Here is a 56548-nt window from a genome sequence, read left to right on the forward strand (position 1 = left end):
GGGGGGCGCCGGGGGGGGGGGGGGGGGGGGGGGGCGCGGGGGGGGGGGGGGCCCGGCACGGCCCGGGGGGGGGGGCGGGCTGGGGGGCCCCCCCCCCGCCGTCGTCCGTGTGGACGCGCTGCCCCGGTTCGGATCGTTCCCCCGGCGATCCGACCAGGACAGCGCTTCCCCCGTGGGGCCCCGCACCCCCGTGCTTTCCCCCGTGGAGCCCCCTTGCTTCCCCCGTGCTCCCCCGTCACGTCAGGGGTGCCGTACCGTTCCGCCGCCCCGTGTCGGCGGTGCCGGCGCCGCGCCCCTTCCGTGGTCCCCACTCTTCCGTCCGCGCAGGTCGCGGCCCATCCGCGTACCTACTCATCTCGGCGGCTGAGTACGGATACTCAAACCTGAGCACCGGCGCGCAACGGCTGGTTACGATCAGCTGCGTGTCTGTACTCCCCCTCGTATTCACCAGCGGCTGGGCCAGCGGCATCAACGCCTACGCCGTCGTACTGCTCCTCGGCGTGCTCGGGGCGACCGGAGTCGCCGAGGAGGTGCCCGCATCCCTGGAGCGCACCGACGTGCTGATCGTCGCGGGGGGGCTCTTCCTGTGCGAGGCCGTCGCCGACAAGATCCCTTACGTGGACTCGGTGTGGGACGCCGTGCACACGGTGATCCGGCCGGTCTCCGGCGGCGTGGTGGCCGCGCTGCTGGCCGGCCACGACGGGTCGCTGCCGCAGCTGGCGGCGGGCGCGGTGGGCGGCACCAGCGCGCTGGTCAGCCACCTGGTCAAGGCGGGCACGCGGATGGCGGTGAACACCTCGCCCGAACCGGCCAGCAACTTCGTGCTGAGCACGCTGGAGGACCTGGGCGTCGCGGGCATCGTCGTCTTCGCGGTGTTCCACCCGGTGGCCGCGGCGGTCATCGCCGGTGTGCTGCTGGTCGCCGGCATCCTGCTGGTGGTCTTCCTGTGGTCGCGGGTACGGCGCTTCCTGCGGCGCAGGCGGCAGCGGCGCGAGCAGCGGCAGCCGGCGGCCGCGTACGGGGCCGGGCCGCCGGCGGGCTGAGCCGCCGGTCCCGGCGGGCGGCGACGGCGTTGTCGGTGGTGCCGGATAAAGTCGCAGGCATGGCACGGATTGCGGTGATCGGCGCCGGGATGGGCGCGATGGCGGCCGCCGCCCGGCTGGCCGTCGCGGGCCACCGGGTGGCGGTGTACGAACGCGGGGCGACGTACGGCGGCGCGGTGCGCCGCTTCGAGCGGGCGGGCTTCGCCTTCGACACCGGCCCCGGGCTGCTCCACCTGCCGGCCGTCTACCGCGACCTGTTCGTCAAGACCGGCCGCGAGCCGCTGGAGAGCGTGGTCGAGCTGTCCCAGGTCGACCCGGCCGCCCGCCACGTCTTCCCGGACGGCACGGCCGTCCCGCTGCCGAACGCGTCGCGGGCCGGCGTCCTCGCCGCGCTGGACGGGGCGCTGGGCGCGGGCGCCGGCGAGCGCTGGAGCGACTTCCTGGGCCGCGCCCGCGAGGCGTGGGACCGTACGCGGCGGCCGTTGCTGGAGGAGCCCCTGTGGCCCGACTGGCAGGTGCTGGGCCGCGACCCGTATCCGGCGGAGCCCAGGCGCGGCCTGTTCGGGCGGCGCAGGCCCGCGGCGCCCGGCACCCTCGCCGAGGTGGCCCGCCGCGAGCTCAAGGACCCGCGGCTGACCGCCCTCCTGGAGAGCTACGCCCTGGCGTACGGCTTCGATCCGCGCACGGCGCCCGCGAGCGCCGCCGTCCTGCCGTACATGGAGCAGACTTTCGGAAGTTGGTATCCGCGCGGCGGCATGCGGGCGCTGGCCGACGCGCTGTACGAACGGTGCCTGGCCCGCAAGGTGGAGTTCGCCTTCGGCGCGGAGGTGACGCGCGTCGTGGTGGCGGACGGCCGGGCGGCCGGCGTCGAGCTGAGCGACGGCACGTGCGCCGACGCGGACACGGTCGTCGCGGGCCTCGCCCCCGGCCGGCTGCCGGCGCTCTTGAAGGACGCGGAGCCGTGGGGCGCGGACGACGTACGTCCCGGCACGGACGCGGAGCGCCACGCGCCGGGCCGGTTCACGGTCTGCCTCGCGCTGCGCGGCCCCCGCCCGGCGGACGCGGCACACCGTACGGTCGTCCACGCGGCCGACCGCGCCGCGGAGTTGGCGGCGGTGTTCGGGCAGGGGCAGGGGGCGCTGTGCGACCGCCCGACGGTGACGGTGCTGCGTCCCGACGACCCAGGTTCCCGGCCCGACGACGACCACGAGGCCGTGACGCTGAGCGCCGCGGTGGCGCCGTACGGGGACCTGGCGCTGCCGTCCGCCTCGGACGGGGAGGGTGCGGAGTCCGGCGAAACGCCCGCGCAGGCGGCCGCCGCCGACCGGCTGACCGAGGCCGCCGAGGCCGCGATACCCGGGCTGCGGGAGCGGGTGCTGTGGCGTGCCGTGCTGCCGCCTGCCGAGGGCGAGTCGGTGCGGGGGCCCGCGCTGGCCGGTGACGGGGGCCGCTTCCTGCTCCCCGCCAACCGCACCCGCATACCGGGTCTTTACGCGGTCGGCGGCGGGGCGCACCCGGGTGGCGGGCTGGCGCACGCCGGGATGTCGGGCGCCCTCGTCGCGGGTTTGATCGTGAACGGGGACGACTGGCGCGGCTCCCAGTGAGCTGACGGCACCGGCCGGTGCGGGGCCTGGCTCCGCACCGGTGCGAAAAGGGCCGCTCGATACCGGTTACTGGCCGCTCAGTACCGGTACTGCTGCCCGTCGAAGCCCTGCTGGGGGCTCTGCGGGTTCTGTGGGTTCTGTGGGTCTTGCGGCGCCTGGTAGGGCGGATAGGGCAGCTGGTCCGGAGCGGGCTCGTTGCCGCGCTGCTGGGGTACCCACACCCCGCCGGGCGGCGTCTCGCCGTAGGACGCCTGCCCATGCCCGGTGTCCTGCCCTCCGGGGTACGGCCCGGGGTAGGCCGCCGGGCCGCCGAAGGCGTCGTGCTGCTCGTACGGGTCGTAGGGTGCGGCGTACTGCTGCGTGCCGATGTACGGGTCGGAGTAGGGCGCCTGTTGGCCCTGGTCGGAGCCGTAACCGCCGTAGTGGTCGGCGTACGGGTCCTGGCCGCCCTGGGCGCCGCCGCCGTACGCGCCGTCGTAGCCGTACGTGTCCTGCCCGTACCCGTCGTACGCGGCGTAACCGGGCTGCTGCGTGCGCGCGTCCGGGCTGTATATGCCGTACTGGCCGGTCTCGTCGGGCAGCGGCTGCGGGGCGTAGACCTCGGTGGAGTCGGCGCCCGCGTAGCCGTCCTGGGCCCCGGGACGGCTCGGGAAGCCGTCCTGAACGGCGAAGGGGTCCGTGCCGTCGTACGCGGCCGCCCCGGTGGGGGCGGGGAAGCCGTCCGCTCCCCCGCCGTCCGCTCCCCCGGCGCCCGCGCTCTCCATGGCCGGGACCGCCTCCAGGTCCGAGACCTGGAGCGTCGGTCCGGCCTCCGCGGCCCTGCCGCCCCTGGCCCGGCGCCGCCCCTTCTCGGGGCGCTTGCCGGGGCGCTTGCCGCGCAGGGCCCAGCCGTCGGAGAAGCCGCTGCGGAAGGAGAGCGTGACGTAGGTCTGCCCGACGGCGAAGGCGACGGCGCCCACCGCTATGACGACGACCGACGGGATGACGACGCCGACGACCACGCCGAGGAAGCCGGTGAAGGCCAGCAGCCGCCACCGCAGCCTGGCCTTGTACTGGAGCAGCACTTCACCGAGGAGCCAGAGCGCCACACAGCCGAATGCGATGTAGAGGACCACCCAGCCCATATACGCCCCTCTTCCGCCCGCTCCACGGCGGCCTTGGGTATGGCCGTCGTGGTCAGGACTGCTGGTGCAGACCCAGATTCTCGTAGATTTCCAGCGTCGCCGTGGAGTGGTTCAGGGTAATGAAGTGCAACCCGGGACTTCCCTCGGCCATCAAGCGCGCACACAGCTCCGTCGCATACTCGATGCCAATGGAGCGTACAGCGGCCGGATCGTCCTTGACGGCGAGGATGCGCGCGGCGAGCTCGGGCGGGAAGGCCGCGTTGCTCAGCTGCGCGAACCGCTCGATCTGGCGGACGTTGGTGACCGGCATGATCTCCGGAATGACGGGCGTCTCGCAACCGGCCGCCGCGACCCGGTCGCGCAGCCTCAGATAGTCCTCGGCGTAGAAGAACATCTGCGTGATGGCGAAGTCCGCGCCGGCGCGGCACTTGTCGACGAAGTGCCGTACGTCGGTGTCCCAGTCGGTCGAGCGCGGGTGCATCTCGGGGAAGGCCGCGACGCCGACGCAGAAGTCGCCCGACTCCTTGATGAGCCGGACCAGTTCCGCGGCGTACAGGACGCCTTCGGGGTGCCGGACCCATTCGCCCATCGGGTCCCCCGGCGGGTCGCCGCGCAGGGCGAGCATGTTGCGGATGCCGGCGTCGGCGTACTGGCCGATGATGTTGCGCAGGTCGGCCGTGGAGTGGTTCACGGCGGTCAGGTGCGCGACCGGGGTGAGGGTGGTGTCGGTGGCGATCCGCTCGGTCGCGCGCACCGTGCCCTCGCGGGAGGTGCCGCCCGCGCCGTACGTCACGGAGACGAAGGTCGGCGCGACGGCCTCGATCCGGCGAATGGCGTTCCACAACGTCCGCTCGCCCTTCTCCGTCTTCGGGGCGGCGAACTCGAACGAATACGACTGCTTGCCGGAAGCGAGCAGGTCGCGCACGGTCCGTGCGCGATCAGTCCTGGTGGAAGCTGTGCCTAGGGCCATACGTGCAGGTTAACCAGCGGCCCGGCGCGCACCAACCAGTCCCGGCGAAATGCCCGGATAGCCGCGTTCCGGTCCACGCCTCGGACACCCGCCGGTCATCTCGCGTCCAGCGGGCACCGGGCGCCCCCCGTCACGGACGGTCCCGGTCACGCTCCGTGCGCGCGCACCCGCTTGGCCAGGTCGGCGGCCGCGGCCCCCGGGTCCTCGGCCTCGGTGATCGCCCGGACGACGACGACCCGGCGGGCACCCGCTTCCAGCACCTGGTCCAGGTTGCCCGCGTCGATGCCGCCGATGGCGAACCACGGGCGCTCGGGCTGTCGCGCGGCCGCGTAACGCACCAGGTCGAGGCCGGGGGCGTGGCGGCCGGGCTTGGTCGGGGTCGGCCAGCACGGGCCGGTGCAGAAGTAGTCGACGCCGGGCTCGGCCAGCGCGGCGTCCACCTCGGACTCGGCGTGGGTGGAGCGGCCGATCAGCACGTCCGGGCCGAGGATCGCGCGGGCCGCGGGCACCGGCAGGTCGCCCTGGCCCAGGTGCAGCACGTCGGAGCCGATGGCGTGGGCGACGTCGGCGCGGTCGTTGACCGCCAGCAGCTTGCCGTGCCGGCGGCAGGCGTCCGCGAAGACCTCCAGGTGGGCCAGCTCCTCCCCCGCTTCCATGCCCTTGTCGCGCAGCTGCACGACGTCCACGCCCGACGCGAGCACCGCGTCCAGGAACTGCGCGAGGTCGCCCTGGCGCCTGCGGGCGTCCGTGCACAGGTAGAGGCGGGCGTCGGACAGGGCGTGACGTGCGGTGGTCATCGGCGGGTCCCCCCAGGTAGGCGGCGTACGGGCCGGGCCTTCCGGCCCGTACGCCCTAGTGGTGCGAAGACGGTCGCGGCCGCGGGTGCGAACGCGACGGCGAACGGCCGCGGACGCGCCCGAAGGCGCCCCCGCAGCCGTACGGGCTGCTAGACGGCGAGCGCCTGTGCCCGGCGCTTCACCTCCGTACCGCGATTCTCACGCAGGGCCTGGGCGGGGGTGCCGGGCAGGGTCTCGTCGGCGGTGAAGAGCCACTCCAGCATCTCCTCGTCGGTGAAGCCGTCGTCCCGCAGGAGCGTGAGCGTCCCGACGAGGCCCTTGACGACCTTGTCATCCTTGATGAAGTCGGCCGGCACGTGCAGGGCCCGGTTCTCGCCGCGGCGCACCGCGATCAGCTGGCCCTCCTTCACCAGCTGCCGCACACGCGTCACCTCAACGCCGATCATCTCGGCGATGTCGGGGAGGGTGAGCCAGGCGGGTACGAGTCCATCGATCTTTGCGTCAATCTCGGTCACAGGACAAGCCTGCCACCTCGCACTGACAGCCGGTAGCGGGGCATCGCCAAAGGGACGCCGCGCGGACCGCTCAGAGCACCGCCGACTTCAACGGCACCGAGGCGTCCGCCGCCTTGTGCCGGTCCAGTACCGCGCCCCGCTCGATGAGCTTGCGTCCCTGGGCGAGGTCGCGCGGCCGGCCGACCGCGAGCAGGGCGACGAGCACGCCCTCGCGCAGCCAGATCACCGACCAGGCCGCGCTCGCCGGATCGCCGCGCCAGACCGTCTCGTCCGCGCCCGCGTGGTGCCCGGCGTACTGCACGAAGCGGCCGAACTGCTCGGACCAGAAGTACGGGACCGGATCGTAGAGCGGGCCCTCCGCCTCGCCGCGGGCGATGGTGGCGGCGACCGTGCGCGGCCCCTGGAGGGCGTTGTCCCAGTGGTGGATCAGCAGCCGGCTGCCGTAGCGGGCGGACGGGAAGGAAGCGCAGTCGCCGACGGCGTACACGCGGGGGACGGAGGTGCGCAGCCGCTCGTCGGCCAGCACGGAGCGGTCCTCGGGCGACAGCGCGACGCCGGAGCCGGCCAGCCAGGAGGTGGCTGGCCTGGCGCCGATGCCGACGACGACCGCGTCGGCGGTCAGCGTCGTGCCGTCGGAGAGCGCCACCGCGCCGTCCGTGACGGCGGCGACCTTGGCACCGGTGCGCAGCCGGGCGCCGCAGTCCTCGTACCAGCCCGCCATGGGGGCGGCGACCTCTGCGGGCAGCGCCCCGGCCAGCGGCCGGTCGGCGGCCTCCACGACGGTCACCGGGCAGCCCGCCTCGCGTGCCGCGGTGGCGAACTCGGCGCCGATCCAGCCCGCGCCGACGACCACGATCTCGCGCTGCCCGGCCAGTACGGGCCGCAGCCGCTCGGCGTCGTCGAGGGTGCGCAGCACGTGGACGTCCGGCAGGCCGGCACTGCCGGGCAGGGTGACCGGTTCGGCGCCGGTGGCGATGACCAGGTGGTCGTACGGGAGCGGCCCGCCGTCGGTCTCGACGACCTGTGAGGCGGCGGCGAGCCCGGTGGCACGCCGGCCGAGGAGCAGGTCGATGCCGAGCGCCGCGAAGTCCACGTCGAAGGCGGACCCGTCGGCCTTGCCGAGCAGTACGGCCTTGGACAGCGGCGGGCGGTCGTACGGCGCGTGGGGCTCGTCGCCGACCAGGGTGATCACCCCGCGCCAGCCCTGTTCGCGCAGGGCGACGGCGGTCTGCACGCCGGCCATTCCGGCGCCCACGACGACGACCCGCCGGGTGCGCTCGGCGGCGCGCTGGAGGCTGTCGTCCTCCTGGCGCGTGCGGTCCGGGTCCTGGGGAGGCTGGGTCTGCTCGCTCACCCGGCCAACTCTAGGACGGCGCGTCTCGCGGGCCGCAGCACCGCGCGACGAGATCTCTGACACAACGTCACGGTCCGTCACCCACCGGTACCCGCGAGAACCGGCCACGGCCCGGGGTGCGGGCCCGGTGCTCTCTTACGGCGCGCCCGTGGCCCGTACTAGTGTGGCCGGTGAACGCACTCGCGGGAGCCCGGACGCACCGGGCTGAGAGGGAGGCTGCTGCGGCCTCCGACCGTACGAACCTGATCCGGGTCATGCCGGCGAAGGGAGGGGCTGGACACCCATGCATCCACCTGCACGGACCGCGGCACGTACCGCCGCACCCCATACGGGCAGGGCCGGGCCGCCCACACCACACGGGTCACCCGGCTCCGGCGGGCATCCGGACGTACTCGTCGTCGGCGGCGGCGTCATCGGGCTGGTCACCGCCTGGCGGGCGGCCCAGCGCGGGCTGCGCACCGCCGTCGCCGACCCCGCACCAGGCGGCGGCGCCGCCCAGGTCGCGGCCGGGATGCTGGCCGCCGTCACCGAGCTGCACTACGGCGAGCAGACGCTGCTCGGCCTCAACCTCGCCTCCGCCCGCCGCTACCCGGACTTCGCCGCCGAGCTGGCCGAGGCGGGCGGCCGGGACATCGGCTACCGCCCGTGCGGCACCCTGGCCGTCGCGCTGGACGCCGACGACCGCGCCTACCTGCGCGACCTCCACGCCCTCCAGCTCCGCAGCGGCCTGGACTCCACCTGGCTGACCGGGCGCGAATGCCGGCGCCTGGAGCCGATGCTCGCGCCGGGCGTGCGCGGCGGCCTGCGCGTGGACGGGGACCACCAGGTCGACCCGCGCCGGCTGGCGGCGGCGCTGCTCGCCGCCTGCGAGCGGGCCGGGGTCGCCTTCCACCGCACCACCGCCGAGCGGCTGACCGTCGAGCGGGGCCGCGCCACCGGCGCCGTGCTGGCCGGCGGCGGCCGTGTCACAGCGGGGCAGGTGGTGCTCGCCGCGGGCAGCCGCAGCGGGCGGCTGGCGGGCGTCCCGGACGGCGTGCTGCCGCCGGTGCGCCCGGTCAAGGGCCAGGTGCTGCGGCTGCGCATGCCGCAGGGGCTGCCCGGCGGCGTACCGTTCCTGTCCCGCACGGTGCGGGCCGTGGTGCGCGGCGGCCCGGTCTACCTCGTACCGCGCGAGAACGGCGAGCTGGTGCTCGGCGCCACCAGCGAGGAGCTGGGCTGGGACACCACGGTCACCGCCGGCGGGGTGTACGAGCTGCTGCGGGACGCCCACGAGCTGGTGCCCGGCATCACCGAACTGCCGCTGGTCGAGACCCGCGCCGGGCTGCGCCCCGGCTCGCCCGACAACGCGCCGCTGCTCGGCCCGACCGCGCTGCCCGGCCTGCTGGTGGCGACCGGCCACTACCGCAACGGCGTGCTCCTGACGCCCGTCACGGGCGACGCGATGGCGGCGGCGCTGACCGGCGGCCGGCTGCCGGAGGAGGCCAGGCCGTTCGCCCCCGACCGTTTCGCGCCGGAGCCGCCCGGCGCCGCGCCCCGCCCCGTGTCCGCCCCCGCCTCCCAGGAGCAGCCCGCATGACCGTCACCACACCCATCACCGTCTCCGTGAACGGTGAGCCCCGCGAGTTCCCCGGCGGGCTCACCCTCGACCGGCTCGTCGCCGGCCTCACCACGGCGCCCGGCGGCGTGGCAGCGGCCGTCAACGAAGCCGTGGTACCCCGCGGGCAGTGGCCCGCCACCCCGCTCGGCGACGGCGACCGCGTCGAGGTCCTCACCGCAGTCCAGGGAGGCTGATCCCCCGCCATGGCCGACGATCTGCTCACCATCGCCGACACCACCTTCGACTCCCGGCTGATCATGGGTACCGGCGGGGCGACCAGTCTCGACGTACTGGAGCGGGCGCTGCTCGCCTCCGGCACGGAGCTGACGACGGTCGCCATGCGCCGCCTGGACCCGACCGTGCAGGGCTCGGTGCTGTCCGTACTGGAACGGCACGGCATCCGGGTGCTGCCGAACACCGCGGGCTGCTTCACCGCGGGCGAGGCCGTCCTCACCGCCCGGCTGGCCCGTGAGGCGCTCGGCACGAACTGGATCAAGGTGGAGGTGGTCGCCGACGAGCGCACCCTGCTGCCGGACCCGGTCGAGCTGCTGGACGCCGCCGAGACCCTGGTGGACGACGGCTTCACCGTGCTGCCCTACACCAGCGACGACCCGGTGCTGGCCCGCAAGCTGGAGGACGTGGGCTGCGCCGCGATCCTGCCGCTGGGCTCCCCGATCGGGTCCGGGCTGGGCATCCGCAACCCGCACAACTTCCAGCTGATCACCGAGCGGGCCCGGGTGCCGGTGATCCTGGACGCGGGCGCGGGCACCGCCTCCGACGTGGCCCTGGCCATGGAGCTGGGCTGTGCGGGGGTGATGCTGGCCTCCGCGGTGACCCGGGCGCAGGAGCCCGTGCTGATGGCGGAGGCGATGCGGCACGCCGTCGAGGGCGGCCGGCTCGCGTTCCGTGCGGGGCGGATGCCGCGCCGCCACTACGCGGAGGCGTCCTCGCCCACGGAGGGCATGGCCGCGCTGGACCCGGAGCGGCCCGCCTTCTGACGCGCGGCGGGCGGCGCCGCCCCAGGTGGCGCCGCCCGGCCCGGCCGAAAGGGACATCCGGCGCGACTCGCCCACGCCGGGTCATGCGGCCTGTCACTGTTCGGCTTCAGTACGGCCCGGGGGCCGGGCAGGGCGTCGGAGCCCCGCCCGGCGGCTCGTAGACTCGTCTGCCGTGGATACGACCCTTCAGGACCCCCTGGTCGGGCAGCTGCTCGACGGCCGCTACCAGGTGCAGGCGCGCATCGCCGCCGGCGGCATGGCCACGGTCTACCGGGCCGTGGACACCCGGCTGGACCGGGTGCTCGCCCTGAAGGTGATGCACCCGGCGCTCGCCGCGGACACGGCGTTCGTCGACCGCTTCATCCGCGAGGCCAAGTCCGCCGCCCGGCTCGACCACCCCAACGTGGTGGGCGTCTTCGACCAGGGCACCGACGGCACGTACGTCTACCTGGCGATGGAGTACGTCGCCGGCTGCACGCTGCGCGACGTCCTGCGGGAGCGCGGCGCCCTCCAGCCGCGGGCCGCGCTGGACGTCCTGGAGCCGATCCTGGCCGCGCTGGGCGCCGCCCACCGGGCCGGGCTGGTGCACCGGGACATGAAGCCGGAGAACGTGCTGATCGGCGACGACGGCCGGGTCAAGGTCGCCGACTTCGGCCTCGTACGGACCGTGGGCACGCACACCGCCGACTCCACCGGCACGCTCCTGGGGAGCGTCTCCTACCTGGCGCCCGAGCAGATCGAGGACGGCACGGCCGGGCCGCCCGCCGACGTCTACGCCTGCGGTGTGGTGCTGTTCGAGATGCTGACCGGCGGCAAGCCGCACACCGGCGGCACCGCGGCCCAGGTCCTCTACCAGCACCTTCACGAGGACGTGCCGGCCCCGTCCACGTACGCGCCGGAGCTGGCGCCGCAGCTCGACGACCTGGTCGCGGCGGCCACCGCGCGCCGCCCCGAGCTGCGCCCGCAGGACGCGGTGACGCTCCTCGCGCAGGCCCGCACGGCCCGCGCCGAGCTGTCCGACGCGCAGTTGGACACCGTTCCCCCGCAGGCGGTCGAGGCGCCGGAGGGCGGCTCCGAGGCGGGTTCCGAGGACCGTACGAGCGTGCTGCCGCGGGTCGCCGCGGTGCAGCCGCCGCTCCCGCTGGAGGAGCAGCTGAACCGCACCAGCAGGCTGGAGACGCCGCCTGCCCCGCCGGCACCGGCGGCCGAGCAGACCACCCGGCTGCGCCCGGCGGCCGCGGCGCCGCGGTCCGGCGCGGTGGCCGGTCTCCTGCGGGCGCGCCGCAAGACGGTCTCGGTGGTCGCCGCCGTGCTGCTCGTGCTGCTGGTGGGCGCGGGAGTCTGGTACATCAACTCCGGGCAGTTCACCACGGTCCCCGCGGTGCTGGACATGACGCAGGCCAAGGCGGAGCAGACGCTGCGCGCCGAGGGCCTGGACGTGAAGGTGAAGCTCGCCTACAGCCCGAACGTGGAGCGCGGGCACGTCATGGCCACCGACCCCGAGATCGGCAAGCGCATCCGCGGCACGAACACGGTCACCCTCACCCTCTCCAAGGGCCCCGAGATCGTCCAGGTGCCCGATCTGGCCGGGACGCCCATAGCGGACGCCAAGCGCAAGCTGCGCGACCTGGGGCTGACGGTCGGCACGGTGCGCAAGGAGTTCTCCGACGAGGTCGCCAAGGGCTCGGTGATCGCCACCGACCCGGCGGCGGGCAGCAAGCGCCGCCCGGACACCGCGGTCGCGCTCACGGTCAGCCGCGGCGCGGCGGCCGACGTGCCGGACGTGACCGGCCGGGACCGGGCGGACGCCGAGGCCACGCTGCGCGGCGCCGGCTTCGACGTGAAGATCGACGACCGGACGGTGCACTCGCCGCACGACAAGGGCAAGGTCGCCCGGCAGTCGCCGGGGCAGGGCGGCAAGCTGGGCAAGGGCGAGACCGTCACGCTCACGCTGTCCGAGGGCCCGGAGATGGTGACCGTGCCGGACGTGACGGGCAAGAGCACCGACGCGGCGAAGCAGGCGCTGACCGGCGCGGGCTTCGAGGTCGAGGTCAAGAAGCCGTTCCTGTTCCCGAAGGACACGGTCGACAGCCAGTCGGTCGCGGGCGGCGAGCAGGCCCCCAAGGGCAGCAAGATCACGATTCGGCTGAAGAGCGCGCTGTGAGCAAGGCCGCCCGCCCGCGAGGCCGGACGGGCGGGCCCCACCTGGCACCCTTGACGGGTGAGCATCTCCCAGTCCCAGCAGCGCGCCCGTGAGCGCAACCCGGTCGGCGGCCACGTGCCGGTGGCCGGCGGCCTGGCCAAGGTCGGTATCCCGTACGCCCGTGACATCGGCGGGGAGGCCGTGCAGGTCTTCGTCGCCAACCCGCGCGGCTGGGCGACGCCGCCCGGCACCCCGCAGCAGGACGAGGCGTTCCGGGAGGCGTGCGAGCGGGAAGCGGTGCCGGCGTACGTGCACGCGCCCTACCTGATCAACTTCGGCTCGCACAACCAGGAGACGGTCGGGAAGTCCGTGGTGTCGCTGCGCCACTCGCTGCTGCGCGGCCGGGCGATCGGCGCGCTGGGCGTGGTCGTGCACACCGGTTCGGCGACCGGCGGGCGGCCCCGCAAGGAGGCGCTGGCGCAGGTGCGCGAGCGGATGCGGCCGCTGCTGGAAGAGCTGACACACGACGACGACCCGTGGCTGCTGCTGGAACCGACGGCGGGCCAGGGGGCGTCGCTGTGCGCGCTGGCCGAGGACCTCGGCCCGTACTTCGACGCGCTGGACCGGCACCCGAAGCTGGGTATCTGCCTGGACACCTGCCACGCCTTCGCGGCCGGGCACGACATGGCGGCGCCCGGCGGGATGAAGGCGCTGCTGGACGAGCTGGTCGAGGTCGCGGGCGAGGACCGGCTGAAACTGATCCACGCCAACGACTCCAAGGACGTCGTCGGCGCGCACAAGGACCGCCACGAGAACATCGGCGCCGGGCACATCGGCGCCGACCCGTTCGGCGAACTGTTCCGGCACCCGGCCACGCGGGGCGTGCCGCTGGTGATCGAGACGCCGGGCGGCAAGGAAGGTCACGCGGCAGACGTGGCGCGCCTCAAGGAGCTGCGGAACCCGGTCTGAGCGGGGGCGGCCGCCGCGTGGCGGCCGTCCGCTAGGCCCTGTCGTCAAATTCCCGTCGTTCCGCCCGGAGGGCGGGCCGCGCGGCGTCTGGTGCACTCCGCTGCGCTCCGTCTCGGCTCTTCGATCCATCCTTCGGAAGCCGAGCCGATCGCAAGGCGCCGGGGCGCCCTCGTAGCGGAGCTACTAGGGCGTTTCGGCAACGCAGCGTGGGGGCACCTCCCAGCGGTAGCTGGGGGAGTGCGTGCCAGGCGTCGCGCGGCAGGCGGGAATTTGACGACAGGGCCTAGGGCTCCGGGCCGTCGCCCGGTTCCTCCTGGTAGGAGTAGCGCTGTTCGCGCCACGGGTCGCCGAGGTTGTGGTAGCCGCGCTCCTCCCAGAAGCCGCGGCGGTCCGCCGTCATGTATTCGATGCCGCGCACCCATTTGGGGCCTTTCCAGGCGTACAGGTGCGGGACGATCAGCCGGACGGGAAAGCCGTGCTCGGCGGTGAGCGGCTCGCCGGAGCGGTGGGTGGCGAACAGGCATTTCTCCGAGGCGAAATCGGCCAGCTTCAGATTGGAGCTGAATCCGTATTCGGCCCACACCATCACATGGGTGACGTCCGGCGCGGGCGGCGCGAGATCGAGGACCGTTCGGGTCGACACGCCGCCCCATTCGGCTCCGAGCATGCTGAACTTCGTGACGCAGTGCATGTCGGCCACCACGGTCGTATAGGGCAGCGCCGCGAATTCGTCGTGCGTCCAGCAGTGTTTGCCGCCGTCCGCGGTGGCGCCGAAAGCCCGGAATTCCCAGCGCTCGGGCCGGAACTTCGGCACCGGGCCGTAATGCGTGACCGGCCATCCCCGTTGCAGCCGCTGCCCCGGAGGCAGCTGAGGATGTTCCGCTTCGCGGCTTTCGGGCTGACCCATGCTCTCCATGGTGTCAGACCCTCGGGGGTGCCGGTGACCAGGGCGGCAGGGATTCGGGCAACTCGTACTAAGCGTGCACTTACTGGACGCCCCGCTCACGACGGTGCAAGGATGCGCGGCACCTGCCAGTACTCGCGTGGAAGGAGCCCGCTGCCATGCAGGGCGACCCCGAGGTCATCGAATTCCTCAACGAGCAGCTGACCGCCGAGCTGACCGCCATCAACCAGTACTTCCTGCACGCGAAAATGCAGGAGAACTTCGGCTGGACCAAGCTGGCCAAGTACACCCGGCACGAGTCGTTCGACGAGATGAAGCATGCGGAGATCCTCACGGACCGCATCCTGTTCCTGGACGGGCTGCCCAACTACCAGCGGCTCTTCCACGTCCGGGTGGGCCAGACCGTCACCGAGATGTTCCAGGCGGACCGGCAGGTCGAAGTGGAGGCGATCGACCGCCTCAAGCGGGGCATCGAGCTGATGCGTACCAAGGGCGACATCACCTCGGCCAACATCTTCGAGAGCATCCTGGCCGACGAGGAGCACCACATCGACTACCTCGACACGCAGCTGGACCTGGTGGAGAAGCTCGGCGAGGCGCTGTACATCGCCCAGCTGGTCGAGCAGCCGGACAGCTGAGCCGGCCGGTCGGGCGAACCGTTACCTCAGGCCGCTTCGGGAAGGGCGTCGGGCACGTCGGTGCCCAGCGGCTCCGGTGCGCCCTGCTCGATCAGCTCGCGCCGGGGGCAGGCGCCTCGGCCCAGCAGTGCCTGGATACGGCGCACGCAGCCGCCGCAGTCGGTGCCGGCCTTGCAGGCCGAGGCTATCTGGCGCGGGGTGCAGGCGCCGGATTCCGCGTGGTCGCGGACCTGCTGCTCCGTGATGCCGAAGCACGAGCAGACGTACACGCGGGCCACCTCCGTCGACCTGTTCCGCGGTGAGGTTACCCTTACCTTACCCGGGACCAAAGTCCGCTCACAACGCCGATGGGGCACGGATCCTGTGATCCGTGCCCCATCGGCGTGTCACATGCGGCCCCGCGGGCCCGCCGGGCTACTGGTCGCGGTACATCTCCGCCACCAGGAACGCCAGGTCGAGCGACTGGCTGCGGTTGAGCCGCGGGTCGCAGGCGGTCTCGTAGCGCTGGTGCAGGTCGTCGACGAAGATCTCGTCGCCGCCGCCCACGCACTCGGTGACGTCGTCGCCGGTCAGCTCGACGTGGATGCCGCCCGGGTGCGTACCGAGGCCCTTGTGGACCTCGAAGAAGCCCTTGACCTCGTCCAGCACGTCGTCGAAGCGCCGGGTCTTGTGGCCCGAGGCGGCCTCGAAGGTGTTGCCGTGCATCGGGTCGCAGATCCAGGCGACCTGCGCGCCGGAGGCGGTGACCTTCTCGACCAGCTCGGGCAGCTTGTCGCGGATCTTGTCCGCGCCCATCCGGGTGATGAAGGTCAGCCGGCCCGGCTCGCGCTCCGGGTCGAGGCGCTCGATGAGCGTGAGCGCGTCCTCCACGGTCGACGTCGGGCCCAGCTTGACGCCGATCGGGTTGCGGATGCGGGAGGCGAACTCGATGTGCGCGCCGTCCAGTTGGCGGGTGCGCTCGCCGATCCAGACCATGTGGCCCGAGACGTCGTAGAGGTCGCCGGTACGGGAGTCGGTGCGGGTCAGCGCCGACTCGTAGTCCAGCACCAGCGCCTCGTGGGAGGCGTAGAACTCCACCGTCTTGAACTCCTCCGGGTCCACCCCGCAGGCGTTCATGAAGTTCAGCGCGCGGTCGATCTCGCGCGCCAGCGCCTCGTAGCGCTGCCCGGAGGGCGAGGACTTCACGAAGTCCTGGTTCCAGGCGTGCACCTGGCGCAGGTCGGCGTAGCCGCCGGTGGTGAAGGCCCGTACGAGGTTCAGCGTCGCGGCGGAGGCGTGGTACATCCGCTTCAGGCGCTGCGGGTCCGGGATGCGGGCCGCCTCGGTGAACTCGAAGCCGTTGACGGAGTCGCCGCGGTAGGTCGGCAGCGTCACGCCGTCGCGGGTCTCGGTCGGCTTGGAGCGCGGCTTGCTGTACTGGCCGGCGATCCGGCCGACCTTGACGACCGGCACGGAGCCCGCGTACGTCAGGACCGCGCCCATCTGGAGCAGCGTCTTGAGCTTGTTGCGGATGTGCTCGGCCGAGACGGCGTCGAACGCCTCCGCGCAGTCGCCGCCCTGGAGCAGGAACGCCTCGCCACGGGCGACCGCTCCGAGGCGCTCGCGCAGCTGGTCGCACTCGCCGGCGAAGACGAGCGGCGGATAGGACTCCAGCTCGGCGATCACATCGCGCAGAGCCTCTTGGTCCGGCCACTCAGGCTGCTGCGCCGCGGGCAGGTCTCGCCAGGTGTTGCCACCGGCGTGGATTTCAGCGTTCACGGTCACGCCGCCAACTTTACGGGGTCCCGGGAGGGGTCCATCTCGCCGACCGGGATGTGAGACGAAGCTCCCATCGCGGCGCCCCGGGGTCCGGGTCAGTCCGGCTGGGCGTCCTCGGGGGTGCCGCGGGCGATGGCGGCCAGCGTGTCCAGGGCGTACGGCAGCTCGTCCGCGGCGGCGCCCGCGAGGGCGACGCGGACCGCGTGCGGGGCGGGGGCGGCGCCGTGCGCGCCCTCCTGGCCGACGGCGAAGGCCGCCCCGGGGGTGACGGCGATGCCGTGCCGGGCGGCGGCCGCGAGGAAGGTCTCGGCGCGCCACGGCCCGGGCAGCTCCCACCAGGCGAAGTAGGACGCCGGGTCGGCCTGTACGCGGAAGCCTTCCAGGTGCGCGCTGAGCAGCTCTTGGCGGGCGGCGGCGTCCCGGCGCTTGGCCTCGACGACCGTCGTCACCGTGCCGTCGAGCAGCCAGCCGGCCGCGGCGTTGAGGGCGAAGGCGCCGGCCGTCCAGCCGCCGGAGCGCAGCGCGGCGGCGACCCGGTCGGCGTGTGCCGGCGGTGCCAGGACCAGGCCGATGGTCAGGCCGGGCGACAGGCGCTTGGAGAGGCTGTCGACCAGGAGCGTGCGCTCGGGGGCGAGGGCGGCCAGCGGCGGGAGCGCGGCGCTCCGGGCGTCGCCCAGGAGGAAGGACCAGACGGCGTCCTCGACGGCCCACAGGCCGAGTGCGCGCAGCGTCCCGGCGAGTTCGTCGCGGCGCTCGGCCGGCATGGTCACGCCGAGGGGGTTGTGCAGCGTCGGCTGGACGTAGACGGCGCTCAGCGGGGCGCCGCGGTGGGCGGCGCGCAGGGCGTCGGGGCGCAGCCCGTACGCGTCGGTGGCCAGCGGGACGAGGGTGACGCCGAGGCGGGCGGCGACCGACTTGACCAGGGGGTAGGTGAGCGCTTCGACGCCCAGGCGGCCGCCGGGCGGCACCAGCGCGGCGAGCGCGCCGGCGATGGCCTGCCGGCCGTTGCCGGCGAAGAGCAGGCCGGCCGGGTCGGGGCGGAAGTCCGCGCGGGCCAGGAGGGCGGCGCAGGCGTCGCGCGCCGGCCCGGTGCCGGTGGCGGGGGCCACCGCCATCGTCGCGCTCAGCACGTCGGGGCGCAGCAGGCGCGTCAGGCCCCGGGCGAGGAGGGCGGCCTGCCCGGGGACCTCGGGGTAGTTGAGTTCGAGGTTGACGCGGGTGCGGCGGGCCGGGTCGGCGGGTTCGGCCAGGGCGGGTCCCGGGGCGTGCTGTGCGGCGCGTACGTACGTGCCGCGGCCGACCTCGCCGACGGTCAGGCCGCGGCGGGCCAGTTCGCGGTAGACGCGGGTCGCGGTGGAGTTGGCGATGCCGTGGGCGCGGGCGAAGGCGCGCTGGGTGGCGAGGCGGTCGCCGGGCCGCAGCCGCCCGGCGGCGATGTCGGCCGCGACGGTGTCCGCGATGCGCTGGTAGTCCTCCACGAGCCCTCCCGGTCCGGTCACCGACTGTCGCCCCCATTGCACCGAGTGCAATGTTTTTATTGCACCGAGATGATGCCCCTCATAGCATCGAGCCGTCAACGGGCCAGTGGGCAATACCCAACCGACAGGGGCGAGTTGTGCTGCACAAAGCTGCCGTGAACGGCATCACCACGGCGTACGAGGACACCGGCGGCACCGGAGGGGAAACGATCCTCCTCGTGCACGGGCACCCCTTCGACCACACCCTGTGGGCCCCGCAGACCGCCGCGCTCGCCACCGCCGGCCACCGCGTCCTCGTCCCGGACCTGCGCGGCTACGGCGCTTCCCAGGTCGTACCGGGCGTCACCCGCCTGGAGACCTTCGCGGCCGACCTCGCCGCGCTGCTGGACCACCTGGAGGTGACCGAGCGGATCGTCCTCGGCGGCCTGTCGATGGGCGGCCAGATCGCCATGGAGTGCGCCCGCCGCTTCCCGGAACGGCTGCGCGCCCTCGTCCTCGCCGGCACCTCCGCCCGCGCCGAGACCGACGACGGCCGCCGGCAGCGCAACGCCATGGCCGACCGGCTGCTGCGCGAAGGGATGCGCGGCTACACCGAAGAGGTACTGGACAAGATGGTCGCGCCGCGCACCATCGCCACCCGGCCAGCGGTGGCGGAGCACGTGCGCCGCATGATGCTCGGCACCCCGCCCGAGGGAGCCGCGGCCGCGCTCCGGGGCCGCGCCGAACGCCCCGACTACACCGGCACGTTGACGGGCCTCGCCATGCCGGCCCTGGTGGCCGTCGGCCGCGACGACACGTACACACCCGTCGCCGAAGCCGCATTCCTGCACGCCCGCATCCCGGACGCGCGGCTCGCCGTCATCGAGGGCGCCGCCCACCTGCCCAACCTGGAACAGCCGCGCGCCTTCGACGCCGCGCTGACCGGCTTTCTCGCGGAGCTCCCGGAGCGCGTCGGGTAGGGTGACGGCCATGCACGCGCAATCAACCATGAACATGAACTGGTGGTGGACCGCTCATCCGGCGGCCCACTGATCGCGCGTACCACTGACATCGCGAAGGCCGCCCGAGGGGCGGCCTTCCGTGTTGTACGGGCCGTTCCTCCCCTTACGGAAGGAACCGCCGACATGCCTCGCTCCACCACCGACGTCCTGCGCCGCCTCCTGTCACCCGGCTGCCCGCCGTTCGCCCTGCTCCGCCGCCGCACGCCCGGCCGCCCCGCGGCCGACACCGTCGAAGTGCTGGTCGGCGAGGTGACCGAGGTGCCGCGGCTGGCGGACATCGCGCTCGGCGAGGGCGTGCCGCACGGCGGCGCGGCCACCACCGACGCGCTGGCGCTGGTCCCGTTCCGGCAGATCCGCGAGCGCGGGTTCGACGTCCGCGACGACGGCACGCCGCTGGCGGTGCTGCACCCGAGCGAGGCGTACGAACTGCCGCTGGACGAGGTGCTGGCGGAACTCCCCGCCGCCGAGGTGCGGGTGGCGGACGGCACGTTCGACGTCTCCGACGACGCGTACGCCGGGATCGTGGAGCGCGTCCTGCGGGACGAGATCGGGACCGGCGAGGGCGCCAACTTCGTCATCCGGCGCACCTTCCGGGGCGAGATCCCGGGCTTCGGCACGGCCGACGCGCTCGCGCTGTTCCGGCGGCTGCTGGCCGGCGAGCGGGGCGCGTACTGGACGTACGTCGTGCACCGGCCGGGCGTGCGGACGCTGGTCGGCGCCAGCCCGGAGGTGCATGTGCGGATGTCCGGCGGAACGGTCGTGATGAACCCGATCAGCGGCACCTACCGCTACCCGGCGGGCGGGCCGGCCGCGGACGGCCTGCTGGCGTTCCTGGGCGACCGCAAGGAGGTGGAGGAGCTGTCCATGGTCGTGGACGAGGAGCTCAAGATGATGTGCACCGTCGGCGACAAGGGCGGTGTGGTGGTCGGGCCGCGGCTCAAGGAGATGGCGCACCTCGCGCACACGGAGTACGAGCTGCGCGGGCGCTCCTCGCTGGACGTGCGGGAGGTCCTCAAGGAGACCATGTTCGCGGCGACCGTCACCGGCTCCCCCGTGCAGAACGCCTGCCGGGTGATCGAGCGCCACGAGGTGGGCGGCCGCGGCTACTACGCCGGGGCGCTGGCCCTGCTCGGGCGGGACGCGGGCGGCGCGCAGACCCTGGACTCGCCGATCCTCATCCGTACGGCGGACATCGACGCCGGCGGCGGCCTGCGCGTCCCGGTCGGCGCCACCCTCGTACGGGCCTCCGACCCCAGGGCCGAGGTCGCCGAGACGCACGCCAAGGCCGCGGGGGTGCTGACCGCGCTCGGCGTGCGCCCCGCGCCGGACCGTGCCGCCGGAGCCGTACGGGCGCCGCGGCTGGCCGACGACCCGCGGGTGCGCGCGGCGCTCGACGCCCGCCGCGCCGACCTCGCCCCCTTCTGGCTGCGGATGCAGAGCACCGCGCCGACCGCCGCGCTGTCCGGGCACGCCCTGGTGATCGACGCCGAGGACACCTTCACCGCGATGCTGGCGCACCTGCTGCGCACCTCGGGCCTGACGGTCACGGTGCGGCGCTTCGACGAGCCGGGGCTGCGGGAGGCCGCGACCGCCCACGAGGGCCCGGTCGTGCTCGGCCCGGGGCCCGGCAACCCGTCGGACGCCGCCGACCCGAAGATGCGCCTGCTGCGCGCGCTGACCGCGGAGCTGGTGCGCGACCACCGGCACGGCCTGCTCGGCGTCTGCCTCGGCCACGAGCTGATCGCCGCCGAACTGGGCCTGGAGGTCGTGCGCAAGGAGGTGCCGTTCCAGGGCGCGCAGGAGCGCGTCGACTTCTTCGGGCGCGAGGAGACCGTCGGCTTCTACAACACGTTCACGGCCCGCTGCGACGAGGCGGCGGTGGCCGAACTGGCCATGCACCGGGTCGAGCTGAGCCGGGACGCGGAGACCGGCGAGGTGCACGCGCTGCGCGGCCCCGGCTTCGCGGGTGTGCAGTTCCATCCCGAGTCGGTGCTGACCCTGGACGGCGCGGCGATCACCGCCCAGTTGCTGGCCGCCGTCCTGGTGTGACGAGGGTGTTCTCGTTGGCGCGGCCGGCCAGGTAGTCCTCGACGTTGCGCACGGTGGCGTCGACGATCTGGCTGACCGCGTCCTCGGTGAAGTACGCCTGGTGCGAGGTGACCAGCACGTTGCCGAAGGTCATCAGGCGGGCGAGGGTGTCGTCGTGGATGACTTCGAGGGACTTGTCGAAGAAGAAGAGCCCGGCCTCCTCCTCGTAGACGTCCAGGCCGACGCCGGCGAGCCGGCCGGCCTTGAGGGTCTCCACGAGCGCCGCGGTGTCGACCAGGCCGCCGCGGCTGGAGTTGACCAGGATCGCGTCGTCCTTCATGGCGGCCAGCGCGGCGGCGTCGATGAGGTGCCGGGTGGCCTCCGTCAGGGGCACGTGCAGGCTGATCAGGTCGGACTCCGCGAACAGCCGGTCCTGGCCGACGTACTTCATGCCCAGTTCGGCGCAGCGGGGGTTCTCGGCGAGGTCCCAGCCCAGCAGGTTCATGCCGAAGCCGTGGGCGATGCGGGTGAACGCCTCGCCGATCTTGCCGGTGCCGAGCACGCCCACGGTACGGCCGCGCAGGTCGCGGCCCATCAGGCCGTCCAGCCTGAAGTCGAAGTTGCGGGTGCGGTTGGCGGCCCGCACGAGGCGGCGGTTGACGGCGGTGGCCAGCGCCCAGGCGAACTCCGCTACGGAGTACGGCGAGTAGTAGGAGACCCGCCCGACGGTCACGCCAAGGTCCTGTGCGGCCTCCAGGTCGATGTTGTTGTAGCCGGTGGCCCGCTGGGCGATCATCTTCGTGCCGCCCGCCGCCAGCTCCTGGAGCACCTCGGCGCTCAGGTCGGCGTTGACGCTGACGCTGACGACCTCGTAGCCGGCGGCGATGGGGGCGGTGTCGCGGTTGAGGAAGACGTCGAGGCAGCGGACTTGGTGGCGTCCGGCGAAGGCCCTCGTCAGCAGCGGCCGCTCGTCCGTCTGCACGCCGAATGCGATGATCTCCACGTTTTCTCCCGCTCCTCGGCCGTTCCGGGTCGCTCGGTCCGGTCGCCGACGCCCGCTTCGGGGCATATGCGGCGACAAGGCCGAATATACGGCGCGGAGCGTGGCGCCGCCGTACCGGTGACGGGTGCGGCGACGCCCCCGCGTCAGCCGAAGAAAACCCCGGCCTCCGCGTACAGCCTCGGGTCCACGGTCTTGAGCTTCGCGGTCGCCTCCGCCAGCGGCACCCGGACGATGTCCGTACCGCGCAGCGCGACCATCCGCCCGTAGTCGCCGTCGCGCACCGCGTCGATCGCGTGCAGGCCGAAGCGGGTGGCCAGCCAGCGGTCGAAGGCGCTGGGCGTGCCGCCGCGCTGGGTGTGGCCGAGCACCGTCGTACGGGCCTCCTTGCCCGTACGGTCCTCGATCTCCTTGGCCAGCCACTCCCCCACACCGGTCAGCCGCACGTGCCCGAAGGAGTCCGTGCCCCCGTGCTTGAGGACCAGCTCGCCGTCCTTGGGCATGGCGCCCTCCGCGACCACCACGATCGGCGCGTAGCGGACCTTGAAACGGGACTCGATCCAGGAGCAGACCTGGTCGACGTCGAAGCGCTGCTCGGGGATGAGGATGACGTTGGCGCCGCCCGCCAGGCCCGAGTGGAGCGCGATCCAGCCCGCGTGCCGCCCCATGACCTCGACGACCAGGACCCGCATATGCGACTCGGCCGTGGTGTGCAGCCGGTCGATGGCCTCGGTGGCGACGCCGACGGCGGTGTCGAAGCCGAAGGTGTAGTCGGTCGCCGAGAGGTCGTTGTCGATCGTCTTGGGCACCCCGACGCAGTTGATGCCGTACTCGCCGGACAGCCGCGCCGCGACCCCGAGGGTGTCCTCGCCGCCGATCACGATGAGCGCCTCGACCTCCTGCTTGGCGAGGGTGTCCTTGATCCGGCGGATGCCGTCCTCCCGCTTGAGGGGGTTGGTGCGCGAGGAGCCGAGGATCGTGCCGCCGCGGGGCAGGATGCCGCGTACGGCGGAGATGTCGAGCGGCACCGTGTCGCCCTCCAGCGGCCCGCGCCAGCCGTCCCGGAAGCCGACGAAGCCGTAGCCGTACTCCTGGACACCCTTGCGCACCACGCCCCGGATGACCGCGTTGAGACCGGGGCAGTCGCCGCCGCCGGTCAGTACTCCGACCCGCATCGCTGCTTCACCTTCATCCCGTCCGTGGCCGCGCATCCGCCGGTGGCCGCGCGCGGCCGTCCTCTGCCGACGCCGGTCACGCTAATGGTGACGCACGTCACCCCGGGATGGGGCGGAGGGCGAATTCCCGGGAAATGCGGGGGACTTGACGCGGATACGTTCACCCGTACGAGCGCATGGCGCGGGCCCGGCCGGTGACGCGCCGGGCGGGCCTCAGACCTCGTCCAGGCCGCGTTCGATCGCGTAGCGCACCAGCTCGACGCGGTTGTGCAGCTGGAGCTTGCCGAGGGTGTTCTGCACGTGGTTCTGCACCGTGCGGTGCGAGATGACCAGCCGCTCGGCGATCTGCTTGTACGACAGGCCCTTGGCGACCAGGCGCAGCACCTCGGTCTCCCGGTCGGTCAGCTGCGGCGCGCCGGGCTCGTCCTCGGTGGCCGGGGCGGGCTCGGTCGCCAGCCTGCGGTACTCGCCCAGCACCAGCCCGGCCAGGCCCGGGGTGAACACCGGGTCGCCGGCCGCCGTGCTGCGCACCGCGTCCAGCAGTTCCTCGGTGCTGGCCGACTTCAGCAGATAGCCCGTGGCACCGGACTTGACGGCCTCCAGCACGTCGGCGTGCTCGCCGCTGGCGGAGAGCACCAGCACCCGCAGCGCCGGATTGGCGCCGACCAGCTCCCGGCACACCTCCACGCCGGGCAGGCCCGGCAGGTTCAGGTCCAGCACCAGCACGTCGGGGGCGGCGGCCTGCGCGCGGCGCACCGCCTGCGGCCCGTCCCCGGCCGTCGCCACCACCTCGAACCCGGCCTCGGCCAGGTCACGGGCGACCGCGTCCCGCCACATCGGGTGGTCGTCGACCACCATCACCTTCACGCCCTGCGGCTCGCTCACGCCGTACTCCTCCCCCGTCTCGTGCCCGCGGGCGCACCGCCCTTGGGGACCTTCAACTCCACTTCGGTGCCCTGGCCGGGGACCGAGACCCAGTCGGCGCTGCCGCCCAGGTCGCGCAGCCGGCCGCGGATCGACAGGGCGACCCCGAGCCGGCCCTCGCGCTCGGCGTCCGCGAGGCGCCCCTCGGGGATGCCGGGGCCGTCGTCCCGCACCGTCACGATCACCTCGTCCGGCTCGTCCTCCACCAGGATCCACGCCTGTGCCCCGTCCCCCGCGTGCACCTTCACGTTGTCCAGTGCGGCGCTGACAGCGGCCGCCAGCTCCGCGGCGGCGGCCGCCGGGAGCACCACGGGCGCGCCCGGCTCGGAGAACGTGACGCGCGCGCCGGCGTGCGGCGCCAGCAGGGCCCGTACGTCGCACGGCCCGGCGTCGGTGCCGTCCGCGCCGTCCGCGCACGGCACCGGTGCGGACAGCACCTCGTCCGGCGTACGGGCGTCGTCCGGCGCACCGGCGCGCGGCCGCACCAGCCCGCTGGAGACCAGGGTGCGCAGCGCGACCTCCTGCTCGCCCGCCATCCGGCCCAGCTCGGCCGCCTCGCCGCCGATCGCGGTACCGCGCCGCTGCACCATCGCCAGGACCTGGAGCACGCTGTCGTGGATGTCCCGGGCCAGCCGCTCCCGTTCGCGGGTGGCGGCCTCGATCTGGAGGGCGCGGGCGAGGGTGCGCTCACTGGCGCGGGCCACCTCGACCACGTAGCCGATCGCGACGCTGGCCACCCACACCAGGACGACGTTGTGGATGGTGTCGCGGGCGAACTCCTGGCGCTCGACCAGGTTGACGACGGCGACCAGCGCGGAGGCCACCGCGGCCCAGCGCCAGCCGCCCTTGATCGCGAAGCCGAGCACCGCGCCCGCCGTCCAGATGGACGGCAGGGTGGGCCCGCCGCCCATGATCCGCTCGTGGCTGTCCACCGCGAGGGTGAGCAGGATGCCGCCGAGCGCGAAGGACAGGTCGCCGATGAGGAAGGCGCGGGTGCAGCGCTCGGCGGAGGTCGTACGGCGCCAGGTGAAGCCCATCCACACGGTCAGCGCCGTCATGTAGGCGGCCGCGCCGAGGGGGTGCTGGTACTGGTCGTAGGAGACCGCGAACAGGACCAGGACGTAGCAGAGGGTCAGGACGCGGTAGCCGGTCAGCGCCCGCCACAGCGGGAGTTCCACGGACATCCGGACCACGCGCGGCGGCCGCCCCCTGCCCTTGCCCGCCGCCCCGCCGGCCGCCGGCGGTATCTCTGCCTCTGCCATTTCGCCCCCACCCCTGCGCCGGGGCGCGACTACGCCCCGGTTCCGGTCCGGCCCTGCTGCTCCGTGGTCTGTGCGGCCTGCGCCTTGCCGGCCTTGGCCGCCTTCTCCGCCTCGGCCTTCTTCTTGGCCGCTTCCGCGATCTGCCGCTTGGCGGCGGTCGCGTAGATGTCGACGTACTCCTGGCCCGACAGCTTCATGATCTCGTACATGACCTCGTCGGTCACCGAACGCAGGATGAAGCGGTCGCCCTCCATGCCGTGGTACCGGCTGAAGTCCAGCGGCTTGCCGATCCGGATGCCGGGCCGGATCATCTTGGGCATGACCTTGCCCGGCGGCTGCACCTTCTCCGTGTCGATCATGGCGACGGGGATGACCGGGGCGCCGGTGGCCAGCGCCACCCGGGCCAGGCCGCCCGGCTTGCCGCGGTAGAGCCGGCCGTCCGGCGAGCGGGTGCCCTCCGGGTAGATGCCGAACAGCTCGCCGCGCTCCAGCACCTCGATGCCGCTCTTGATCGCCGCCTCGCCGGCGCCGCGCGCTCCCGAGCGGTCCACGGGCAGCTGGCCCACGCCCTTGAAGAAGGCGGCGGTCAGCTTGCCCTTGACGCCCGGAGAGGTGAAGTACTCGGCCTTGGCGATGAAGGTGACCTTGCGGTCGAGCACGGCGGGCAGGAAGAAGGAGTCCGAGAAGGACAGGTGGTTGCTCGCCAGGATCGCGGGACCCGTGGCGGGGATGTGCTCCAAGCCCTCCACCCAGGGGCGGAAAGCCAGCTTCAGCGATCCGCCGATGGAAAACTTCATTGCGCCGTAGATCAACCCACTGCCTCCTGTGTGTGACGCAAAGACCTTAACCTGCCCCGGCGCCCCCCTCTCCTCGGCGGCCCTGTCCAGAGGCCCGCGGGGCCTTCGGACCTATCCGCCCGGCGCCGCTCCGCGTACGCTTCGAGTAACCCGCGCAACCCGTTCCCGCCCGGCCCCTCATCGATCGGAGTCCCCCGGTGCCGCTGCTTCCCGGAGCCGAGCCGTTCCGCCGCGACGGTGGTCCCACCGGTGTCCTCGTCTGCCACGGCTTCACCGGCTCCCCCCAGTCCGTACGCCCCTGGGCCGAGTACCTGGCCGACCGCGGCCTGACGGTCTCGCTGCCGCTGCTGCCGGGCCACGGCACCCGCTGGCAGGACATGCAGTTGACCACCTGGCAGGACTGGTACGCCGAGGTGGACCGCGAGCTGCGGGAGCTGACCGAGCGGTGCGAGCAGGTGTTCGTGTGCGGCCTGTCGATGGGCGGCGCGCTGGCGCTGCGGCTGGCCGAGCGGCACGGCGCCGCCATCAGCGGCCTGGCCCTGGTCAACCCGGGCAACAAGGTGCACGACGCCGCCGCGCCGCTGCTGCCCGTGCTGCGCCACCTCGTACGGACGACCAAGGGCGTGGCCAACGACGTCGCCAAGCCGGGGGCGGTCGAGATCGGCTACGACCGGGTGCCGCTGCACGCCGCGCACTCGCTGCGCCGGCTGTTCCGGCTCGTCGACGCGGAGCTCCCCCGGGTGACCCAGCCGCTGCTGGTCATGACCAGTCCCCAGGACCACGTCGTGCCGCCGGCCGACTCGGAGCGCATCCTCAGCCGGGTGTCCTCGACGGACGTACGGCACACGCTGCTGGAGCGCAGCTACCACGTCGCGACGCTCGACCACGACGCCGAGCGGATCTGCCAGGAGACCTACGACTTCATCGCCCGTCTGGCACCGAGCGTGCGCACGGGTACGGAGAGTGAGGAGACGGCCCCCAGTGGTGGAGCGTAGCCCCCGCGATCCCCGCGATCCGCTGGACGAGGAAGCCGCCTGGGCCGAGATCGTCGCCGGGTACGGCAAGGAGCCCGACTTCCCCGACGAGGACGGGCCGGTCGCCAACGCGGCCGCGAAGCCGGACGAGAGCCGGGCCGACGACGGGCAGCGGCCCGAAGGCAAGCCGCCGGAGAAGGCGGAGCCGGGCCGTACGGAGGACAACGGCGGCCTGACGGTCGAGGAGCGGCCGCGCGACGAGCCCTCCCCCGGCGCTCCGGGCAGGCCCGGCGAGGGCCCGGTGGGCAGCTTCGTGGTCTTCGCGCCCGGCGTGGGTCCCGGGCCGCGGGACTGGAAGGCGTCCGAGACGTCCGACGACGACTTCGACGAGACGGACGAGGGGCACTTCGTGCCGCCCGAGCCGCCGCCGCTGCCCAGCGCCGACGTGACGGCCAAGTTCGCGTGGCTCGCGGTGCTCGGCGGGCCGCTGCTGCTGGTCCTGATGGTGCTGTTGCAGCAGCCCGTCACCTGGTGGATCACGCTGCTCGGCATCGGCGGCTTCCTGGGCGGCTTCGCCACGCTCGTGGCCCGGATGAAGCACGACGACGAGGACGACGAGGAGCTGCCGGGCGGCGGCGCGGTGGTCTGAGACCGGCGCCCGCCGACGGCGCGGGGCGGTTCACCCACGCGCGCCGGGTGTCGTGACCGTTGGTGACCTGCCGACCGGAGATGATCACGCCGAGTACTCGGCCGCGTCTCCGGGAGGACCCCCATGCGTCATCCGTTCGCGTCGTCGTGCCCGCGCCCACGGCGCCTGACCCGGGTGGCGGCCGCCGCCGCCACGGTCGCGGCGGTGACCGGGCTGCTGGCCGCGGCACCGGCCGCCGCCGGCCCGCCGCGGCAGCCGCGGGCGCCGGGGCCGGGACCGGCCGCCGTCGTCTCCCTCGGCGACTCCTACATCTCCGGTGAGGCCGGCCGCTGGGCCGGCAACACCGACGCCAACCCGGCCAACTATCCGCGCATCGACGCGCTCGGCCCGACCGCGTACTTCGACAACGCGGCCCGCACCGCCGAGCGGATCGCGCAGTGCCACCGCTCGCGCTCCGCCGAGATCCACCTCGGGCTGCCCCGCACCGAGAGCGAGAACCTGGCCTGTTCCGGCGCCCGTACCGACTCCTTCCGGTCCCCGAAGGGCGTCGCCAAGCCGGGCCTGGACTTCTCCGCCGCTGCGGGCGTGCCGGGGCAGGCCACGCAGCTGGAGGAGTACGCCCGCGACCACCCGGTGCGGCTGGTCGCCGTGTCGATCGGCGGCAACGACTTCCACTTCGGCGACGTGGTCCAGTCCTGTGTCCTCGCGTATCTGAGCCCGCTGCCGAAGGCGTGCAGCCAGGATGCCGGCAACCTCGCCCGGTTCACGCCGCGAGCGGTCCAGGCGCGCGCGGCCGACATCGCGGGCGGCCTGCGCAACATCCGGCAGGCCATGCTGCGGGCGGGTTACGACACCGACGACTACGACGTGGTCGTGCAGAACTACCCGGCCCCCATCCCGCACGGCCGCGACTTCCGCTACCCCGCGCCGCTGGGCGCGCGCCAGACCCTGGGCGGCTGCGCGTTCAACGACCGGGACGCCGACTGGGCGGTGGACACGGTGCTCCCGGCCGTCGGCCGGGCGGTGGAGGAGGGCATCAACAGGAGCGGGCTGGACAACGTCAGCTTCCTGGACCTCTCGCACAGCCTGGACGGGCACCGCCTCTGCGAGCGCGGGGTGGGGCTGGTCGCCCCCGTGCGCGGCACGGTCAGCAGGTGGACCGCGCCGGGGGCGGCCGACAGGACCGAGTGGGTCAACTGGGTGCGCACGGTCACCGCGGTGCTGCCGCCGTTCCAGGTGCAGGAGGCGCTGCACCCCAACTACTGGGGCCAGTTGGCGCTGCGGAACTGCCTGCGGCAGGCGTACGTGTCCGTGGACGGCACGCGGGCACCGAAGAGCCGGCGCACCTGCACCGGCGGCGGCCCCGGCCTCAACGAGCGTGGCGAGCCCAAGATGAAGCTGTCCTGAGCGGCTTTCCCGACGGCACGGCGGGCACCCGGAGCGCGGCCAGCACCGGCAGGTGGTCCGTGGCGGCGAGCAGGTCGCCCTGGCTCACGCCCGGCAGGTCGCGCGGCACGCCGCAGCCCAGCACCTCGACGCCGCCGGTCGTGAACACGGCGTCGATGCGCTGGTGCGGGTCGTGGGGCGTGGAGGTGAACTCCCCGCCCCACGGCGCCGCCGCCCAGGCGTCGGTGAGCGAGCCCGCCAGCCGCCGGAAGGCGCGCCCGTCCGGCCGGTCGTTCAGGTCACCTGCCGCGACGGCGTACGGGGTGTCCAGCGCGCGCAGCCGCTCCAGCAGCAGGCCCGCCTGGTCGTACCGCTCGGCCTCCCGCAGGCTGAGGTGACAGCTGAGGAGACCGGCCCGGGCGCCCCCGATCCGTACCACCGCAGTCGCGAAACCGCGCTGGTGCAGGCCGGGGGTGCGGGGCAGCAGCACGTCCTCCGTGCGCTCCACGTGGGCGCGCAGCGAGGACAGGATCATCGGGCCGGCCGCGGTGGCGCCGCCCGTCACATACACCAGGTCCGTGGCCCGGCAGAGCTTCGCCACGCTCTTGCGCCACCGGAAGAACCGCGGCGCCTCCTGCACGAACACCACGTCGGGGGCGCAGGCCCGGATCACCCGGGCCAGCGCCGCGCGGTCGTCGCGCAGCGAGCGGACGTTGTAGCTCAGCACGCGGAACACGGCCGAGCCGTCCGGCTCGGTACGGGCGGCAGGCAGCACGGCCGGCACCGCTGGTCAGCCCTGGCGTGCCAGGTCGGCGGCGCCGACCAGTCCCGCCTTGCCGCCGAGCTGGGCGGCCAGCACCTGGGCGTGCGGCCGCCACTGGTTGCCGACCAGCCAGCGGCGGAAGGACTTGCGGATCGGGTCCAGGACCAGTTCGCCCTCGTCCGAGACGCCGCCGCCGACGATGAAGGCGGAGGGGTCGAACAGCGAGGCGAGGTCGGCCAGTCCGGCGCCGGCCCAGCGGGCCAGTTCGCGGAAGGAGTCGATGGCGACCGGGTCGCCCTGGCGGGCGGCCTCGCTGATGTGCTTGCCCTGGATCCCCTCGGAGCTGCCGTCGCCCAGCGACAGCAGGACCTTGGCGTTCTCGGGGGTGGCGAAGGCGCGCTGGCGGGCGTAGCGCAGCAGGGCGCGGCCCGAGGCGTACTGCTCCCAGCAGCCCTGGCTGCCGCAGCCGCACAGCAGGCCGTCCGGTACGACGCGGATGTGGCCGAACTCGGCGGCGACGCCGAAGCGGCCGCGGCGCAGCTTGTTGCCGATGATGATGCCGCCGCCCAGGCCGGTGCCGAGGGTGATGCAGATGACGTCGCTGTGGCCCTGGCCCGCGCCGAACCGGTACTCGCCCCAGGCCGCCGCGTTGGCGTCGTTCTCGACGACCACGGGCAGCCCGACGCGCTGCTCGACCTTGTCTTTCAGCGGCTCGTGGCGCCAGTCGATGTTCGGCGCGAACAGGACGGTGGCCCGCTTCTCGTCCACGTAGCCGGCGGCCCCGATGCCGACGGCCTCGACCTGGTGGTCGGCGCTGATCGTGCGGACCGCGTCGGCGATGGCCTCCGTCAGTTCGTCGGTGGCCTGCGGGGTCGGCACCTTGCACGTTTCGAGGATCGTGCCCTCTTCGTCGACCACGCCGGCCGCGATCTTCGTGCCGCCGATGTCGACGCCGATGGTGAGTCCCATGTGTCCCTCAGTTATTGGTCGTACCCCGCCGCCGACCACCGTACCGGAGTTGAGGGTGCGGCCAGCGCGCTCCCGGGGTTCGGGCCCGGGCTCAGTCGAGGTCGATCCGCTCGGTGCCCGCGGGGCCGTCGTCGTCACGGCGGGGGCCGCCCGGGGTGTCGCGCTTGTCGTTGATGTCGCGGATGTCACTGGCGTCTTCCGCGTCCTCGGCACGCGGGGTGCCCGCGGCGGCGTTGGCGGCGGCGTCCCTGGTCCAGCGGCGCTCGCTGTGCTCGACGGCCGAACGGTAGGCGGCCATCAGTTCGGACCCGGCCGCGGCGAGGTGGTCGAAGACCTCGGGGTTGCGCTCGACGACCGGCTCGACGACGGCCTTGGCCTGCCGGAACAGCTGCTGGACGGCGCCCTGCGCGGCCAGCCCCGCGAGCCCGCCCGGCAGCTGGATGCCGGAGAGCCGGTCCGTGACGGCCTCCGCGAGGCGGCGCAGTTCCTCGGCGGCACTGCCCGGCGGGGGGCCGTACCGCTCGCGGCGGCGCGCCCGCTCGGCCGCCAGGTCCTCGGCGCACGCCGTCTCCCAGGCATCGGCGTCGACCCGGTCCGTACGGCCGGCGGGGGGCTCGGTGGCATCGCTCATGGCGGACTCACTCCTGCGGCGAGGCGGATCTTCCGCCGCGCGGACGCGGCGTTTTCGGGGCGGTGCTTCTCCCGACGTTACCCGAACGGCGGTGTGCCGTTCAGTGACCTCGGGGCCACAGATCGGGATCGGGCGTGAAGCGGATGTGCAGCGCGCCGTCGCGCAGGCCCGCGCCGGAGACCGAGCAGCGGCGCAGCGCGGAGGGCAGGGTGCGTATCCGCCGGAAGCGGCCCGCGGTGACGATGACCTCGTCGCCGCGGCGCAGCAGCCCGAGCCCGTCACGGTCGGCGCCCGGCAGCGGCACCCGCCACACGAGGATGCCGTCAGGGGCGAGCCGGTCCTCCACGGTCCAGGGGTCGGCGGCGGCTCCGGGCTCCGCCGGCTCCCCCGCGGCCGCGCCGGTCAGGGCGTCCAGTTCCTCGGCGCCTTCGGGGTCGCGGCCCAGGTGCGGCACCTCGACGACAGGCGCGCCGGGGAACTCCTCGCGCAGCGCCTTGAGCGCGCTCTGCTGCTGGCCCGAGAGCGCGGCCAGGAAGGGGTCGGCGGACCCGGTGGGCAGCAGCCGGTTGGCGACCACGGCGTCGGTGCGGTGGCCGAACAGCGCGAGCCCCGAGCGCACCGCCCGCAGGTCGGCGACGGCGCCGGGGCCCGGTTCGGCGACGAGCCGTACGGTCGTGCCGGGGTGGTCGATCACCCGCTGTACGGCGGCCAGTTCGTGTTCCCAGCGCTCCGCGGCCTCGTAGAGCTTCTGGGTGGGCAGCTGTACGCCCGCGAGCTGGGCCAGCACCGGCCGCAGCGCGCGGGCGGCCTGCCGTTCGGGCGGCAGCAGGCGGCGCAGGTAGCGGCGCGCCTGCTCGGGCAGGGCGAGCAGGGCGACGGTGTCGGCCGCGGGCGGCATGTCGACGACGATCGTGTCGGTACCGCCGGTCGCTTCGTGTGCCGCGCGCAGCGCGTGGAGCAGGGCGAACTCCTCCCCGCCCGGCAGCTCGGTCAGTTCCTCCTCGTCCAGGGGCGCGGCGCCGAGGAGGTCGAGGGCGGCTGCCGCGCGCTCCTGGAAGGCGAGGGCCTCCTGCCGGAAGTGCCCGGCCGGGTCGACGCAGCGGACCAGCAGCCCCGGCGCCGCGGTCACCGGGGCGCCGCCGGGGCGGCCGAGCCGGGTGCCGAGCGCGCGTTCGGCCGCGCCGCTCTGGGTGGTGAGCAGCAGGACGCGCTCGCCGCGCCGGGCGCCGGCCAGGGCGGTCGCGGCGGCGATGGTGGTGCGGCCCGCGCCGCCCAGGCCGGTGACGAGGACGGTTCGCATGGTCAGAGCCGCTTGGCCTCGTCGGCGGGGGCCGCGGGGCCGCTCTCGACGCGCTTCTTCAACCCGTCCAGCGCGCGGTCGATGATGACCTTCTCCGCCTTGCGCTTGATCATGCCGAGCATCGGGATCTTGACGTCGACGGTCAGCCGGTACGTCACTTCGGTGTGCGCCCCGCCCGCGAGCGGGACGAGCCGGTAGGAGCCGTCGAGCGTCCGCAGCATCTGGGACTTCACCAGCGACCAGCTGACCTCGTGGTCGCCGGTCCAGGTGTAGGCGAGGGTGTGGTCGTCCTTGATCGCGCCGGCGTCCAGCAGCAGGCGCACCTGCTCGGCACGGCCCTGGTCGTCCTTGCTGAGGATCTCGGCTTCCTTGACCTCGCCGGTCCAGTCCGGGTAGCGGTCAAAGTCGGCGATCACTCCCATCACCTCGGCGGGCGCCGCCTCGATCGTGATGCTAGAGCTGGTGTGTTCGGCCATCGCCGTGACTCCTCCATGCCGATTCGTGCCGGTCCGCCAGACGCGTATCCCTGCTGCTGAAGGCTACCGCGCGGCGAAAGCGCCCTGGACAGGCTCCCCGCCCGATCCGGTCAGCCCCTGGGGCGGCCGCGGGAAGGCCGTCACCACTCCAGGACGTACGGCGTGCCCGTCGCGTTGAAGTGCCCCACGTTGACGCATTCGGTGGCGCCGACGCGTACCCGCCGGGCGAGCGGCTGATGCACGTGTCCGAAGAGCGCGTAGCGCGGGCGGGTCCGGCGGATCGCGTCCAGGAGGGCGGCGCTGCCGCGTTCGAAGCGGCGGGCGACGACGTCGTAGCAGAGCTCGGGAACGTCCGGCGGGATGTGGGTGCACAGCACGTCCACCTCGCCGACGGCCTCGACCTTGGCGGCGTACTCCTCGTCGCTGATCTCGTAGGGAGTGCGCATCGGGGTCGTCAGGCCGCCCCCGACGAACCCGAAGACCCGGCCGCCGATCTCCACCCGCTCGCCGTCCAGGACGGTGGTACCGGGCCGGGCGTACTCCGGCCACAGACGGGGGATGTCCACGTTGCCGTAGGTGGCGTACGTCGGTTCGGGGAAGGCCGCGAACAGTTCGGCGTACTGCTTGCGGACGGCCTCCTCGATGACGGCCGCCCGGCCGCCGCCCGCCCGCTCGATGTCGCCCCACAGCCTGCGGCCCAGCTCGCGGGCCTCCTCGAAGCGGCGGGCGGTGCGCAGTTCGACCAGCCGGTGGGCGTTCTCGACGCCGAAGAGGTCGGGGAAGATGCCGCGCGAGTGGTCGGCGTAGTCCAGGAACAGCACGAGGTCGCCCAGGCAGACCAGGGCGTCGGCGCCGTCGCCCGCCGTGGCGAGATCCCGCCCGTTGCCGTGTACGTCGCTCACCACATGCACTCGCATGCCGTCACCCTAGATCGAAAGGCGGGCCGTCGGGAGAGGGGCCTCGCGTACCGCCGGGCGGGGGTGCGAAACGCCGCCGCCCGGGGGGCCCGACCTGCGGTTACTTCCGGGTCACCGAATGCCTGGTCTAGTCTGCGCGAAGCAGTCGCAAGGCGTGTCCAGGCGCGTGTCACACCGCTGTGACGCATCGAACATCTGGGCGTACCCCCCTATCCGAAAAGCAATACCGGTGGGTAACGTCCGGGCAGTCCAACACCCCCCTGCCTGATCATGGACCGCAGCCGGCCAGCACACAGCGTCGTGACGCCGGCGCCAATGAGGAGCAGCAGTCTTGCGCGAGTTCAGCCTTCCGGCCCTGTACGAGGTCCCAGCGGACGGCAACCTGACGGATCTGATCCGCCGCAATGCCGCGCAGCACCCCGATGTCGCCGTCATGGGCCGCAAGGTCGACGGGCAGTGGCAGGACGTCACGGCCGCCGTCTTCCTCGCGGAGGTACGGGCCGCCGCCAAGGGCCTGATGGCCGCCGGCATCGGCCCCGGCGACCGGGTCGGCCTGATGTCGCGCACCCGCTACGAGTGGACGCTGCTGGACTTCGCGATCTGGAGCGCCGGCGCCATCACCGTCCCGGTCTACGAGACCAGCTCCGCCGAACAGGTGCAGTGGATCCTCGGCGACTCCGGCGCGGTGGCCTGCCTGGTGGAGTCCCCCGCACAGGAGGCCGCCGTCGAGTCCGTACGGGACCGGCTGCCCGCGCTGGAGAACATCTGGCAGATCGAGCGGGACGCCATCGCGCGGCTGCGCGCGGCCGGCGCCGGCATCACCGACGAGGAGGTGGACGAGCGCAGCGCGCTCGCCGACGCCGACTCCCCCGCCACCATCGTCTACACCTCCGGCACCACCGGCCGGCCCAAGGGCTGCGTGCTCACCCACCGCAGCTTCTTCGCCGAGTGCGGCAACGTCGTCGAGCGCCTCAAGCCGCTCTTCCGCACCGGCCACTCCTCCGTGCTCCTGTTCCTCCCCGTGGCCCACGTCTTCGGCCGGCTGGTGCAGATCGCCTCCGTCATGGCGCCCATCAAGCTCGGGCACGCCCCGGACATCAAGAACCTCACCGAGGACCTCGCCTCCTTCCGCCCCACGCTGATCCTCGGCGTCCCCCGGGTCTTCGAGAAGGTCTACAACTCGGCGCGGGCCAAGGCGCAGGCCGACGGCAAGGGCAAGATCTTCGACCGGGCCGCCGACACCGCCATCGCCTACAGCCGCGCGCTGGACACCGCGGCCAAGCCCGCCCTCGGCCTGCGGCTCAAGCACAAGCTCTTCGACAAGCTGGTCTACGGCAAGCTGCGCGGCGTCCTCGGCGGCCGGGCCACCCACGCCATCTCGGGCGGCGCGCCGCTGGGCGAGCGCCTGGGCCATTTCTACCGGGGCATCGGCTTCACCGCCCTGGAGGGCTACGGCCTGACCGAGTCCTGCGCGGCCACCGCCTTCAACCCGTGGGACCGGCAGAAGATCGGTACGGTCGGCCAGCCGCTGCCCGGCTCGGTGGTCCGCATCGCCGACGACGGCGAGGTGCTGCTGCACGGCGAGCACCTGTTCACCGAGTACTGGAACAACGAGTCCGCCACCAAGGAAGCGCTCTCCGACGGCTGGTTCCACACCGGCGACCTGGGCACCCTCGACGAGGACGGCTATCTCGCGATCACCGGCCGCAAGAAGGAGATCCTGGTGACGGCGGGCGGCAAGAACGTCGCCCCGGCCGTCATCGAGGACCGCATCCGCGCGCACGCGCTGATCGCCGAGTGCATGGTCGTCGGCGACGGCCGCCCCTTCGTGGGCGCGCTGGTCACCCTCGACGAGGACTTCCTGCCCCGCTGGGCCGAGGACAACGGCCGCCCGGCCGGGCAGAGCGTCGCGGAGCTGAGCCGGGACCCGGAGCTGCTGGCCGCGGTGCAGCGGGCGGTGGACGACGGCAACGCGGCGGTCTCCAAGGCGGAGTCCGTGCGCAAGTTCCGCATCCTGCCGACCCAGTTCACGGAGGATTCGGGCCACGTGACGCCGTCGCTGAAGCTCAAGCGCAACGTGGTGGCGAAGGACTTCGCCGAGGAGATCGAGGCGATCTACCGCGCGTGACGCGCGCTACAGCAGCTCCTTGAGCCGTTCGGCCAGCAGGTCCCAGCGCCACTTCTCCTCCACCCAGGCACGCCCCCGCTCGCCCATACGGCGGCGGGCGGCCGGGTCCTTGAGGAGCGCGACGACGCGTTCGGCGGCGACCGTCGGCGAGCCGCCGGGAACGACGTACCCCGTCTCGCCGTCCAGCACGGCGTCCGGCGCGCCGCCGGAGTCGCCCGCGACCACCGGAAGGCCGGTGGCGGACGCCTCCAGGTAGACGATGCCCAGGCCCTCGACGTCCAGCCCGCCGCGCCGCGTGCGGCACGGCATCGCGAAGACGTCGCCCGCGCCGTAGTGGGCGGGCAGCTCCTCCCACGGCACGGCCCCCGTGAAGCGCACCGAGTCCGCCACGCCCTTCTCCTGGGCGAGCGCGTGCAGCTGCTTCTCGTACGGGCCGCCGCCGACGATGAGCAGCACCGCGTCCGGCACGTCGGCCAGGATGCGCGGCATCGCCTCGATCAGGGTGTCCTGGCCCTTGCGCGGCACGAGCCGGGAGACGCAGACGACGACCGGCCGCTCGGCGAGCCCGAGGCGGGCCCGCACCTCGTCGCCGCCCGAGCCGGGGTGGAAGGTCTTCTCGTCCACGCCGGGCGGCAGTTGGGTCATGCGGCCGGCGGCGGCCGGCGTCAGCGCGGCGGCGATCCGGGACCGGGTGTACTCGCCGAGATAGGTGATGGTGTCGGTGCCCTCGCCGATCCTGCGCAGCAGTTGGCGGGAGGCGGGCAGCTGCGCCCAGCCCGCCTCGTGGCCGTGGGTGGTGGCCACGATGCGGCGCGCGCCCGCCCGGCGCAGCGCCGGGGCCATCAGGCCGAGCGGCGCCGCGGCCCCGAACCACACCGAGGAGCAGCCGTGCTCGCGCAGCAGTGCGGTGGCGGTGCGGGTCACCCGGGGGGTCGGCAGCAGCATCGTCGTACGGTCCCGTACGACCGGGTACGGCTGGTCGGCGTCGAAGCGGGCGGTGGCCTCGATGCCCTCCTTGGTCCGTTTCCAGGTGGAGGCGTAGACCACGACCCGGTCCGGGTCCAGGCGCAGGGCCATGCTGTGCAGGAAGGCCTGGATGCCGCCGGGGCGGGGCGGGAAGTCGTTCGTGACGATCAGCGTCTTGTCCATTGCCCTCGCACAGTACCGGTTCGCCCGACACCCCCGGCGGGGACAGTCCCGGCACGCCCGCGGCTCGTCTACGGTCGTGACGTACCGGCGCCCGCATACGGGTGCGAACGACACGGGACGGGGTGCCGATGACCAGGTCCGGCAGTGAGCCCCGCGGCGGCGCGGCGCGCGCCCTGGCGCTGCCGGTGGCGGCGTGGGCCGCGACCCGGGCGGTGCTCCTGCTGTGCGTGTTCAAGGTGTTGCTGCTGCCCGGGCCGGACGTGACCAGCGACGTCTCGGGCATCTACCGGGGCTGGTCGGAGGTCCTGAAAGCCGGCACCTTCCCGGTGGGCGACGTGACCTGGCAGTACCCGCCCGCCGCCGCGCTCGCCGTCCTCTCCCCCGCCCTGCTGCCGTTCCTCGACTACGCCACGGCCTTCTTCCTCCTGGCCTGCGCGGCCGACGCCGCCGCCTTCGCGCTCTTCCTGTACGCGGGCCGGCGGCCCGGCAAACGGCCGGCCGGCGCCTGGGTCTGGATCGCCGGCGTCGCCCTGCTCGGCCCGACCGCGTACGCCCGGTACGACCTGATGGTGACCGCGGTGGCCGTCGCCGCCCTGTTCACCGCCGCCCGCCGCCCGCGGGTCTCCGGCGCGCTGATCGCCTTCGGCGCGCTCTTGAAGGTCTGGCCGGTACTGCTGCTGAGCGGCGCGCCGCTCCGCGGCCGCCGGGCCCGTGAACTGTGGGGCGCGGTGGCGGTCGGCGCGCTGGCCATCACGCTCGTCCTGATCGCCTGGGCCCCAGGCGGGCTGGCCTTCCTCACGTTCCAGCGCGACCGGGGCACGGAGGTGGAGTCGCTCGGCGCGCTCGTCTTCCATGCCGCCCGGCAGTTCGGCTGGGACGGGGAGGTGCTGCTGAACTACGGCTCCGTGGAGTTCGTCGGCCCGTATGTGCCGCTGGTCAGCTCCCTGTCGCTGGTCCTGACGGTGGTGGCCTTCGGATGGCTGCTGCTGTGGCGGCTGCGGGCGCGGAGGTTCACGTCCGCCACGCTCGCCGACGCCGCGTTCACCGCCGTCCTCCTCTCCGTCACCACCAGCCGGGTCATCAGCCCGCAGTACATGATCTGGCTGGTCGGCGTGGCGGCCGTGTGCATGACCGTGCGGTCGAGCCGGATGGGGCTGCCCGCCGTCCTGGTCGTGCTCGCGTCCGGCGCCACGCTCCTGGAGTTCCCCGTCTGGTTCGCGGAGGTGGTGGCCGGCGAGGGCCGCGGCATCGTCCTGCTGGCCGTACGCAACGGCCTGCTCGTGGCGGCCTCGCTGACCGCCTGCCGCCGGCTGTGGCGCTCGGCGGCGGGCCCGCCCGGTCGCGCACCGGCCGCCCGCCGCGGCGTCGCGCGTCAGTCCAGCTGCCCGGACACGTACGACCGCCACCGCCGGGTGAACTCGGTCGGCGCGAGGCCCAACTGGTCCTTCATCGCCCGGCCCGCGCTCTCCTCGCCGCCCCGTCCCGCGGCCCGGTAGAACGCGCCGAGCTTCTTCTCGCCCCAGTTGTCGGCGATCATCCGGCAGGCCAGCCAGCCGCCCTCGTAGGCGCGCGCCAGCTGTTCGGCGCTGCGGCTGAAGCGGAAGTCGCCGTCGGCCGGCAGCCGGGGCGGCGGTGTGCCCTTGGCGACCGCGCGGGCCAGTTCGGGAGCGGTGGCGGCGGGCGGCCGGCCGCTGCCCCGGTAGGCCACCCAGTCGGCGAACCCCTCGGAGAGCCAGAGGGGCGTGGTGGCGGTGGTGACCGTGCGCGTCGCGACGTGGGTGGCCTCGTGGGTCAGCACGATCTGCCGGCCGGTGCCGGACAGTTCGCCGTACGCCTCGGGGTTGACGATGACCCGGTCGGCGGGCGCCGCCGGCGCCGTGCCCGCCTCGCCGGTGGTGACCGCGGCTATGCCCCGGTAGCCGGCGGAGTCGGTGGCGTCCAGCAGCTCCGCCATCCGGTCCAGCGACTGCGGCGCCTCGACGACCACCCGCCCGGCCCACTTCCCCGGCCACGCCTTGCCGACGGCGGGCACGGCCGCGTCGGTGCGCTCCGCCAGCTCGCGCAGCGCGGCGGTGCCGCGGCCCACGCCCAGGACGAGGCTGTAGCGGCCCCTGACGACCTGCACCGGGCCCTGGTCCCACAGTTGGCGGGCGCTGCGCCGGCCCTCCGCCGCGCCGTCCGTGTCCGAAACGATCCGCCAGCGCCCGCCGCGGTCGGTGAGCGTCAGGTACTGGACGGCGGTGACCGGCGCGGTGTCGTACCCGGCGAGCCGGTAGCGCAGCCGCACCTCGGCGGCGACCCGGCGGCCTTCCGCGCCCGCGACCGCCGGCAGGCCGAACGCGTCGGTCTTCACCAGCTCGTACGTCCAGGAGGCCAGCGGCACGTGCCCGAGGTTGGCGAACAGCTCCCGCTGCCGCGTGCGGTAAGCGACGGCGTGCGGGTCGACCGAGGCGAGGAAGGCCCCGGAGTCCCGGTCGCGTACGGCCGCCGCGCGCTGGTCGAGCATCCGCTGGATGCCCGGCGGCGGAGCCGGCTCGCCGGGCCGGCCGCATCCAGCCGACAGCGACAGCAGCACCGGCGGCAAGGCCGCGCACAGCGCCCTCCTGATCCGCCGGGCCGCCCGCCGCTGTGCCCGGTGACCTCTCACGTGGCTGATCGTATGCACCGCCCGCGCGGTACGGGTAGCGGTCAGGGTCGGGTTACGGTCGAGATCGGCATCATGCCCACGGGGTCGGAACGCACCCGCGCGCCGGGATACGGCGCGTGCACGACCTGTCCGTTGCCCACGTACATACCGACATGACTGGCATCGTCCCGGTAGATGACCAGGTCCCCCGGCTTGGCCTGACTGACCTGAACGTGCTGCCCCGCGCCGCGCTGGGCTTGCGAAGTGCGCGGAATGGCGACTCCGGCTCGCGCGTACGCCCACTGCATCAGCCCGGAGCAGTCGAACGAGGAGGGGCCCGACTGCCCCCAGGAGTACGGGGACCCGATCGCCGCGCGGACCGCCTGCACGGCGGCCCCGGCCCGGCCGGAGGCCGCCGGCGCCGCCGTCCCCGCCGGGCCGGGCAGGGAGCGCCCGGTGCTGCGGTTCGCCCGGTCGAAGGCCGCCCGGTCCTGCCCCGGCAGCGAGTTCAGCAGGCGCTGCGCCGCGGCCAGCTTGTGTTCGACGTCCTTCTTGTGGTGCACGACGTCCCGCCGGCTCGCCTCCAGGGCCGCCAGCTTCCCGGCCGCCTCCTTGCGCTCCTGCTCCAGCCCGCGCTGGGAGCCCTGGAGTTCGCGCAGCTGCCCGGCCTGGCTGCCCTGTACGCGGTCGAGTGCGGTGGCCTTGTCGAGGTAGTCCGCCGGGTTCTCGGAGAGCATCAGTTTCAGGGCCGGGTCCAGGCCGCCGGAGCGGTACTGGGCGGAGGCGATGGCGCCGAGCCGCGCGCGCAGCCGGTTGACGTGCTCCTGGCCGCGGGCCACCCGGTCCTGGAGCGCCGACACCTCGGTACGCAGCTTCCGCGCCCGCTCGGTCGCCCCGTTGTACTCCTCGGTGGCCTTCTCGGCCTGCTCGTAGAGGGCGTCGATACGCGCGGTGACATCGGCGGGCGCGGGCCGCGGCGCGGCCTGCACCGCTCCGGCGGACAGCGCGGCCGCGGCGGTGACCGCGGCGGCCGACAGGACGGTGGCCCTGGTCGCGCCGCCGACCAGGCCGGACTGCGAGACACGGCGGTGGGACGCCACTTGAAGCCGCACTCCCTTCCGTGCAGCCCCTGCCGCCCGGGACGGGCGGTCGGTGACCGGCGGCTGCGAGGGCAGACAGTAACGGCGCCGGTGGCCGGCGGCCAAAGACCCGCAACGCCCGCCGCCGGTAGGGAAAAAGCCGCCCCGCCGGTGACTGCGCAGGTCACCGGCGGGGCGGGAAGTCAGCGGCGCACACCGCAATTCGCCCGATCGGGCGGCATGTCCGGACGGCTCACGTCATCGTACGAACCGACCCCGGACGGGTCAGTGCACGTCAGACCCGGACGCCGAACTGGAAGGGCATGTTGTTGATCGACTCGTAGCGCACGGACGCGCCCGGCTTCGGCGCGTGCAGCACCTGGCCGTTGCCCGCGTACAGGCCGATGTGGTGCAGGTCGCCGTAGAAGAGCACCAGGTCGCCCGGCTTCAACGCGCTCTGCGAGCCGATCCGGGTACCGGCGTTGGCCTGCGCCTGCGAGGTGCGCGGCAGCGACTGGCCGGCCTGCTGGTACGCCCAGGAGGTCAGCCCCGAGCAGTCGAAGGAGGAGGGGCCGGTGGCGCCCCACACGTACGGCGAGCCGATCTTGGAGGCGGCCGCGGACAGGGCGGCGGCGCCGCGCTGCGAGGCCGGGACGTCGTTGCCCAGGTCGGGACGCTCGTTGCCGCGGCTGGAGCGGTTCTTCTTCTGCTCCTCCTGCTGGAGCTCCTGCTTCTCCTTGGCGGTCAGCGTGTTGAGCAGCTCCTGCGCCTTGGCGAGCTTGCCCTTGATCTCGTCCTTCTTGTCACCCAGCGCCTGGCGGGTCTCCGAGAGGTCCTTGATCTTGGCGGAGGCTTCCGCCCGCTCCTGGGCGAGCTGCCGCTGCTTGTCCGCGATGGTCTTCAGCTGCTCGGCCTGCTTGCCGCTCAACTGGTCCAGGGTCGCGGCCTTGTCGAGGTAGGTGTCCGGGTCGCCGGAGAGGAACAGCTGCACGGAGGGGTCGATGCTGCCGCTGCGGTACTGGCCGGAGGCGACCGCGCCGAGGCCCTTGCGGAGCTGGTTCAGCTCGCCCTGGCCGCGGGCGACCTTGTCCTGGAGGGCGTCGACCTCCTTCTGGAGCTTCTCCTGGTCCTCCTTGGCCCCGTTGTACTTCTCGGTGGCCTGCTCCGCCTGCTCGTAGAGCTTGTCGACCTCGGACTTGACGTCTTCCTTCTTCGGCTTCGGGTCGGCGTGGGCGGCCTGGGACGAGAGGGCGACGGCCGCTGCCGCGGTCGCGGTGAGTACGGTCACACGCGCGCGGCTCGGCTGCTTGGGTCGACGGTGGGACGCCACGGAGGCGAGCTCCTTCTTCCTTCAGCCGCCTACCGGGCGTGGGGGGTACGGGACCCCGGCTCCGCGCGTGAACACCGCGGACTCGGCGGTTCCTTCACTGTTCATCCCGGTTGGATGATCAACTGCATGAAGGGTTGAGGCCCGACCTTAGTAACCGAGTTGTGATCGCTTCAAATCCTCACCGGAAAAAACTGCCGGATGCTCCTCATCCTTTACCAACATCACACACGCAGTAACGGCCACTTGACACTCAGATACGAACTCCAGGCATAACCCACCTCGTTGATGGGTACACCTTTACCTTCACCCCGCGCGCCGCACGGGCCACCCGGGCCCCCTCAGGACCGCTCAGGTCCGGGCAAGTCGCTTGAGGAGCAGAGCCGATGCCACCGGCCGCGCACCGGCCTTGGCCACACCGTCGGCCACCTCCCGGTCCGTGGAGACCACCACCACCGGACGGCCCGGCGGCTCGGCCCGTACGAGCTGGCGGATCAGCTCGTCGGCCGTCACACCCGGCTTGCTGAACAGGACCCTTACCCCGCGCGGCGGCGCGAGCAGCACCGGCGCCGCCAGTTCGGCACCGTCGAAGACACACGTCATCTCCGCGCCGGTCTGGGCGGCGAGCACCGCGAGACCGCCCAGCAGCCGCAGCCGCTGCTTGTCCAACGGCATCGTGGGATAACCGGTCTTGGTGACGTTGTAGCCGTCCACCACCAGGTGGGCCTGCGGCAGCGCCAGCAGTTGGTCCAGCAGCGCCGGGTCGGTCTCCGACAGCGCGCGGGTGGCGATGTCCTTGGGCGTCATCTTGCCCGGCGCCACCGCGTCCACGGTGTCCGCAGGGTGCGTATCGGCGGGCGGCAGCGCCAGTTCCCGGCGCAGCCCCTGGGCCGCGTCCAGCACGGTGTCCAGCAGCAGCCGCAGCCGCATGTCCTCGACGCTGCGACCCTCGCGCGTGGCGCGGCGGCTGGCCTCCAACGACGACTCTGCCTCCGCGACGCGGGCCTTGAGGCGGCGCACCTCGCTGTCCGCCGCGGTCTTCTCCTGCGCGGCGGCGGCCCGTACGGACTCCGTCTCGGCCACGGCCTTGCGCACCGCCGCCTCGCCCCGCTTCACGTCACTGAGAGCGCTGCGCAGCTTGCGCTGCAAGGACTCGTTCTCCTTGCGCAGCGCCTCCAGGTCGCCGCGGACCCGCTCGGCCTCGGCGCGCGCCTGCCCGCGGGCCTGCGCCAGTTCCTCGCGCAGCGCGGCCAGCTCGCGTTCGGCCTCCTCGCCGGCCTGCTCGGCGCGGGCGCGCTGCGCCTCCTCGCCGGCCGCCGCGACCAGCTTGACCCAGCCCTCGGGGCGCAGCACATAGGCCGCCGCCGCGACGTCCAGCGGGTCGGCGGCGGCGGGCGGGGTGCCGTTGTCCAGCGCTTCGGCCAGTTCCGGCTGGGCCTCGCGGAGCCGGCCCGCGATCCGCTGCCTGAACACCGCGTCGTTCTCCAGCGCGGCGGCCATCGCGTTGCCCGCGAACTTGGCCCGGCGGCTGGGGGTGAACCGGGCGTACTGCCGCAGGGGCGGCGGGAGTTCGGCGACCGTCAGGCCGCCGAAGGACTCCGCGGTCAGCGCCACGACACGGCGCCGCACGCCCTCGGGCAACGGGCGGTCGAGCACCTCGTCCGCCTCGGCCGTACCGGCCTCGGCGTCGTGCTCCGCCCCCGCAGGCCCTTCTGGACGCTCCACCACTGCTGCATCGCTCCGATCTCAGGCGCTCGCGCCCGGCCGGTCGACCAGCTCGATCTGGTCGACCGCGTTGCACCAGCGGCAGCGCACGGACTCGATGCTCTCACTGAGCACCTCGCGTTCCTCCACCTTCGGTTCTCCGGCGAGGTCGAGGTGCAGGTACTCCACGACCTCCGACCGGCGCGTCACGTCGAAGCGCGTCAGATTGCCACACAGCGTGCAGCGCCACCGGGTCCCGTCCGTCGGCAGGGGAACAGCCATGGTGTCGTCCTCTTTCGTCACGCTCGGGCGAGCGGGGCTCGTGCTGTCGTTCGGGGTTTCACGCGGTGCGCCGTCGGACTGCGGAAGTACGCGGGGTACTGCCCGTTACCCTACGGCCTGACGCCCTCGCGGTGCGGCCCCGCCCGGGAGGCGGGACGCGGCGAGGCACTCTGTCCCGATTGCCCCCATTGCGCCATGATCACTTCATGACGGCCCCGCCCCTGGTCCCCCGGACGCCCCGCGCCCGCTCGGCGCTGACCGTGTTCTCCCGCATGACGAACGTGCTGATCGCCGTGTGCTGCGTGGTCTTCGTCGTCGGCCCCGCCTCCGGCCTCAACGGCATATACGGGACCGGCGACGCCGTCGTGCAGGCACAGACCGCGTACTTCGAACGGTGGGGCGTCATCCCGCGCGACCTGTGGAGCGGCTCGCCGCGCGCGCTGCTCACCCCGCTGACCGCCCTGTTCGTGCACGGCAGCTGGCTGCACCTGCTGGGCAACGTGCTCTTCCTGTACGTCTTCGGCGGCATGGCCGAGAGCCGCATGGGCCGGCTGTCCTTCACCGTCTTCTACGTCGTCACCGGCTACCTGGCGCTGATGGGCTACGCGGCCGCGCACGCCTCCTCGGGACAGACCCTGGTCGGCGCCTCCGGGGCGATCTCCGGGGTGCTGGGCGCGTTCCTGTACCTCTTTCCCAAAGCGCGGGTCACCAGCCTCTACCCGTTCCTCTTCTTCTTGCCGCTGCGCTTCCCCGCCTGGATCGTGCTGCTGTTCTGGTTCGTCCTCCAGTGGCTGGCCGCGCAGCGCAGCCCCGACACCCCGGGCGTGGCCTACCTCGCCCATGTCGTGGGCTTCGCGGCGGGCTTCGTGTACGCCTGGGTGCGCTACCGGGCGAGCCCCGCTCCGCCCGAGGGAACCGCCGCGGCCCCCGGTAGTGTGGAGTCCGCCGGAACGGCGAAGCAGCAGGCGACCGAGGGAGAGAGCCAGCCGTGATCACTTCGATCGTGCTCATCAAGACCAGCGTGGACCAGATCCCGGAGATCGCCGAGAAGATCGCCGCGCTGGAGGGCGTCAGCGAGGTCTACTCGGTCACCGGCGCCCACGACCTGATCGCGATGGTGCGGGTGGCCGAGCACGACGACCTGGCGGACGTCATCCCCGGCCGGATCAGCAAGGTGCCGGGCGTGTCCTCCACCGAGACGCACATCGCGTTCCGTACGTACTCCCAGCACGACCTGGAAGCGGCCTTCGCGATCGGCCTGGACGCCTGACCCGGGCCGCCTCCGCGTACGGCACCCGCGCCGCGGCGCCCGGACAGCGGAGCGCCGCGGCGGGGCGGTCCGTGAGCTACCCGGCGGCCGCGGTGTCCGGCACGCAGCGGCCGTCCTCGGTGCGGTAGCTCCACCGCGCGCCGTCCGTGACCAGCTCCTTGACGGCCCGCACGAAGCGGTCCACGTGCTCGTCGGGCGTGCCGGCGCCGAAGCTCACCCGGATGGCGTTCAGCGACTGCTCCCCCGGCGCCCCCTCCGGCGCGCCGCACTCCCCCGGGGCCTGGGACCCGGCGCCCAGCAGGGTCCGTACGAGGGGGTGCGCGCAGAACAGCCCGTCGCGCACGCCGATGCCGTACTCCGCCGAGAGCGCCGCCGCGAAGTGCGAGCTGTTCCAGCCCGCGACGACGAAGGACAGCACGCCCACGCGCGGCGCGTCGTCCCCGAACAGCGACAGCACGGTCACCTCGGGCACCTCGGCGAGGCCCGCGCGTACCCGCTCGACCAGCTGCTGTTCCCTGGCGACCAGGCTCTCGAAGCCCGCCTCGGTCAGCGCCTTGCAGGCGGCGGCGATGGCGTAGACGCCGATGACGTTGGGCGAACCGGCCTCGTGGCGGGCGGCGGTGGTGTGCCAGTCGACGTCCACCCCGCCGTCGACGCGGCGCGCGACCGTACGGCTGGCGCCGCCGCCCGCGAGGTACGGCTCCGCCGCCTGGAGCCAGTCCGCGCGCCCGGCCAGCACGCCCGCCCCGAAGGGCGCGTACAGCTTGTGGCCGGAGAAGGCGACCCAGTCCACGTCCAGCTCCGCGAGGTCGACCGGGTGGTGCGGGGCGAGCTGGGCGGCGTCCAGGACGATCCGCGCGCCGTGCGCGTGCGCCGCGGCGGCCAGCTCCCGTACGGGCCACAGCTCACCGGTCACATTGGAGGCACCGGTCACGCAGACCAGGGCGTTGCCGCTCCGCTGCGCTCCGCCTCCGCTCTTCTCGAAGCCCTCGGAAGCGGAGCCCGGCTCGCGCTCGGCCAGTGCCCGTTCCAGCGTGTCCACCGCCTGCTGCGGGGTGCGGGGAGCATCGAGGTACGTCACCTCGATGTCCGCGCGCTGCTCCCAGGGCAGCAGCGAGGCGTGGTGCTCGGTCTCGAAGACGAACACCCGTGTGTGTGCGGGCAGCACGGCGGCCAGCAGGTTAAGCGAGTCGGTGGTAGAGCGGGTGAAGACCACCTGGTCTCCCTCCCTGCATCCGAGGAAGCGGGCAACCTCCGCGCGGCTGTTCTCGAACAGGTCGGTGGACAGCTGCGAGAGGTAGCCGGCGCCGCGGTGCACGCTGCCGTAGTACGGGGCGTACGCGGCCACGTCGTCCCAGACGCGCTGGAGCGCCGGGGCGCTGGCGGCGATGTCCAGCGCCGCGTACTCGACCTCGCCGCCGGTGACGAGCGGGACCAGGACGTCGCGCCCCAGCACGGGCAGCGGGGCGCAGACGGCGGCATCGGTGGCGGAATCGGTGGCGGCAGGGGTGGCAGCGGCGGAAACAGGCATGGCGAACTCCCGTGAAGGCAGGGCGACTTCGCTGCGGGGCGCACACGCCGAAGCGGGGCCGGACCGGCAGCGGTGAAAGAAAAAAGGGGTGCGGAAAACGGGGCCGAACGGCCCTAACGCATTCGCTGATTCACGGGAGATCTCCCTCAAGGACCAGGATCCCTGGCACGAGGGATCCGCGCTTGCCGCAGACCTCGCTGCCTGCGGCCTGGTCATCACCCGGGGCACCCCGCCACGGACGGAGGGTTGCCGGACAGCGGGCCGGGGCCTGTGTCGCTGTCACTCGTGACCTGGGCAGCATCATGCCACACGATCGGACAGGCGCAAGGCCCGGTCCGCATCCCGGACCGGGCCCCGCGTCACACCACCGCGCTCAGGCGTTGCTGGCCGCCACCCACCGCTCCAGTGCCCGGCGGGCCGCGCCGGAGTCGACGGACTCGGCGGCCTTCGCGATGCCCGCCGCGATCTGCTCGGTCAGGGGCGCGTCCGTCGGCTCCAGGGCGACCAGCGCCGCCGCGGAGTTCAGCAGGACCGCGTCGCGTACGGGGCCCGGCTCGCCGCCCAGCAGGCGGCGCGCCACATCCGCGTTGTACGAGGCGTCGGCGCCGCGCAGCGCCTCCACGGGCACCAGGCCGATGCCCACGTCGCGCGGGTCGAAGGTCTCCTCGCGGACGTCGCCGTCCCGTACGACCCACACCTTGGACGTGGCGGTGGTGGTCAGTTCGTCCAGGCCGTCGTCGCCGCGGAAGACCAGGGCGGAGGAGCCGCGCTCGGCCAGCACCCCGGCCAGGATGGGCGCCATCCGCGCGTCGGCCACACCGGTGGCCTGGGCCCGTACCTTCGCCGGGTTGGTCAGCGGGCCCAGCACGTTGAAGGTCGTACGGATGCCCAGTTCGCGCCGCGCGGGCGCCACGTGCCGCAGCGAGGGGTGGAACTTGACCGCGAAGCAGAAGGTGATCCCGGCCTCCTCGGCGACCTCGACGACCCGGCGCGGGGTCAGGTCCAGGTTCACGCCCAGCTTCTCCAGCACGTCGGACGCGCCGCTGGCCGACGAGGCGGCGCGGTTGCCGTGTTTGACGACCTTCGCGCCGGTGCCGGCCACCACGACCGAGGACATCGTGGAGATGTTGACGGTCTTGGCGCCGTCGCCGCCGGTGCCGACGATGTCCACGCTCGGGCCCGGCACCTCGATGAGGTTGGCGTGCGCGTACATCGCCCGTACCAGTCCCGAGATCTCCGCCACGGTCTCGCCCTTGGCCCGCAGCGCCACCGCGAACCCGGCGATCTGCGCGTCGGTGGCCTGGCCGCGCATGATGCGGTCCATCGCCCACGCGGTGTCGTCGGCGCCCAGGTCGCGGCCCTGGAGGAGGGCTTCCAGCACGCCCGGCCAGGTGCGGGCCGCCACGCTGTCGCCGCCGTTCGGGGTCGCAACGTTCATGGTCCACACTCCTGGATTCGTCTCCTGCTGGTGCCGAAACCCTATCCGGCGGCCCGGCACGCCGGAGGGCCCCGTCCAGTTCCTGGAAGGGGCCCTCTGGGTGGCGTACTTACGCGGTGGTACTGCCGTGCGTCACACGGCGGGGATCAGTGGTGGCCGTGGCCGCTGGTGATCTCCTTGTACTCCTCCGGGGTCGGCTTCGGGATGACGTTGTCCTCGCCGTAGTAGCCCTTGGAGAGCTTGGCGCGGAGCTTGGTCGTCCGCTTGACCTTCCGCTCGACACCGTTCTCGTCGACCTCCGGGCCGATCTCGAACGGCTTGGGCTGCTCGTGCTGGGTGAGCGTGTGCAGCTGCTCCTGGTTGAGCGGCTCGTGCACCTCGATGAACTCACCGTGCGGCAGGCGCTTGATGATGCCGGACTCGCGTCCGTGCAGCACCTTGTCGCGGTCGCGGCGCTGGAGGCCCAGGCAGATCCGCTTGGTGACGATGAAGGCGAGCACCGGCCCGACGAAGAAGCCGATCCGGACGAACCAGGTCAGCGAGTTCAGCGACAGGTGGAAGTGCGTGGCCCACAGGTCGTTGCCGCCGCCGATCAGCATGATGAGGTAGGCGGTCAGCCAGGCCACACCGAAGCCGGTACGGGTCGGCGCGTTGCGCGGGCGGTCCAGGATGTGGTGCTCGCGCTTGTCGCCGGTGACCCAGGACTCGACGAACGGGTAGACCGCGATCGCGACCAGCACCAGCGGGAAGATGATGATCGGGATCAGCACACCGAAGTTGATGGTGTGGCCCCAGATGTCCCACTCCCAGCCGGGCATCACACGGACCAGACCCTCGGCGAAGCCCATGTACCAGTCGGGCTGGGCGCCGGTGGACACCTGGTCGGGCCGGTACGGGCCGATGGCCCACACCGGGTTGATGCTGGCGACCGCCGCGATCACCGAGATCACGCCGAAGACCAGGAAGAAGAAGCCTCCGGCCTTGGCCATGTAGACCGGCAGCAGCGGCATGCCGACGACGTTCTTGTTGGTCTTGCCGGCACCCGGGAACTGCGTGTGCTTGTGGTAGAAGACCAGGATCAGGTGCGCCACCAGCAGACCCAGCATGATGCCGGGCAGCAGCAGGACGTGCACCGTGAAGAACCTCGGGATGATGTCGTGCCCCGGGAATTCCCCGCCGAAGATGAACATCTGGAGGTACGAGCCGACCAGCGGCATCGCCAGGATGACGCCCTCGATGAAGCGGACGCCGGTGCCGGAGAGCAGGTCGTCCGGCAGGGAGTAGCCGGTGAAGCCGGTGAACATGCCCAGCACCAGCAGCAGGAAGCCGAACAGCCAGTTGACCTCGCGCGGCTTGCGGAAGGCGCCGGTGAAGAACACCCGCATCATGTGCACCATCATGCCGCCCAGGAAGACCAGGGCCGCCCAGTGGTGGATCTGCCGGATGAGCAGACCGCCGCGCACGTCGAAGCTGATGTCCAGCGTCGACTCGAACGCCTGCGTCATCCGGATCCCGTGCATGGGCACGTACGAGCCGTGGTAGGTCACCTCGGCCATGCTCGGGTGGAAGAACAGCGTCAGGTAGACGCCGGTCAGGATGATGATGATGAAGCTGTAGAGGCAGATCTCGCCCAGCATGAAGGACCAGTGGTCCGGGAAGATCTTGCGCATGTTGGCCTTGGCGAGGCTGTAGATGCCCAGCCGGCCGTCCGCCCAGTCGGCGATCCGCTCGCCCCGCGGCGCCTGGCCGCGGCGCGTGGTGGTCGCGCTCGTCTCGTTACTCATCCGCGCTCCCAGAAGCTCGGGCCGACGGGCTCCGCGAAGTCGCTGACGGCTTCGAGGAAGCCGTCCTTGACCGTGATGTGCAGCTGCGGCAGGGCGTGCCCGGCAGGGCCGAAGATGACGCGTCCGCCGTCGGCCAGGTCGAAGGTCGACTGGTGGCAGGGGCACAGCACGTGGTGCGTCTGCTGCTCGTACAGGCTGATCGGGCAGCCCACGTGGGTGCAGATCTTCGAGTACGCGACGATGCCCTCGTGCGACCAGTCCAGTTCCTGCTTGTCCTTGATGTTCTGCGGCTGGATCCGCACGAGCATCAGGGCGTCCTTGGCGATCTTCTGGTTGAACTCGTGGTCGTCCTCCTCCAGGCCCTCGGGCTTGGCGAAGGTCAGCGAGCCGACCGCGATGTCCTCGGGACGCAGCGGGAGGTTGGTGGACTGGTTGACCAGGCGGATGCCCTTCTTCCAGCCGGTCGAACGCAGCTTCTTCTCGGGCAGCGGGCCGAGGTCGCGCAGCAGCACGACACCGGAGAGCGGCACCAGGGCCAGCGCGCCGAACATGGTGTTGCGGACCAGCTTGCGGCGGCCGATCGCGGATTCCTTCGCGCCCTGGCGGAAGTCCTCCATGACCTTGGCCTTGACCTCGGGGGCCGCCTCGATCGGGTGCCGGTCGTCCGCGACCTCCTCGTCCGACATCAGCGTGCGGGCCCAGTGGACCGCGCCGGCGCCGATGCAGAAGAGCGCCACACCGAGCGTCAGGCCGAGCCAGAAGTTCAGCGAGCTGACGTGGCCGAACGGCCAGATGTAGGTGATCTCGTCGACCGGGAAGATCACGTAGGCGGCGATGAAGCCGACCGTCGCGAGCATCGACAGGGTGAAGAGAAAGGCGACCGCGCGCTCGGAGCGCTTGGCGGCCCGCTCGTCGATGTCCTGGATGCGGGGCTCGTGGGGCGGCAGCCCCGGGTCGGCGAAGGGGTTGTCCGCCGGCTCGACCGCACCGCCGTGAGCCGTGTCCCGCTCACTGGGGAGGTTCTTTTCTGGCACGTCTTCGTGTCGTCCAGTCTCACTCATGACTTCTTGGCCTTCGTAGTCCGGGCTGCGACCCAGACGGCGACCGCGATCAGCGCGCCCAGGCCGGCGATCCAACCGAAGAGGCCCTCACTGACCGGGCCGAGACCGCCCAGGCCCAGACCACCGGGGCTGGGGGTGTCGTCGCTGTTGACGGCGCCGAGGTAGGACACGATGTCCTTCTTGTTCTGCGGGGACAGCGAACCGTCACCGAAGGAAGGCATGTTCTGCGGGCCGGTCTCCATGGCCTCGTAGATGTGCTTCGGGTCCACGCCTTCGAGCGTCGGTGCGAACTTGCCGTTGGTCAGGGCGCCGCCCTTACCGGTGAAGTTGTGGCACTGCGCGCAGTTCGTACGGAACAGCTCACCGCCCTTGGCGATGTCCGCGCCGTCCTTGCTGTACTGCTCCTTGCCCGGCACGTTGGGACCGGCACCCAGCGACGCGACGTACGCCGCGAGCTGGTCGATCTCGGCCTGGCTGTAGATGTTCTTCTTCCGCGGTACCTGGGCGCCGGGCTGCTGCGCCGGCATCCGGCCGGTACCGACCTGGAAGTCGACGGCGGCGGCGCCCACGCCGACCAGGCTCGGGCCGTCGGAGGTGCCCTGACCGCCGGTGCCGTGGCAGCTGGCGCAGCCGACGGCGAAAATCTTCTTGCCCTCCTTGATGGCAAGAGACTGGGCGGTGTCATCGGCCTGGGCCTTGTCCGCAGGCGCGAACGCGGCGTACAGCCCCCCAGTGACCGCCAGCGCGAAGAGTAGGACGACGAGCGCCGCCAGCGGATGGCGCCGTCGTGCGGAGAGCTTTTTCACGGATTACCCCGGTGTCAGGATCTTCTGCGTCGATGCTTTGGCTATGTCTGTCTGAAGCGCGGTTCCGGTGCGGGACCGGTCAGCGGATCAGGTAGATCGTGGCGAAGAGGCCGATCCAGACGACATCGACGAAGTGCCAGTAGTAGGACACGACGATGGCCGCGGTGGCCTGTTCGTGGGTGAACCTCTTGGCCGCGTATGTCCTGCCCAGGACCAACAGGAAGGCGATGAGACCGCCCGTCACGTGCAGGCCGTGGAAGCCGGTGGTCAGGTAGAACACCGAGCCGTACGGGCCGGACGAGAGCGAGAGGCCCTCGTGCTTGACCAGATCGGTGTACTCGAAGACCTGACCGCCGATGAAGATCGCACCCATGATGAAGGTGATCACGAACCAGGTCCGGAGCTTCTTGACATCGCCACGCTCTGCGGCGAACACACCGAGCTGGCAGGTCAGAGAGCTGAGCACCAGGATCGTCGTGTTCGTCGCGGAGAACGGAAGATTCAGCGCATCGGCGGATTCCTTCCAATACTCGGTCCCGGTCACCGATCGGAGGGTGAAGTACATCGCGAAGAGGGCCGCGAAGAACATCAGCTCGGAACTCAGCCAGATGATGGTTCCGACGCTGGTGAGGTTCGGCCGATTGACCGACGGGTGCGCGTGCCCGGTTTCTACTGTCGTTGCTGTCGCCACGACCGACATTATGTCGGTCGCTTATCCCGCCCTCACCCCGGGGGGTGCCGTTCGGTGTGTCAAGGGCGTATGCCCTGCTCGTACGGCCCACTGCGGCAGTCGCCCGAAGGGAGGACCCGGGGCCCGCCATACGGCCCCGCGCCGCCGCTCCGACCAGTCCTGACGGGGCGTCGGGCGGATCTTTGATCGCGCCGAACCCTCCTGCGCGCCGCCGCCCGGGCAGTAGCATCCGCGCTGGGGCCACCGCCCGGCCGCGGCCGGGTGACGTCCCGCCCGAAGCTGTTCTGCTGCGATGCGTGGAGGAACGATGCAGGCGACTGCCACGGTGCTGGTCTACAGCGACAACGCCGACACCCGCGAGCAGGTACGGCTCGCGACGGGCCGCCGGCCTGCCGCGGACGTGCCCCCGGTCGAGATCGTGGAGTGCGCGACCCTGCCCGCCGTGCTGGAGGCCCTGGAGCGGGGCGGGATCGACGTGTGCGTGCTGGACGGCGAGACGGCGCCCGCCGGCGGCATGGGCGTGTGCCGGCAGATCAAGGACGAGATCTTCGACTGCCCGCCGGTGCTGCTGCTCATCGGCCGCCCGCAGGACGCGTGGCTGGCCACGTGGAGCCGCGCGGACGCCGCTGTGACGCACCCTGTGGACCCGGTGGCCTTCACGGACGCCCTGGCCGGGCTGCTGCGCCGCAGGCTCCTCACGGGGGCCTGAGCGGCCGTCTGAGGGGCCTCCTGAGCGGCCCTCAGGCTTGCGGGCGCAGCCGGGCGGCATTCTCGGGTCCCGGCCGCTGCTCCTGCTCGCCTGTGGTGCTGGGCTTGTTCTTGTCCAGCGCGCTGCCCTCGCGCCACTGCTTCCACGGCATGTTCCAGTCGCCGAAGCCGTTGTCGAAGGGCGTCATGGTCTCGCCGCCGCTGTTGACGACCTTGACCAGGTCGCCGACGCGCACCGTGTCGAAGAACCACTTGGCGTTCTCCGTGGACATGCCGGTGCAGCCGTGGCTGACGTTGGCGGCGCCCTGCGATCCCACTGACCAGGGCGCCGCGTGCACGTATTCACCGCTCCAGGTCACCCGGGTGGCCCAGTAGACCGGCAGGTCGTAGGAGTCCGAGCTGCCCGAGGGGATGCCGATGGTGTCGCCCCGCATCCGGACGAAGCCCTCCTTGCCCAGGACGACCTTGGTGCCGTTGCGGGTGGAGTAGCCGGGCTTGCCGGTGGTGACGGGGATGGTGTTGATCTCCGCGCCGTTGCGGGTGACCGTCATGGTGTGCGCGGACGCGTCGGTGACGGCCTCCACCCGGTCCGCCGTACGGAACTTGACGGGCTTGGCCGGGCCCCCGTAGAGCGCGCCGTCGATCTTGAGGCCCTCCAGGTTGCTGCGTACGTCGACGGCGGCGTGCGTGGGCCAGTACTCGCGCGGCCGGAAGTGCAGCGACTTGCTGTCGACCCAGTGCCAGGCGCCCTCGACGCGCGGGGTGGACTCGACCTTCAGCGCGCCCTCCACGATCGCGCGCGCCTTGGGGTCCTTGACCGGCTTGCTCAGCGCGGCCGTGACGGGCTGCCCGACCCCGTACGTGCCGTTCTCGGGCCCGAAGGTGACCCGCAGCCGGTCGCCCGCGTCCTTGGTGTCGATCCGGAGGATCTTGCGGCCCGGCTCGCCGTCCTCGTCCTCGGTGCTCACCCGGACCGTGTAGCGGGTGCCGGCGGCCAGCGGCACGGTGGTGCGCCACTGCCTGCCGTCGGCGGTCAGTTCGCCCCTGATGTAGCGGCCCGAGGCGTCGGTGGCGGTCACGTCCGTGATCCGGGCCTCGTCACCGGTGGTGGTGACCTCCAGCGGCTTGTCCGGGTCCGCCTTCTCGCCGTCGCCCGGGGCGTTGGCCGAGATCTGCCCGGCGGCGTCGTACGGCGTCGCCGAGAGCGGGTCCGACGACGAGCCGCCGCAGGCGGTGGCGCCCGCCCCCAGGGGCGCCAGCAGCAGGGCGCAGCTCAGCGCCGTCCGGGACCGTGGTCTGTGGCTCATGACCCCAAAATATGAAGGTTCATCAGGCGCGGCGCGCTGGAGGACTGCAAACGGGCGGGCCCGGACACCTGGTGAGGTGCCCGGGCCCGCCCGGTGTGCAGGGACCGCGTTACTGCGTGCGGTTCTCGCCGCGGTAGTACTCGAAGACCCAGCCGAACAGGCCGATCAGGATGACCGGGGCCGAGAAGTAGAGCAGCCACCAGCCGAAGACGACGCCCAGGAAGGCGAGCGCGCCGCCGATGCCCAGGGACAGCGGCTGCCAGCTGTGCGGGCTGAAGAAGCCCAGCTCGCCGGCGTCGTCGGAGACCTCGGCCTCGTCGTTGTCCTGCGCTCCGGCGTCCACCCGGCGAGCCGTGAAGGCCAGGTAGTAGCCGATCATGATGCACAGGCCGAAGGCGAGGAACAGCGCGGTGGTGCCCGCCGGCTCCTTCGACCAGACGCCATAGACGATCGCCATGGCGAGGACGAAGACGGAGAGCCAGATGAACATCTTGCCCTGGATCTTCACTTGCCGACCTCCTTGCCGCCGAACAGCGCCGTGTCCTTCTGGCCCTCGTTCTCGATGGCCTCCATCGCGGCGATCTCAGGGTGGTGCAGGTCGAACGCCGGGGATTCGGACCGGATGCGCGGCAGCGTGAGGAAGTTGTGCCGCGGCGGCGGGCAGGAGGTCGCCCACTCCAGCGAGCGGCCGTAGCCCCACGGGTCGTCGACCTCGACCTTCTTGCCGTACTTGGCCGTCTTCCAGACGTTGTACATGAACGGCAGCATCGACAGGCCGAGCAGGAACGAGGCGATCGTCGAGATCGTGTTCAGCGTGGTGAAGCCGTCGGCGTACAGGTAGTCCGCGTAGCGGCGCGGCATGCCCTCGGCGCCCAGCCAGTGCTGGACGAGGAAGGTGCCGTGGAAGCCGACGAACAGCGTCCAGAACGTGATCTTGCCGAGTCGCTCGTCCAGCATCTTGCCGGTGAACTTGGGCCACCAGAAGTGGAAGCCCGCGAACATCGCGAAGACGACGGTGCCGAAGATGACGTAGTGGAAGTGCGCCACGACGAAGTACGAGTCCGAGACGTGGAAGTCCATCGGCGGCGACGCCAGGATGACGCCGGTCAGACCACCGAAGGTGAAGGTGATCAGGAAGCCGACCGCCCACAGCATCGGAGTCTCGAAGGACAGCGAGCCCTTCCACATCGTGCCGATCCAGTTGAAGAACTTCACACCGGTCGGTACCGCGATGAGGAATGTCATGAACGAGAAGAACGGTAGGAGTACCCCGCCCGTCACGTACATGTGGTGCGCCCACACCGTCACCGAAAGACCCGCGATCGAAATCGTCGCCGCGATCAGACCGATGTAACCGAACATCGGCTTCCGGGAAAAGACCGGAATGACCTCGGAAATGATGCCGAAGAACGGCAGCGCGATGATGTAGACCTCGGGGTGCCCGAAGAACCAGAACAGGTGCTGCCAGAGCAATGCCCCGCCATTGGCCGCATCGAATACATGCGCCCCGAAT

The 56548-nt window shown here is 72.8% G+C and carries 52 protein-coding genes, 1 pseudogene and 2 riboswitches (1 of these 55 only partly in view); of the genes and pseudogenes, 18 read left to right on the forward strand and 35 right to left on the reverse strand.

Annotation, left to right across the window (positions count from 1 at the left end):
- Window positions 1-422: 422 nt before the first annotated feature.
- Together ACH4OW_RS00210 and ACH4OW_RS00215 are read left to right on the forward strand one after the other, a co-directional pair.
- Window positions 423-1043 (forward strand): DUF4126 domain-containing protein, encoded by a 621-nt coding sequence (locus tag ACH4OW_RS00210; protein WP_398023747.1) that lies wholly within the window; start codon window positions 423-425, stop codon window positions 1041-1043.
- Window positions 1044-1102: 59 nt separating this feature from the next.
- The gene (locus ACH4OW_RS00215) at window positions 1103-2647 is read left to right on the forward strand and encodes a phytoene desaturase family protein (RefSeq protein ID WP_398023749.1); all 1545 of its coding nucleotides are present in this window, start codon (window positions 1103-1105) and stop codon (window positions 2645-2647) included.
- Window positions 2648-2724: 77 nt separating this feature from the next.
- On the opposite strand, the gene ACH4OW_RS00220 is transcribed toward ACH4OW_RS00215, so the two are convergent.
- From ACH4OW_RS00220 to ACH4OW_RS00240, 5 genes are all read right to left on the reverse strand, one after another.
- Entirely contained in the window at window positions 2725-3771 is a 1047-nt protein-coding gene (locus ACH4OW_RS00220) for a hypothetical protein (RefSeq protein ID WP_398023751.1), read from the reverse strand.
- Between the two features lie 52 nt (window positions 3772-3823).
- A complete protein-coding gene (gene metF / locus ACH4OW_RS00225; RefSeq protein WP_360137626.1) occupies window positions 3824-4741 on the reverse strand; it encodes a methylenetetrahydrofolate reductase [NAD(P)H] in 918 nt (305 codons plus the stop codon).
- A 146-nt stretch (window positions 4742-4887) separates the two neighbouring features.
- Window positions 4888-5538, reverse strand: a complete 651-nt coding sequence (gene thiE / locus ACH4OW_RS00230) for a thiamine phosphate synthase (protein ID WP_360137623.1) — start codon at window positions 5536-5538, stop codon at window positions 4888-4890.
- Between the two features lie 149 nt (window positions 5539-5687).
- Window positions 5688-6053 (reverse strand): Rv2175c family DNA-binding protein, encoded by a 366-nt coding sequence (locus ACH4OW_RS00235; protein ID WP_360137620.1) that lies wholly within the window; start codon window positions 6051-6053, stop codon window positions 5688-5690.
- A gap of 70 nt (window positions 6054-6123) precedes the next feature.
- Window positions 6124-7407, reverse strand: a complete 1284-nt coding sequence (locus ACH4OW_RS00240; protein ID WP_398023754.1) for an NAD(P)/FAD-dependent oxidoreductase — start codon at window positions 7405-7407, stop codon at window positions 6124-6126.
- Window positions 7408-7579: 172 nt separating this feature from the next.
- Window positions 7580-7693: riboswitch (TPP riboswitch) on the forward strand.
- Here ACH4OW_RS00240 and thiO point away from each other — a divergent pair.
- The 5 genes from thiO to ACH4OW_RS00265 all read left to right on the forward strand — a co-directional run bounded on the left by thiO (window position 7691) and on the right by ACH4OW_RS00265 (window position 13114).
- Entirely contained in the window at window positions 7691-8983 is a 1293-nt protein-coding gene (thiO, locus tag ACH4OW_RS00245) for a glycine oxidase ThiO (protein WP_398023756.1), read from the forward strand. It overlaps the preceding riboswitch by 3 nt.
- Complete coding sequence (thiS, locus tag ACH4OW_RS00250) at window positions 8980-9198, forward strand: sulfur carrier protein ThiS (RefSeq protein WP_360137614.1); 219 nt, start codon at window positions 8980-8982, stop codon at window positions 9196-9198. Before thiO ends, thiS begins: the two co-directional genes overlap by 4 nt.
- Before the next feature lie 9 nt (window positions 9199-9207).
- Complete coding sequence (locus ACH4OW_RS00255) at window positions 9208-10002, forward strand: thiazole synthase (RefSeq protein ID WP_360137611.1); 795 nt, start codon at window positions 9208-9210, stop codon at window positions 10000-10002.
- A 172-nt stretch (window positions 10003-10174) separates the two neighbouring features.
- On the forward strand, window positions 10175-12166 hold the full coding sequence (gene pknB / locus ACH4OW_RS00260) for a Stk1 family PASTA domain-containing Ser/Thr kinase (protein WP_398023759.1): 1992 nt from the start codon (window positions 10175-10177) through the stop codon (window positions 12164-12166).
- Window positions 12167-12229: 63 nt separating this feature from the next.
- Window positions 12230-13114 (forward strand): deoxyribonuclease IV, encoded by an 885-nt coding sequence (locus ACH4OW_RS00265; protein ID WP_398024412.1) that lies wholly within the window; start codon window positions 12230-12232, stop codon window positions 13112-13114.
- 283 nt (window positions 13115-13397) lie between these two features.
- On the opposite strand, the gene ACH4OW_RS00270 is transcribed toward ACH4OW_RS00265, so the two are convergent.
- Window positions 13398-14030: a sulfite oxidase-like oxidoreductase gene (locus tag ACH4OW_RS00270; protein WP_360137605.1), complete on the reverse strand. Its 633-nt coding sequence runs from the start codon at window positions 14028-14030 to the stop codon at window positions 13398-13400.
- Window positions 14031-14176: 146 nt separating this feature from the next.
- On the opposite strand from ACH4OW_RS00270, the gene bfr reads away from it, so the two are divergent.
- Window positions 14177-14656, forward strand: a complete 480-nt coding sequence (gene bfr, locus ACH4OW_RS00275) for a bacterioferritin (protein WP_360137602.1) — start codon at window positions 14177-14179, stop codon at window positions 14654-14656.
- A 26-nt stretch (window positions 14657-14682) separates the two neighbouring features.
- Here bfr and ACH4OW_RS00280 read toward each other — a convergent pair whose 3' ends face one another.
- The 3 genes from ACH4OW_RS00280 to ACH4OW_RS00290 all read right to left on the reverse strand — a co-directional run bounded on the left by ACH4OW_RS00280 (window position 14683) and on the right by ACH4OW_RS00290 (window position 17892).
- Entirely contained in the window at window positions 14683-14925 is a 243-nt protein-coding gene (locus ACH4OW_RS00280) for a (2Fe-2S)-binding protein (protein ID WP_360137650.1), read from the reverse strand.
- A 145-nt stretch (window positions 14926-15070) separates the two neighbouring features.
- A complete protein-coding gene (locus ACH4OW_RS00285) occupies window positions 15071-16420 on the reverse strand; it encodes a class II 3-deoxy-7-phosphoheptulonate synthase (RefSeq protein WP_398023762.1) in 1350 nt (449 codons plus the stop codon).
- An 89-nt stretch (window positions 16421-16509) separates the two neighbouring features.
- Complete coding sequence (locus ACH4OW_RS00290; RefSeq protein WP_398024414.1) at window positions 16510-17892, reverse strand: PLP-dependent aminotransferase family protein; 1383 nt, start codon at window positions 17890-17892, stop codon at window positions 16510-16512.
- A 155-nt stretch (window positions 17893-18047) separates the two neighbouring features.
- Between ACH4OW_RS00290 and ACH4OW_RS00295 the strand changes: the two genes are divergently transcribed.
- Together ACH4OW_RS00295 and ACH4OW_RS00300 are read left to right on the forward strand one after the other, a co-directional pair.
- Window positions 18048-18851 (forward strand): alpha/beta fold hydrolase, encoded by an 804-nt coding sequence (locus ACH4OW_RS00295; protein ID WP_398023764.1) that lies wholly within the window; start codon window positions 18048-18050, stop codon window positions 18849-18851.
- A gap of 165 nt (window positions 18852-19016) precedes the next feature.
- On the forward strand, window positions 19017-20942 hold the full coding sequence (locus ACH4OW_RS00300) for an anthranilate synthase family protein (RefSeq protein WP_398023766.1): 1926 nt from the start codon (window positions 19017-19019) through the stop codon (window positions 20940-20942).
- Here the strand turns inward: ACH4OW_RS00300 and ACH4OW_RS00305 are convergent.
- The 5 genes from ACH4OW_RS00305 to ACH4OW_RS00325 form a co-directional block, all read right to left on the reverse strand.
- A complete protein-coding gene (locus ACH4OW_RS00305) occupies window positions 20908-21924 on the reverse strand; it encodes a 2-hydroxyacid dehydrogenase (protein WP_360137590.1) in 1017 nt (338 codons plus the stop codon). The two genes, ACH4OW_RS00300 and ACH4OW_RS00305, sit on opposite strands and share 35 nt — an antisense overlap.
- 143 nt (window positions 21925-22067) lie before the next feature.
- Window positions 22068-23096, reverse strand: coding sequence for a 6-phosphofructokinase (locus ACH4OW_RS00310; protein WP_360137587.1), 1029 nt, complete (start codon window positions 23094-23096; stop codon window positions 22068-22070).
- 213 nt (window positions 23097-23309) lie between these two features.
- Window positions 23310-23954 (reverse strand): response regulator, encoded by a 645-nt coding sequence (locus ACH4OW_RS00315; protein WP_398024416.1) that lies wholly within the window; start codon window positions 23952-23954, stop codon window positions 23310-23312.
- 23 nt (window positions 23955-23977) lie between these two features.
- Window positions 23978-25282 carry a MacS family sensor histidine kinase gene (macS, locus tag ACH4OW_RS00320; RefSeq protein WP_398023768.1) on the reverse strand — a complete coding sequence of 435 codons (1305 nt, stop codon included), beginning with the start codon at window positions 25280-25282 and terminating at the stop codon, window positions 23978-23980.
- Between the two features lie 29 nt (window positions 25283-25311).
- Window positions 25312-26079: a lysophospholipid acyltransferase family protein gene (locus ACH4OW_RS00325; RefSeq protein WP_360137581.1), complete on the reverse strand. Its 768-nt coding sequence runs from the start codon at window positions 26077-26079 to the stop codon at window positions 25312-25314.
- Window positions 26080-26276: 197 nt separating this feature from the next.
- Here ACH4OW_RS00325 and ACH4OW_RS00330 point away from each other — a divergent pair, with 197 nt between their 5' ends.
- The 3 genes from ACH4OW_RS00330 (at window position 26277) to ACH4OW_RS00340 (ending at window position 29109) form a co-directional block, all read left to right on the forward strand.
- Window positions 26277-27074: an alpha/beta fold hydrolase gene (locus tag ACH4OW_RS00330; protein WP_360137578.1), complete on the forward strand. Its 798-nt coding sequence runs from the start codon at window positions 26277-26279 to the stop codon at window positions 27072-27074.
- Window positions 27061-27702 (forward strand): hypothetical protein, encoded by a 642-nt coding sequence (locus ACH4OW_RS00335; RefSeq protein WP_398023770.1) that lies wholly within the window; start codon window positions 27061-27063, stop codon window positions 27700-27702. The genes ACH4OW_RS00330 and ACH4OW_RS00335 overlap by 14 nt, the downstream gene beginning before the upstream one ends.
- A 123-nt stretch (window positions 27703-27825) precedes the next feature.
- Entirely contained in the window at window positions 27826-29109 is a 1284-nt protein-coding gene (locus ACH4OW_RS00340; protein WP_398023772.1) for a hypothetical protein, read from the forward strand.
- Here ACH4OW_RS00340 and ACH4OW_RS00345 read toward each other — a convergent pair.
- The 6 genes from ACH4OW_RS00345 to ACH4OW_RS00370 form a co-directional block, all read right to left on the reverse strand.
- Entirely contained in the window at window positions 29072-29863 is a 792-nt protein-coding gene (locus ACH4OW_RS00345; protein WP_398023774.1) for an endonuclease/exonuclease/phosphatase family protein, read from the reverse strand. The two genes, ACH4OW_RS00340 and ACH4OW_RS00345, sit on opposite strands and share 38 nt — an antisense overlap.
- Before the next feature lie 15 nt (window positions 29864-29878).
- On the reverse strand, window positions 29879-30820 hold the full coding sequence (locus ACH4OW_RS00350) for an ROK family glucokinase (protein WP_360137567.1): 942 nt from the start codon (window positions 30818-30820) through the stop codon (window positions 29879-29881).
- Window positions 30821-30911: 91 nt separating this feature from the next.
- Window positions 30912-31451, reverse strand: coding sequence for a DUF5304 domain-containing protein (locus ACH4OW_RS00355; RefSeq protein ID WP_398023776.1), 540 nt, complete (start codon window positions 31449-31451; stop codon window positions 30912-30914).
- 100 nt (window positions 31452-31551) lie between these two features.
- Complete coding sequence (locus ACH4OW_RS00360) at window positions 31552-32751, reverse strand: ArsA family ATPase (protein ID WP_398023779.1); 1200 nt, start codon at window positions 32749-32751, stop codon at window positions 31552-31554.
- Between the two features lie 2 nt (window positions 32752-32753).
- Entirely contained in the window at window positions 32754-33227 is a 474-nt protein-coding gene (locus ACH4OW_RS00365) for an SRPBCC family protein (protein ID WP_360137558.1), read from the reverse strand.
- 140 nt (window positions 33228-33367) lie between these two features.
- Window positions 33368-34132: a metallophosphoesterase gene (locus tag ACH4OW_RS00370; RefSeq protein ID WP_360137641.1), complete on the reverse strand. Its 765-nt coding sequence runs from the start codon at window positions 34130-34132 to the stop codon at window positions 33368-33370.
- A 343-nt stretch (window positions 34133-34475) separates the two neighbouring features.
- Here ACH4OW_RS00370 and ACH4OW_RS00375 point away from each other — a divergent pair, with 343 nt between their 5' ends.
- Window positions 34476-36272, forward strand: a complete 1797-nt coding sequence (locus tag ACH4OW_RS00375) for an AMP-dependent synthetase/ligase (protein ID WP_360137555.1) — start codon at window positions 34476-34478, stop codon at window positions 36270-36272.
- A 6-nt stretch (window positions 36273-36278) separates the two neighbouring features.
- Here ACH4OW_RS00375 and ACH4OW_RS00380 read toward each other — a convergent pair whose 3' ends face one another.
- The gene (locus ACH4OW_RS00380; RefSeq protein WP_360137552.1) at window positions 36279-37421 is read right to left on the reverse strand and encodes a glycosyltransferase family 4 protein; all 1143 of its coding nucleotides are present in this window, start codon (window positions 37419-37421) and stop codon (window positions 36279-36281) included.
- Between the two features lie 128 nt (window positions 37422-37549).
- Here ACH4OW_RS00380 and ACH4OW_RS00385 point away from each other — a divergent pair.
- Window positions 37550-38797, forward strand: a pseudogene (locus ACH4OW_RS00385) (glycosyltransferase 87 family protein); the annotation flags it as partial.
- Here the strand turns inward: ACH4OW_RS00385 and ACH4OW_RS00390 are convergent.
- From ACH4OW_RS00390 to ACH4OW_RS00410, 5 genes are all read right to left on the reverse strand, one after another.
- Window positions 38794-40068, reverse strand: coding sequence for a hypothetical protein (locus ACH4OW_RS00390; protein ID WP_398023782.1), 1275 nt, complete (start codon window positions 40066-40068; stop codon window positions 38794-38796). The pseudogene ACH4OW_RS00385 and the gene ACH4OW_RS00390 overlap by 4 nt on opposite strands.
- Window positions 40069-40109: 41 nt before the next feature.
- Window positions 40110-41147 (reverse strand): NlpC/P60 family protein, encoded by a 1038-nt coding sequence (locus ACH4OW_RS00395; protein WP_360137546.1) that lies wholly within the window; start codon window positions 41145-41147, stop codon window positions 40110-40112.
- 274 nt (window positions 41148-41421) lie between these two features.
- The gene (locus ACH4OW_RS00400) at window positions 41422-42456 is read right to left on the reverse strand and encodes an NlpC/P60 family protein (protein ID WP_360137543.1); all 1035 of its coding nucleotides are present in this window, start codon (window positions 42454-42456) and stop codon (window positions 41422-41424) included.
- A 348-nt stretch (window positions 42457-42804) separates the two neighbouring features.
- Window positions 42805-44178: an NYN domain-containing protein gene (locus tag ACH4OW_RS00405; protein ID WP_398024418.1), complete on the reverse strand. Its 1374-nt coding sequence runs from the start codon at window positions 44176-44178 to the stop codon at window positions 42805-42807.
- A gap of 21 nt (window positions 44179-44199) precedes the next feature.
- Window positions 44200-44439 carry a hypothetical protein gene (locus ACH4OW_RS00410; protein ID WP_031004082.1) on the reverse strand — a complete coding sequence of 80 codons (240 nt, stop codon included), beginning with the start codon at window positions 44437-44439 and terminating at the stop codon, window positions 44200-44202.
- 272 nt (window positions 44440-44711) lie between these two features.
- Here ACH4OW_RS00410 and ACH4OW_RS00415 point away from each other — a divergent pair, with 272 nt between their 5' ends.
- Together ACH4OW_RS00415 and ACH4OW_RS00420 are read left to right on the forward strand one after the other, a co-directional pair.
- The gene (locus ACH4OW_RS00415) at window positions 44712-45431 is read left to right on the forward strand and encodes a rhomboid family intramembrane serine protease (RefSeq protein ID WP_360137638.1); all 720 of its coding nucleotides are present in this window, start codon (window positions 44712-44714) and stop codon (window positions 45429-45431) included.
- Window positions 45428-45709 carry an Lrp/AsnC ligand binding domain-containing protein gene (locus ACH4OW_RS00420; RefSeq protein WP_360137537.1) on the forward strand — a complete coding sequence of 94 codons (282 nt, stop codon included), beginning with the start codon at window positions 45428-45430 and terminating at the stop codon, window positions 45707-45709. The genes ACH4OW_RS00415 and ACH4OW_RS00420 overlap by 4 nt, the downstream gene beginning before the upstream one ends.
- Before the next feature lie 76 nt (window positions 45710-45785).
- On the opposite strand, the gene ACH4OW_RS00425 is transcribed toward ACH4OW_RS00420, so the two are convergent.
- From ACH4OW_RS00425 to ACH4OW_RS00450, 6 genes are all read right to left on the reverse strand, one after another.
- Entirely contained in the window at window positions 45786-47240 is a 1455-nt protein-coding gene (locus ACH4OW_RS00425; protein WP_398023785.1) for an aminotransferase class V-fold PLP-dependent enzyme, read from the reverse strand.
- A 173-nt stretch (window positions 47241-47413) separates the two neighbouring features.
- Window positions 47414-47531, reverse strand: a riboswitch (SAM riboswitch).
- Window positions 47532-47613: 82 nt separating this feature from the next.
- Window positions 47614-48678 carry an anthranilate phosphoribosyltransferase gene (gene trpD, locus ACH4OW_RS00430; RefSeq protein ID WP_398023787.1) on the reverse strand — a complete coding sequence of 355 codons (1065 nt, stop codon included), beginning with the start codon at window positions 48676-48678 and terminating at the stop codon, window positions 47614-47616.
- Between the two features lie 146 nt (window positions 48679-48824).
- Window positions 48825-50462 (reverse strand): ubiquinol-cytochrome c reductase cytochrome b subunit, encoded by a 1638-nt coding sequence (locus tag ACH4OW_RS00435; protein ID WP_360137528.1) that lies wholly within the window; start codon window positions 50460-50462, stop codon window positions 48825-48827.
- Window positions 50459-51523: a Rieske 2Fe-2S domain-containing protein gene (locus tag ACH4OW_RS00440; RefSeq protein ID WP_360137525.1), complete on the reverse strand. Its 1065-nt coding sequence runs from the start codon at window positions 51521-51523 to the stop codon at window positions 50459-50461. The genes ACH4OW_RS00435 and ACH4OW_RS00440 overlap by 4 nt, the downstream gene beginning before the upstream one ends.
- Window positions 51520-52329, reverse strand: a complete 810-nt coding sequence (locus tag ACH4OW_RS00445) for a c-type cytochrome (protein ID WP_360137522.1) — start codon at window positions 52327-52329, stop codon at window positions 51520-51522. The genes ACH4OW_RS00440 and ACH4OW_RS00445 overlap by 4 nt, the downstream gene beginning before the upstream one ends.
- A gap of 79 nt (window positions 52330-52408) precedes the next feature.
- Window positions 52409-53029, reverse strand: a complete 621-nt coding sequence (locus ACH4OW_RS00450; RefSeq protein WP_360137519.1) for a heme-copper oxidase subunit III — start codon at window positions 53027-53029, stop codon at window positions 52409-52411.
- A gap of 298 nt (window positions 53030-53327) precedes the next feature.
- On the opposite strand from ACH4OW_RS00450, the gene ACH4OW_RS00455 reads away from it, so the two are divergent.
- Window positions 53328-53729, forward strand: a complete 402-nt coding sequence (locus ACH4OW_RS00455) for a hypothetical protein (RefSeq protein WP_360137516.1) — start codon at window positions 53328-53330, stop codon at window positions 53727-53729.
- Between the two features lie 31 nt (window positions 53730-53760).
- Here ACH4OW_RS00455 and ACH4OW_RS00460 read toward each other — a convergent pair whose 3' ends face one another.
- From ACH4OW_RS00460 to ctaD, 3 genes are all read right to left on the reverse strand, one after another.
- Complete coding sequence (locus ACH4OW_RS00460) at window positions 53761-55035, reverse strand: Ig-like domain-containing protein (RefSeq protein ID WP_360137513.1); 1275 nt, start codon at window positions 55033-55035, stop codon at window positions 53761-53763.
- 109 nt (window positions 55036-55144) lie between these two features.
- On the reverse strand, window positions 55145-55543 hold the full coding sequence (locus ACH4OW_RS00465; protein ID WP_360137510.1) for a cytochrome c oxidase subunit 4: 399 nt from the start codon (window positions 55541-55543) through the stop codon (window positions 55145-55147).
- On the reverse strand, window positions 55540-56548 hold the 3' portion of the coding sequence (gene ctaD / locus ACH4OW_RS00470; protein ID WP_360137507.1) for a cytochrome c oxidase subunit I. It continues 722 nt past the right edge of the window; only the last 1009 of its 1731 coding nucleotides appear in the window; the start codon falls outside the window, past its right edge; its stop codon occupies window positions 55540-55542. The genes ACH4OW_RS00465 and ctaD overlap by 4 nt, the downstream gene beginning before the upstream one ends.

This window comes from Streptomyces sp. NPDC017056, from assembly GCF_044332485.1.
GTDB lineage: Bacteria > Actinomycetota > Actinomycetes > Streptomycetales > Streptomycetaceae > Streptomyces.

Excerpts from the sequence above, each read along its gene's own strand:
- trpD (WP_398023787.1), bottom strand. The coding sequence starts at position 48,678 with ATGAACGTTGCGACCCCGAACGGCGGCGACAGCGTGGCGGCCCGCACC.
- ACH4OW_RS00325 (WP_360137581.1), bottom strand. The coding sequence starts at position 26,079 with ATGAAGTTTTCCATCGGCGGATCGCTGAAGCTGGCTTTCCGCCCCTGG.
- ACH4OW_RS00460 (WP_360137513.1), bottom strand. The coding sequence starts at position 55,035 with ATGAGCCACAGACCACGGTCCCGGACGGCGCTGAGCTGCGCCCTGCTG.
- ACH4OW_RS00365 (WP_360137558.1), bottom strand. The coding sequence starts at position 33,227 with ATGGCCGAACACACCAGCTCTAGCATCACGATCGAGGCGGCGCCCGCC.
- ACH4OW_RS00355 (WP_398023776.1), bottom strand. The coding sequence starts at position 31,451 with ATGAGCGATGCCACCGAGCCCCCCGCCGGCCGTACGGACCGGGTCGAC.
- ACH4OW_RS00435 (WP_360137528.1), bottom strand. The coding sequence starts at position 50,462 with ATGAGTAACGAGACGAGCGCGACCACCACGCGCCGCGGCCAGGCGCCG.
- ACH4OW_RS00440 (WP_360137525.1), bottom strand. The coding sequence starts at position 51,523 with ATGAGTGAGACTGGACGACACGAAGACGTGCCAGAAAAGAACCTCCCC.
- ACH4OW_RS00450 (WP_360137519.1), bottom strand. The coding sequence starts at position 53,029 with ATGTCGGTCGTGGCGACAGCAACGACAGTAGAAACCGGGCACGCGCAC.
- thiE (WP_360137623.1), bottom strand. The coding sequence starts at position 5,538 with ATGACCACCGCACGTCACGCCCTGTCCGACGCCCGCCTCTACCTGTGC.
- ACH4OW_RS00455 (WP_360137516.1), top strand. The coding sequence starts at position 53,328 with ATGCAGGCGACTGCCACGGTGCTGGTCTACAGCGACAACGCCGACACC.
- thiO (WP_398023756.1), top strand. The coding sequence starts at position 7,691 with ATGCATCCACCTGCACGGACCGCGGCACGTACCGCCGCACCCCATACG.
- ACH4OW_RS00255 (WP_360137611.1), top strand. The coding sequence starts at position 9,208 with ATGGCCGACGATCTGCTCACCATCGCCGACACCACCTTCGACTCCCGG.
- ACH4OW_RS00350 (WP_360137567.1), bottom strand. The coding sequence starts at position 30,820 with ATGGGACTCACCATCGGCGTCGACATCGGCGGCACGAAGATCGCGGCC.
- bfr (WP_360137602.1), top strand. The coding sequence starts at position 14,177 with ATGCAGGGCGACCCCGAGGTCATCGAATTCCTCAACGAGCAGCTGACC.
- ACH4OW_RS00215 (WP_398023749.1), top strand. The coding sequence starts at position 1,103 with ATGGCACGGATTGCGGTGATCGGCGCCGGGATGGGCGCGATGGCGGCC.
- ACH4OW_RS00220 (WP_398023751.1), bottom strand. The coding sequence starts at position 3,771 with ATGGGCTGGGTGGTCCTCTACATCGCATTCGGCTGTGTGGCGCTCTGG.
- ACH4OW_RS00380 (WP_360137552.1), bottom strand. The coding sequence starts at position 37,421 with ATGGACAAGACGCTGATCGTCACGAACGACTTCCCGCCCCGCCCCGGC.
- thiS (WP_360137614.1), top strand. The coding sequence starts at position 8,980 with ATGACCGTCACCACACCCATCACCGTCTCCGTGAACGGTGAGCCCCGC.
- ACH4OW_RS00410 (WP_031004082.1), bottom strand. The coding sequence starts at position 44,439 with ATGGCTGTTCCCCTGCCGACGGACGGGACCCGGTGGCGCTGCACGCTG.
- ACH4OW_RS00340 (WP_398023772.1), top strand. The coding sequence starts at position 27,826 with ATGCGTCATCCGTTCGCGTCGTCGTGCCCGCGCCCACGGCGCCTGACC.
- ACH4OW_RS00415 (WP_360137638.1), top strand. The coding sequence starts at position 44,712 with ATGACGAACGTGCTGATCGCCGTGTGCTGCGTGGTCTTCGTCGTCGGC.
- ACH4OW_RS00425 (WP_398023785.1), bottom strand. The coding sequence starts at position 47,240 with ATGCCTGTTTCCGCCGCTGCCACCCCTGCCGCCACCGATTCCGCCACC.
- metF (WP_360137626.1), bottom strand. The coding sequence starts at position 4,741 with ATGGCCCTAGGCACAGCTTCCACCAGGACTGATCGCGCACGGACCGTG.
- ACH4OW_RS00310 (WP_360137587.1), bottom strand. The coding sequence starts at position 23,096 with ATGCGGGTCGGAGTACTGACCGGCGGCGGCGACTGCCCCGGTCTCAAC.
- ACH4OW_RS00270 (WP_360137605.1), bottom strand. The coding sequence starts at position 14,030 with ATGGAGAGCATGGGTCAGCCCGAAAGCCGCGAAGCGGAACATCCTCAG.
- ACH4OW_RS00315 (WP_398024416.1), bottom strand. The coding sequence starts at position 23,954 with ATGGTGGTCGACGACCACCCGATGTGGCGGGACGCGGTCGCCCGTGAC.
- ACH4OW_RS00300 (WP_398023766.1), top strand. The coding sequence starts at position 19,017 with ATGCCTCGCTCCACCACCGACGTCCTGCGCCGCCTCCTGTCACCCGGC.
- macS (WP_398023768.1), bottom strand. The coding sequence starts at position 25,282 with ATGGCAGAGGCAGAGATACCGCCGGCGGCCGGCGGGGCGGCGGGCAAG.
- ACH4OW_RS00360 (WP_398023779.1), bottom strand. The coding sequence starts at position 32,751 with ATGCGAACCGTCCTCGTCACCGGCCTGGGCGGCGCGGGCCGCACCACC.